This is a genomic window from Enterococcus sp. DIV0691 (assembly GCF_051711145.1).
GTDB lineage: Bacteria > Bacillota > Bacilli > Lactobacillales > Enterococcaceae > Enterococcus_B > Enterococcus_B hirae.
Genome location: NZ_JBIOLY010000001.1, coordinates 2053256 through 2110926 on the forward strand (window position 1 = coordinate 2053256; position 57671 = coordinate 2110926).

54 protein-coding genes and 2 tRNA genes (2 of these 56 running past the window's edge) are annotated in these 57671 nt (G+C 37.0%); 5 read left to right on the forward strand and 51 right to left on the reverse strand.

From position 1 onward, the window contains the following. Nucleotides 1-1236 carry the 5' portion of a 6-phospho-beta-glucosidase gene (locus IGJ11_RS09455; RefSeq protein WP_207431638.1) on the reverse strand. Its footprint begins 159 nt before the window's first position, so only the first 1236 of its 1395 coding nucleotides appear in the window; its start codon is at nucleotides 1234-1236; its stop codon lies off the left edge, out of view. A 220-nt stretch (nucleotides 1237-1456) separates the two neighbouring features. Here IGJ11_RS09455 and IGJ11_RS09460 point away from each other — a divergent pair, with 220 nt between their 5' ends. Further along, nucleotides 1457-2347, forward strand: a complete 891-nt coding sequence (locus IGJ11_RS09460) for a MurR/RpiR family transcriptional regulator (RefSeq protein WP_207431640.1) — start codon at nucleotides 1457-1459, stop codon at nucleotides 2345-2347. A 582-nt stretch (nucleotides 2348-2929) separates the two neighbouring features. Here IGJ11_RS09460 and IGJ11_RS09465 read toward each other — a convergent pair. From IGJ11_RS09465 to IGJ11_RS09475, 3 genes are all read right to left on the reverse strand, one after another. Next, complete coding sequence (locus IGJ11_RS09465; RefSeq protein WP_010718540.1) at nucleotides 2930-4708, reverse strand: ABC transporter ATP-binding protein; 1779 nt, start codon at nucleotides 4706-4708, stop codon at nucleotides 2930-2932. After that, nucleotides 4698-6458, reverse strand: coding sequence for an ABC transporter ATP-binding protein (locus IGJ11_RS09470; protein WP_207431644.1), 1761 nt, complete (start codon nucleotides 6456-6458; stop codon nucleotides 4698-4700). The genes IGJ11_RS09465 and IGJ11_RS09470 overlap by 11 nt, the downstream gene beginning before the upstream one ends. 174 nt (nucleotides 6459-6632) lie before the next feature. Continuing rightward, the gene (locus tag IGJ11_RS09475; RefSeq protein WP_063627389.1) at nucleotides 6633-6857 is read right to left on the reverse strand and encodes a YneF family protein; all 225 of its coding nucleotides are present in this window, start codon (nucleotides 6855-6857) and stop codon (nucleotides 6633-6635) included. Between the two features lie 238 nt (nucleotides 6858-7095). Here IGJ11_RS09475 and IGJ11_RS09480 point away from each other — a divergent pair, with 238 nt between their 5' ends. Beyond that, on the forward strand, nucleotides 7096-8673 hold the full coding sequence (locus tag IGJ11_RS09480; RefSeq protein WP_010718543.1) for an Nramp family divalent metal transporter: 1578 nt from the start codon (nucleotides 7096-7098) through the stop codon (nucleotides 8671-8673). A 256-nt stretch (nucleotides 8674-8929) separates the two neighbouring features. Here the strand turns inward: IGJ11_RS09480 and IGJ11_RS09485 are convergent, their stop codons facing one another. Beyond that, nucleotides 8930-9829, reverse strand: a complete 900-nt coding sequence (locus IGJ11_RS09485) for a deoxyribonuclease IV (RefSeq protein WP_207431646.1) — start codon at nucleotides 9827-9829, stop codon at nucleotides 8930-8932. A 291-nt stretch (nucleotides 9830-10120) separates the two neighbouring features. Between IGJ11_RS09485 and IGJ11_RS09490 the strand changes: the two genes are divergently transcribed. Beyond that, complete coding sequence (locus tag IGJ11_RS09490; protein ID WP_161651590.1) at nucleotides 10121-12466, forward strand: transglycosylase domain-containing protein; 2346 nt, start codon at nucleotides 10121-10123, stop codon at nucleotides 12464-12466. A gap of 89 nt (nucleotides 12467-12555) precedes the next feature. Here IGJ11_RS09490 and IGJ11_RS09495 read toward each other — a convergent pair whose 3' ends face one another. The 3 genes from IGJ11_RS09495 to ccpA all read right to left on the reverse strand — a co-directional run bounded on the left by IGJ11_RS09495 (nucleotide 12556) and on the right by ccpA (nucleotide 19139). After that, on the reverse strand, nucleotides 12556-14937 hold the full coding sequence (locus IGJ11_RS09495) for a hypothetical protein (RefSeq protein ID WP_438772535.1): 2382 nt from the start codon (nucleotides 14935-14937) through the stop codon (nucleotides 12556-12558). Between the two features lie 513 nt (nucleotides 14938-15450). After that, a complete protein-coding gene (locus IGJ11_RS09500) occupies nucleotides 15451-17913 on the reverse strand; it encodes a hypothetical protein (protein ID WP_207431656.1) in 2463 nt (820 codons plus the stop codon). A gap of 224 nt (nucleotides 17914-18137) precedes the next feature. Beyond that, a complete protein-coding gene (ccpA, locus tag IGJ11_RS09505; protein ID WP_010718548.1) occupies nucleotides 18138-19139 on the reverse strand; it encodes a catabolite control protein A in 1002 nt (333 codons plus the stop codon). 207 nt (nucleotides 19140-19346) lie between these two features. On the opposite strand from ccpA, the gene IGJ11_RS09510 reads away from it, so the two are divergent. Next, nucleotides 19347-20450 carry a M24 family metallopeptidase gene (locus tag IGJ11_RS09510; protein ID WP_010737965.1) on the forward strand — a complete coding sequence of 368 codons (1104 nt, stop codon included), beginning with the start codon at nucleotides 19347-19349 and terminating at the stop codon, nucleotides 20448-20450. Nucleotides 20451-20531: 81 nt separating this feature from the next. Here the strand turns inward: IGJ11_RS09510 and IGJ11_RS09515 are convergent, their stop codons facing one another. The 28 genes from IGJ11_RS09515 to IGJ11_RS09650 all read right to left on the reverse strand — a co-directional run bounded on the left by IGJ11_RS09515 (nucleotide 20532) and on the right by IGJ11_RS09650 (nucleotide 47514). After that, nucleotides 20532-20663, reverse strand: a complete 132-nt coding sequence (locus tag IGJ11_RS09515; protein ID WP_278250468.1) for a hypothetical protein — start codon at nucleotides 20661-20663, stop codon at nucleotides 20532-20534. A 267-nt stretch (nucleotides 20664-20930) separates the two neighbouring features. Further along, a complete protein-coding gene (locus IGJ11_RS09520; protein ID WP_034867377.1) occupies nucleotides 20931-21527 on the reverse strand; it encodes a YtxH domain-containing protein in 597 nt (198 codons plus the stop codon). A gap of 2 nt (nucleotides 21528-21529) precedes the next feature. Then, a complete protein-coding gene (locus IGJ11_RS09525; protein WP_010718552.1) occupies nucleotides 21530-21970 on the reverse strand; it encodes a DUF948 domain-containing protein in 441 nt (146 codons plus the stop codon). 129 nt (nucleotides 21971-22099) lie between these two features. After that, nucleotides 22100-23038, reverse strand: coding sequence for a UTP--glucose-1-phosphate uridylyltransferase GalU (gene galU / locus IGJ11_RS09530; protein ID WP_010718553.1), 939 nt, complete (start codon nucleotides 23036-23038; stop codon nucleotides 22100-22102). 14 nt (nucleotides 23039-23052) lie between these two features. Further along, nucleotides 23053-24078, reverse strand: a complete 1026-nt coding sequence (locus tag IGJ11_RS09535; protein WP_126343480.1) for an NAD(P)H-dependent glycerol-3-phosphate dehydrogenase — start codon at nucleotides 24076-24078, stop codon at nucleotides 23053-23055. A 43-nt stretch (nucleotides 24079-24121) separates the two neighbouring features. Then, complete coding sequence (gene lgt, locus IGJ11_RS09540; protein WP_010718555.1) at nucleotides 24122-24952, reverse strand: prolipoprotein diacylglyceryl transferase; 831 nt, start codon at nucleotides 24950-24952, stop codon at nucleotides 24122-24124. A gap of 14 nt (nucleotides 24953-24966) precedes the next feature. After that, nucleotides 24967-25905, reverse strand: coding sequence for an HPr(Ser) kinase/phosphatase (hprK, locus tag IGJ11_RS09545; RefSeq protein ID WP_010718556.1), 939 nt, complete (start codon nucleotides 25903-25905; stop codon nucleotides 24967-24969). A 191-nt stretch (nucleotides 25906-26096) separates the two neighbouring features. Continuing rightward, nucleotides 26097-26447, reverse strand: a complete 351-nt coding sequence (locus tag IGJ11_RS09550; RefSeq protein WP_010737969.1) for a phage holin family protein — start codon at nucleotides 26445-26447, stop codon at nucleotides 26097-26099. Further along, on the reverse strand, nucleotides 26447-26755 hold the full coding sequence (locus IGJ11_RS09555; protein WP_010718558.1) for a PspC domain-containing protein: 309 nt from the start codon (nucleotides 26753-26755) through the stop codon (nucleotides 26447-26449). The genes IGJ11_RS09550 and IGJ11_RS09555 overlap by 1 nt, the downstream gene beginning before the upstream one ends. A 216-nt stretch (nucleotides 26756-26971) precedes the next feature. Beyond that, nucleotides 26972-28543 (reverse strand): daptomycin-sensing surface protein LiaX, encoded by a 1572-nt coding sequence (liaX, locus tag IGJ11_RS09560; protein WP_010737970.1) that lies wholly within the window; start codon nucleotides 28541-28543, stop codon nucleotides 26972-26974. Nucleotides 28544-28784: 241 nt separating this feature from the next. Then, entirely contained in the window at nucleotides 28785-29429 is a 645-nt protein-coding gene (locus tag IGJ11_RS09565) for a hypothetical protein (RefSeq protein WP_034699165.1), read from the reverse strand. 256 nt (nucleotides 29430-29685) lie between these two features. Beyond that, a complete protein-coding gene (phoU, locus tag IGJ11_RS09570; RefSeq protein WP_010718561.1) occupies nucleotides 29686-30363 on the reverse strand; it encodes a phosphate signaling complex protein PhoU in 678 nt (225 codons plus the stop codon). Nucleotides 30364-30375: 12 nt separating this feature from the next. Next, entirely contained in the window at nucleotides 30376-31134 is a 759-nt protein-coding gene (gene pstB, locus IGJ11_RS09575; RefSeq protein ID WP_010718562.1) for a phosphate ABC transporter ATP-binding protein PstB, read from the reverse strand. Nucleotides 31135-31149: 15 nt separating this feature from the next. Next, nucleotides 31150-31956: a phosphate ABC transporter ATP-binding protein PstB gene (pstB, locus tag IGJ11_RS09580; protein ID WP_178305791.1), complete on the reverse strand. Its 807-nt coding sequence runs from the start codon at nucleotides 31954-31956 to the stop codon at nucleotides 31150-31152. Nucleotides 31957-31970: 14 nt separating this feature from the next. Beyond that, nucleotides 31971-32855, reverse strand: a complete 885-nt coding sequence (gene pstA, locus IGJ11_RS09585) for a phosphate ABC transporter permease PstA (protein ID WP_010718564.1) — start codon at nucleotides 32853-32855, stop codon at nucleotides 31971-31973. Further along, nucleotides 32855-33775: a phosphate ABC transporter permease subunit PstC gene (pstC, locus tag IGJ11_RS09590; RefSeq protein WP_010718565.1), complete on the reverse strand. Its 921-nt coding sequence runs from the start codon at nucleotides 33773-33775 to the stop codon at nucleotides 32855-32857. Before pstC ends, pstA begins: the two co-directional genes overlap by 1 nt. A gap of 117 nt (nucleotides 33776-33892) precedes the next feature. Continuing rightward, complete coding sequence (locus IGJ11_RS09595) at nucleotides 33893-34747, reverse strand: phosphate ABC transporter substrate-binding protein PstS (RefSeq protein ID WP_010718566.1); 855 nt, start codon at nucleotides 34745-34747, stop codon at nucleotides 33893-33895. A gap of 349 nt (nucleotides 34748-35096) precedes the next feature. Next, nucleotides 35097-36545 (reverse strand): cardiolipin synthase, encoded by a 1449-nt coding sequence (cls, locus tag IGJ11_RS09600; protein ID WP_207431658.1) that lies wholly within the window; start codon nucleotides 36543-36545, stop codon nucleotides 35097-35099. An 85-nt stretch (nucleotides 36546-36630) separates the two neighbouring features. Then, entirely contained in the window at nucleotides 36631-37476 is an 846-nt protein-coding gene (locus tag IGJ11_RS09605) for an acyltransferase domain-containing protein (protein ID WP_207431662.1), read from the reverse strand. Between the two features lie 746 nt (nucleotides 37477-38222). Beyond that, the gene (gene ftsX, locus IGJ11_RS09610) at nucleotides 38223-39107 is read right to left on the reverse strand and encodes a permease-like cell division protein FtsX (RefSeq protein WP_278250225.1); all 885 of its coding nucleotides are present in this window, start codon (nucleotides 39105-39107) and stop codon (nucleotides 38223-38225) included. After that, nucleotides 39100-39786, reverse strand: a complete 687-nt coding sequence (gene ftsE / locus IGJ11_RS09615) for a cell division ATP-binding protein FtsE (RefSeq protein WP_010718569.1) — start codon at nucleotides 39784-39786, stop codon at nucleotides 39100-39102. Before ftsE ends, ftsX begins: the two co-directional genes overlap by 8 nt. A gap of 104 nt (nucleotides 39787-39890) precedes the next feature. Next, a protein-coding gene (gene prfB, locus IGJ11_RS09620) for a peptide chain release factor 2 (RefSeq protein ID WP_178243920.1) occupies nucleotides 39891-40989 on the reverse strand; the annotation gives its coding sequence in 2 pieces (ribosomal slippage) (nucleotides 39891-40916 and nucleotides 40918-40989; 1098 coding nt in all). A gap of 145 nt (nucleotides 40990-41134) precedes the next feature. Then, the gene (gene secA / locus IGJ11_RS09625; RefSeq protein WP_034699158.1) at nucleotides 41135-43669 is read right to left on the reverse strand and encodes a preprotein translocase subunit SecA; all 2535 of its coding nucleotides are present in this window, start codon (nucleotides 43667-43669) and stop codon (nucleotides 41135-41137) included. Nucleotides 43670-43884: 215 nt separating this feature from the next. Further along, entirely contained in the window at nucleotides 43885-44445 is a 561-nt protein-coding gene (gene hpf / locus IGJ11_RS09630; protein WP_010718572.1) for a ribosome hibernation-promoting factor, HPF/YfiA family, read from the reverse strand. A 133-nt stretch (nucleotides 44446-44578) separates the two neighbouring features. Next, complete coding sequence (locus IGJ11_RS09635; protein WP_207431669.1) at nucleotides 44579-45268, reverse strand: ComF family protein; 690 nt, start codon at nucleotides 45266-45268, stop codon at nucleotides 44579-44581. Beyond that, entirely contained in the window at nucleotides 45255-46631 is a 1377-nt protein-coding gene (locus tag IGJ11_RS09640) for a DEAD/DEAH box helicase (RefSeq protein ID WP_207431670.1), read from the reverse strand. The genes IGJ11_RS09635 and IGJ11_RS09640 overlap by 14 nt, the downstream gene beginning before the upstream one ends. Before the next feature lie 175 nt (nucleotides 46632-46806). Beyond that, the gene (locus IGJ11_RS09645; RefSeq protein WP_207431671.1) at nucleotides 46807-47130 is read right to left on the reverse strand and encodes a PTS sugar transporter subunit IIB; all 324 of its coding nucleotides are present in this window, start codon (nucleotides 47128-47130) and stop codon (nucleotides 46807-46809) included. A gap of 96 nt (nucleotides 47131-47226) precedes the next feature. Beyond that, entirely contained in the window at nucleotides 47227-47514 is a 288-nt protein-coding gene (locus IGJ11_RS09650) for a DUF7662 domain-containing protein (protein WP_010718578.1), read from the reverse strand. A 128-nt stretch (nucleotides 47515-47642) separates the two neighbouring features. Between IGJ11_RS09650 and IGJ11_RS09655 the strand changes: the two genes are divergently transcribed. Further along, nucleotides 47643-48290 (forward strand): YigZ family protein, encoded by a 648-nt coding sequence (locus IGJ11_RS09655; protein WP_053765692.1) that lies wholly within the window; start codon nucleotides 47643-47645, stop codon nucleotides 48288-48290. Nucleotides 48291-48385: 95 nt separating this feature from the next. Here the strand turns inward: IGJ11_RS09655 and IGJ11_RS09660 are convergent, their stop codons facing one another. The 15 genes from IGJ11_RS09660 to atpD all read right to left on the reverse strand — a co-directional run. Further along, nucleotides 48386-49093: a GntR family transcriptional regulator gene (locus IGJ11_RS09660; protein WP_010718580.1), complete on the reverse strand. Its 708-nt coding sequence runs from the start codon at nucleotides 49091-49093 to the stop codon at nucleotides 48386-48388. 256 nt (nucleotides 49094-49349) lie between these two features. Next, complete coding sequence (locus tag IGJ11_RS09665) at nucleotides 49350-49520, reverse strand: hypothetical protein (protein ID WP_010718581.1); 171 nt, start codon at nucleotides 49518-49520, stop codon at nucleotides 49350-49352. Between the two features lie 120 nt (nucleotides 49521-49640). Next, nucleotides 49641-49712: transfer RNA gene (locus IGJ11_RS09670), tRNA-Gln, on the reverse strand. Between the two features lie 6 nt (nucleotides 49713-49718). Then, nucleotides 49719-49799 (reverse strand) — tRNA-Tyr (locus IGJ11_RS09675). Nucleotides 49800-49886: 87 nt separating this feature from the next. Next, complete coding sequence (locus IGJ11_RS09680) at nucleotides 49887-50120, reverse strand: DUF2969 domain-containing protein (RefSeq protein WP_010718582.1); 234 nt, start codon at nucleotides 50118-50120, stop codon at nucleotides 49887-49889. An 83-nt stretch (nucleotides 50121-50203) separates the two neighbouring features. Beyond that, nucleotides 50204-51091 (reverse strand): ROK family protein, encoded by an 888-nt coding sequence (locus tag IGJ11_RS09685; RefSeq protein ID WP_207431749.1) that lies wholly within the window; start codon nucleotides 51089-51091, stop codon nucleotides 50204-50206. An 80-nt stretch (nucleotides 51092-51171) separates the two neighbouring features. After that, complete coding sequence (locus tag IGJ11_RS09690; RefSeq protein ID WP_438772536.1) at nucleotides 51172-51669, reverse strand: GNAT family N-acetyltransferase; 498 nt, start codon at nucleotides 51667-51669, stop codon at nucleotides 51172-51174. Further along, on the reverse strand, nucleotides 51656-51925 hold the full coding sequence (yidD, locus tag IGJ11_RS09695; RefSeq protein WP_010718585.1) for a membrane protein insertion efficiency factor YidD: 270 nt from the start codon (nucleotides 51923-51925) through the stop codon (nucleotides 51656-51658). The genes IGJ11_RS09690 and yidD overlap by 14 nt, the downstream gene beginning before the upstream one ends. 180 nt (nucleotides 51926-52105) lie before the next feature. Beyond that, nucleotides 52106-52282, reverse strand: coding sequence for a DNA-directed RNA polymerase subunit beta (locus IGJ11_RS09700; protein ID WP_010718586.1), 177 nt, complete (start codon nucleotides 52280-52282; stop codon nucleotides 52106-52108). Nucleotides 52283-52294: 12 nt separating this feature from the next. Continuing rightward, nucleotides 52295-53596 carry a UDP-N-acetylglucosamine 1-carboxyvinyltransferase gene (gene murA, locus IGJ11_RS09705; protein WP_207431672.1) on the reverse strand — a complete coding sequence of 434 codons (1302 nt, stop codon included), beginning with the start codon at nucleotides 53594-53596 and terminating at the stop codon, nucleotides 52295-52297. Between the two features lie 104 nt (nucleotides 53597-53700). Continuing rightward, nucleotides 53701-53934, reverse strand: coding sequence for a DUF1146 family protein (locus tag IGJ11_RS09710; protein ID WP_010718588.1), 234 nt, complete (start codon nucleotides 53932-53934; stop codon nucleotides 53701-53703). A gap of 448 nt (nucleotides 53935-54382) precedes the next feature. Beyond that, nucleotides 54383-55234, reverse strand: a complete 852-nt coding sequence (locus IGJ11_RS09715) for a hypothetical protein (protein WP_242697129.1) — start codon at nucleotides 55232-55234, stop codon at nucleotides 54383-54385. Nucleotides 55235-55378: 144 nt separating this feature from the next. Continuing rightward, nucleotides 55379-56887 carry a hypothetical protein gene (locus IGJ11_RS09720; RefSeq protein ID WP_242697130.1) on the reverse strand — a complete coding sequence of 503 codons (1509 nt, stop codon included), beginning with the start codon at nucleotides 56885-56887 and terminating at the stop codon, nucleotides 55379-55381. Between the two features lie 206 nt (nucleotides 56888-57093). Beyond that, the gene (locus IGJ11_RS09725) at nucleotides 57094-57516 is read right to left on the reverse strand and encodes a F0F1 ATP synthase subunit epsilon (protein ID WP_010737985.1); all 423 of its coding nucleotides are present in this window, start codon (nucleotides 57514-57516) and stop codon (nucleotides 57094-57096) included. A gap of 13 nt (nucleotides 57517-57529) precedes the next feature. Beyond that, nucleotides 57530-57671, reverse strand: the 3' end of a protein-coding gene (gene atpD / locus IGJ11_RS09730) for a F0F1 ATP synthase subunit beta (RefSeq protein ID WP_010718594.1). The gene runs 1265 nt beyond the window's last position; only the last 142 of its 1407 coding nucleotides appear in the window; its start codon lies beyond the right edge, outside the window — the gene reads right to left on this strand; it ends in the stop codon at nucleotides 57530-57532.

The following is a 57671-nucleotide window of genomic DNA, read 5'->3' on the forward strand; positions in this document are numbered from 1 at the left end:
ACGTACTAAGGGATTGATCGTAAATGCTTGAAGCGCTGTGCCATAATCACCCGTCACTGCCGCTTCGATCGTCAATAATTCCATATTTTTCATGACTTGAAGCCAGCCACGTTCAGCTGGTGGCAAAGAACCGAAAGCAACGTTACGTGCCCCTTGTGCCCCGACATACGCTGTGACCTCCACGACACAATCAGCAGGCAGATCAGGAACAGCGCCGTCATTTTTTGTTGAAACAACGATTTGGGTTTCTTTATTGGCATAGATCGAAGCGATCGTTTCACAGGCAGCATCTGAATAATAAGCACCCCCACGTTGTTGTAACTGTTCTGGTTTATGGTCTAGTTCTGGGTCCTGATACAACTCAAATAATTCTGCTTCCGTTTTTTTAACTTGTTCTGCTCTTGTACCAATTGTTTGATATTCTTCTAAAGCATGGTTCAACATTTCTTCTTCACGATAATAATAGCGATGGTAGCCACAAGGAATCATTTGCATTTGTTGTAATTGTTCCTTGAAAAACGGCACATCGAATATATTTTTTGGTAAGCCATTATTTTCAGCATAAAGTCGGTCGATTAGCTCATTCGTTCGATCGTTCCCATGTGAATCTGCTACTTTATGCCAATGAAAGTGATTGAGTCCAGCAAATTTATAAATCAAGTTTTCTTTGGTTTCTCCCAGCATTTCTGGCTCTGTCATCATTGCCATAACTGGTACATTACAAAGCCCAATCACCTTTTCCCATTTTCCGTAGCGAACGACAGCTTCTGTAACCATTCCACTAGGATTGGCAAAATTGATCAGCCAAGCATCGGGACATAGTCTTTTCATATCTTCTACGATTGAAAGAATGACCGGAATGGTACGAAACGCTTTGAACATCCCGCCAGCTCCATTGGTTTCTTGTCCAAGCATGCCATAATATGCAGGGATTCGTTCATCTTTCACTCTGGCATCTAATTGACCTACCCGAAACTGAGTTGTTACAAAATCAGCATCTCGCAATGCTTCTTCTCGATCCAACGTCGCATAGATCTTAACATCATAAGGCGAAGCATCCCACATTCGTTGAGACATTTCACTGACGATTCTTAGTTTTTCTTGACCCTCTGCTACATCCACTAACCAGATTTCTTTAATCGGTAATTCTTCATATCGTTTAATAAACCCTTCCATCAATTCAGGGGTATAGCTACTTCCGCCACCAATTGTTGCAATCTTCACTTTTCGTTCCATGAGCTTCCTCCTTTTTTGTTTTTACAACTATATTATGTTTTTTGTAAACGAAAACAACAAGTTAACTTTATTCTTTTGCATTTCCATTTACAAAAATTCATTATATAGCCGATTATTTTGTGAAAATCTTGTATAAGAACAACAAACGATTGACGAATCAACAAATAGCGCTTACAATATTTTTACACAAAAAATTAAAAACATGTAAAAGAGGATCGTCATGCTATTAAAAGAAAAACTAAAAAAAATTGCTTTTTCTCCCGCAGAAACAGAAGTGATCCATTTTATTCAAAGCCATGAACATCAACTCAAAGAAGCAACAATTCAACAAATTGCGAAGGCATGTTATGTCCATCCTTCTACGTTGATTCGGATTGCCAAAAAGGCTGGGTTCAACGGTTGGGTCCATTTTAAGGAAGCTTTTTTGGCGGAAAACGAGTATTTGGAAGGAAATTTTCAAGAAGTTGATGCCAACCTCCCCTTTCTAGAAAACGATGGAATCATGTCTATTGCGAACAAAGTCGCTGCACTGGAACGAATGACGATTGAAGACACACTCTCATTGCTTCACCACGATGACTTACAACGAGCAAAACAGCTTTTATTGAAAGCAAAAAAAATCGTCCTTTTTTCTAGTAATTCGAATACTTTGATCTCGCAGGCTTTTATGTTGAAAATGAAGCGAATCAAACGAGACGTAACGATCGTGACGACTTCAGGCGAATCCTACTATGAAGCCTACAACTGTACGCCTGATACTTGCGCAATCTTAATTTCTTATACCGGCGAAAATAAAATGATGTTACGAACAGCCAAGATTTTGCAAGAAATCAATGTGCCGATTTTAACATTGACGAGTATTGGTGATTCCACTCTTTCTACTTTCAGCTCAGCTATCCTTCGTATCACTACCAGAGAACGATTGTATTCCAAAATCAGTAATTTTACGATCAATACTTCAATTTGTTACTTACTAGACGTACTATACAGCTGTATCTTTGCAGAGAAATATCAAAAAAACCTCAACCATTTAATCAAAATCGGACAAAAAGTAGACGATCGCCCAATCAGCTCCTCTATTATGGAAGAGCCTCCTGCAATTAAGGAATAAATTATCTCACACTTTTCAGATTCTTATGCATTTTCTCTTTTCACCATCTAGCTTGTTAAGTTAGTCGTGTCCAAAAAGAAAAACCTAAAAAATTTACCATGACAACATGGATATTTTTTAGGTTTTATTTGCTTAAATTTCATGTTTTTTTTCGTAGTTGTTAGCAGTTGGACTAGGCTCAGTAGCGCCTATTAGTCCACGTTCTCTTGCCTGACTAAAACTTGCTCCCCCCCCCTCACTCTCTTTGTTTCTTTGTTTTGATTCAATTGATGAGAGTTATTCCATTTTGGCAGCCACTACTTTTTTGAGCTCTTCTACGGTACTTTGGGATCATCAATCTTGTCGGCCATTAAGTCTACCAAAACTGCTTTTTGTTTTTCATTAAGTTCTGACAGACGATAAAATGTCTCCGCTAAGAAATGATCACTAAATAGTTATTTTATATCTGTTTTGTTTATTTCAAACGCTATTGTTCAAGGTACTCTACTTCTGATACTCAATAAAATTGTCTTTATTAAAAAAACAGAGAAAAAGAAGATGATTTCCTCTTTTTCTCTGTCTGATTACTTCTATTTGGAACAACTATTCACTTTGGAGTTTATACATATCAGCATACAGTCCTTCTTTTACTAGCAACTCCTGGTGGGTTCCTTGTTCAACGATTTTTCCTTTATCCAAGACAAGAATGAGTTCTGCATCTTTGATCGTTGATAAGCGGTGCGCAATCGCAATAGTGGTTCTTCCTTGACGCATCTTTGCTAATCCTTCTTGGATCAACCCTTCTGTCTCGGTATCAATATTGGCAGTTGCTTCATCTAAAACCAAGATTTTAGGGTCAGTAACAATGGTTCGTGCGAATGTGATCAATTGTCGTTGTCCACTAGAATAACTTGCGCCTCGCTCAATCACTTTTGAATGATACCCATTTGGTAATTCATTAATAAAGCGATCTGCTTGGACAAATTCTGCCGCTGCACGTATCTGTTCATCTGTGATCGCTGGATCCATCATACGTATATTTCCTGCAATATCCCCATAGAATAGAAAAGCATCTTGGAGAACTAACCCCATTTTTTTACGAAGTTCAGCAATCGGATATTCCCGAATATCACACCCGTCAATTAAAATCTGTCCTTCATAAAATTCATAAAAACGCATCAATACATTGATGATCGAACTTTTCCCACTGCCAGTATGACCGACTAATGCGACAGTTTCACCAGGATTGGCAACAAAAGAAATGTTGTTCAGCACTTTATTTTTTCCATCATAGGAAAAGCTGACATTACGAAATTCGATTTTCCCTTCAGTGATGGTTTTGTTTGCTCCTTCATGTTGCTGTGGTGCGTATTCTTCTGTGTCCATGATTTTTAAGATTCTGCTACCAGCGACGATTCCGTCAGTGAATATACTTAAGAAATCCATCATTTGGGACATCGGATTGAAGAACCCTTGGACATATGTGGTGAAAGCATAGATCAGTCCAACTTCCACTGGTGATTTTAAGGCATCTAAACCAAAAAGCGTCAGTGCCCAAGCAATGGCTAATGCATATAAAAAGCTGATAATCGGGCTCAATAACAGCGAATTGGTTTTGATCATAGCGTATCGTGTATTGAGATAATCCGTATTGACCGCTTCAAATTCGTTTGCTAACCGTTTTTCCTGCCGGAATTGCTGGATGATCCGCATCCCTGAAATGGATTCATTTAATTTAGTATTCAACTGACTTAACTTTTCTCGCATATTACGATAAATCCGAGAACTAAATTTTTGATAATACCAGATCACGACTCCTAGAACAGGTAAAAAAAGCAACAGCCATAAAGCAATGCGTCCGTTGATTTGAAACATTGCAATAAAGGAGGAAACTACTGCGAAAATGCCTGTCAATACCATCAGAAAAACATACCAAAATTCAAAAAGCGTTTCGGTGTCATTCGTGACTCTTGAGACAGTCGAGCCGGCTGGTGTCTGGTCAAAATATCTCATTCCCAATGTATGCAATTTTTCAAATAGTTTTATACGGATATATTGATAGGTTTTAAGCGAAGCATTGGAATACAAATACCATTGGAAAAACCAGATGATACTTTTGACGATGACCCCAAATAAATACAAACCTGCAAAAAATAGAATCACTTGTGTCGTAGCAGATTGTTTGGCTAAATATTCATCCATAAAGGTTTGAATGATTCGAGGTAATAGGACATTGATTACTGACAATCCCAAAGCAAACAGGATGGCAATGATGAAAGTCGCTTTAAAGGGTTTAGCAAAATGCAACAAGCGTTTAATGATTTGCTTTTGCTCTCGCAATGGAATGGATTTTGACCATTCGGATTGATAGTTATCTTCCATCATTTTCTCCCCTTTCAATTTTGGCTTCTAACTGTTGTTTTTCCCACATTTGTTTGTACCAACCACCTAAAGCCAATAGCTCGGCGTGACGGCCACGTTCAACGATCTGTCCTTTGTCAATGACGATGATTTCATCAGCATGCATCACACTGCTTAGTCGATGAGCGGCAATGATCGTGGTTTTACTTTGACGAATTTCTTTTAAATTTCGCAAAATTCTTTCTTCTGTTTTAGCATCCACTGCCGACAACGCATCGTCAAGGATCAATAACTCTGGATTTTGGATCAATGCTCTGGCAATCGAGATCCGCTGTTTTTGTCCACCAGATAAGGAAACACCCCGCTCACCAACTAATGTTTCATACCCCTTCGGTAATTCTTTGATCTCTTGGTTGATTGATGCTAACGAAGCAGCAGCTTCCACTTCTTCGTTAGATAACTTAGGATCAGAAAAACGGATATTCTCACGAATCGTCATTGAAAACAAAAAATGATCTTGTGGTACATAGCCAATAGAATGTAAAAGAGCATCTAAGGAATATTCTTTGATCGAACGACCACCAAATTTGATTTGTCCTTGATAGTCATCATATTCACGCATCAGCAACTTCATGATCGTGGTTTTTCCAGCACCAGTTTTACCAACAATTCCTAATGTATCCCCTTCTTTAATTGCAAACTTGATTTGTTCCAAGGCGGGTAATTCTTCTTTGGGATAATGGAATTGCGCGATCTCTACATTTAATTCTCCTTTTGCGGGTGTCTTCACTGCACCAATTTGTTCGACGATATGGGTCTTCTCATGTAAGAGTTCATTCACTCGGTCATAAGAAGCATTTCCTCTTTCCAGAACATTGAACAACCGACCAATAGCAAACATCGGCCAAACCAACATTCCAATGTAACTGATGAAGGAAACCATTTGTCCAATCGTGATCGTGCCATCTAGCACATATTTTCCACCCAAGATGATCGTTAAAACATAAGATAACCCAATGATCAGCGTGATAAACGGATCAAACAAAGCATCTAAAAAGTTGACACGTTTATTCTTGGTGATTGCCTGTTCGATTTTTTCTTGAAAATCTGCCAGATCTTCCTGCTCTTGCCCAAAGGTTTTGATTACTTTAATCCCAGTAATACTTTCTTGCGTTTTGTCGTTGATACTGGAAAAAGCTTCTTGTGATTCTCGAAAAGCATCATGTAGTTTTGACCCTAATATCCTTGAAGTAACAGCTAATAGCGGCAAAGGGATCAAAGCAAGTAAAGTCAAGCGCCAGTCAATGAAAAGGATCATGGCAATGATTGTGGTTCCCCCAGTAATGACCGAATCAGCAAATGTCAAGATGCCTGCTCCTGCCACATTTTGGATCGCATTTAAATCATTGGTCGCATGTGCCATTAAATCACCTGTACGATATTTTTGATAAAACATACTATCCATACGAGTGAAATGGATAAACAAACGCTGACGTAATTCCTTCTCTAACCTCGCTGCACTTCCCCAAATATTCACCCGCCAAATGAAACGAAAGAGATACTGTAAAATGGCAGATCCGATTAATACAGCGATCCAAAAGACGATAAATCGCATGGAGAGATTCTTATCTGCAATCTCATCGATGATGATCCCGATTACTTTAGGCGGAACTAACTGAACCAAGGCAACACATAATAAAGAAAAAACGCCGATCACATAGTGCTTCTTTTCTTGTTTAAAAAACCAACCCAACTTCCTAAAAATAGACATATTTTTCCTCCTTTTTAACTCCCATCAACCTCTTTTTCTCTTAAAAATTTAGTCAGTGTCACTCATTTTTCTCACTAACTACACAACCTTGTTTTTAATCGCTTCCATAAATCCATCTAACAAAAAAAGCGAGCTGAAATCAATCAGCCCGCTATGATTTGTCCAATGAAAAACCTATTTTTTCCCTTGGTTTTTCATTTGTTGCATCATCTGACGAATTTTCTTTTCAGATGGTTTTTGCCCCATTGACATCATCATTGATCGTAACATGTCCTCATTAACGGGAGGATTTTTTTCTAAATAATCTTTCATATATTTACGCGCAAAAAAGAATCCACCGATTGCGCCGATTAATAAAGCAATAACTGCGATAAGTACGACTATTCCTGTTGTTACCATATAAATCTCTCCTTTCTATTTCCGAATTGCTCTCAATGACTTATTTTACTAAAGTTTTCCCAAAAAAGAAAGGCGTTTTCTTTAGTTTTGGCTAAAAAGTTTATTTTACTGCTTTCCTATAACTTCGCCAAATAGAAGCTTAACCATATATTTTTTTTAGGCAAACCGAATAAATTGCTTTCAATTTTTTTGATGCAGGTGTAGAATGGTGTCGTGAAGAAAATGAGAGGTGATTTTTTTGAGTAATCAATTCCATAAACAAAAATTGATTGAACACACCAACGGCTTATCTTTAGCTGAAGTGAACGGAACAGTCAAAGTTCCTAAAGGGAAAAGTTTTTTTAAAACATTATTAGCTTATTCAGGTCCTGGCGCACTCGTTGCGGTAGGTTATATGGACCCAGGAAACTGGTCGACTTCTATTACAGGAGGTCAAAACTTTCAATATTTACTAATGTCAGTCATTCTTTTATCCAGCTTAGTCGCTATGCTCTTGCAATATATGGCAGCAAAACTAGGCATCGTTAGTCAAATGGATTTAGCCCAAGCCATCCGAGCCCGTACAAGTAAAACACTTGGTGTGATTTTGTGGGTGTTAACTGAATTGGCAATCATGGCAACCGATATTGCAGAAGTAATTGGGGCCGCCATTGCCCTTTATTTACTTTTTGATATTCCATTAGTAATTGCTGTATTTATTACTGTTTTTGATGTTTTTGTTTTATTGATGTTAACTAAGATTGGCTTTCGTAAAATTGAAGCGATCGTCGTTTGTTTGATCTTTGTCATTTTATTCGTTTTTGTCTACCAAGTGGCTTTGTCAAATCCCGACTGGAAACATTTATTTGCTGGCTTTGTTCCTAATAGCAAAACGTTTGCTGATTCACCGATGATCGGCGGCGAAACACCATTGACAGGTGCATTAGGAATCATTGGCGCAACTGTCATGCCTCATAATTTGTATCTCCATTCTGCAGTCTCACAAACGAGAGAAATCGATCGGAAAGACCCAACCGATATCGCTCGAGCTGTTCGTTTTACAACTTGGGATTCTAATATTCAATTAACTATGGCTTTTTTAGTCAATGCTTTACTTTTGATCATGGGCGTTGCAGTATTTAAAAATGGTTCTGTGCAAGACCCATCATTTTTTGGGCTTTACGAAGCATTGTCTAATCCTTCTGTTATGAGCAATGATGTATTGACCACTGTAGCAAAATCTGGCATTTTATCTACATTATTTGCTGTTGCCCTTTTAGCTTCTGGACAAAATTCTACGATTACTGGAACACTGACAGGACAAGTGATCATGGAAGGCTTTATCCACATGCGTATGCCGATTTGGTTACGTCGTTTGGTCACACGTCTCTTGTCTGTCATCCCTGTTTTACTCTGTGTCCTCTTTACCAGCACGAAAGGAACGATCGAAGAACATACTGCTTTGAATCATTTGATGAACGAATCTCAAGTATTCCTTGCATTTGCGCTTCCTTTTTCAATGATTCCATTATTGATGATGACAAATAGTGAAGTAGAGATGGGGAAACAATTTAAAAATAATCTATTCGTTAAATCTTTAGGCTGGATCTCCGTAATCAGTCTGACATTCTTGAATTTACGAGGATTACCCGGACAAATCGAAAGTTTCTTTGGTGATCAAGCAACTACCAATGAATTGATGTGGGCAGACAATGTGGCCTACTTGATTATCTTTGCTGTCTTAGCCTTATTGTGTTGGACGATCGTCGACTTGTATAAAGGGAACAAAAGATACGCAGAACGTTTGCAACAACTAACCGTTCAAGAAAATAACTAATAAAAAGTACCTGCTTCTATTGATATGACTAAAAAAGATGAGACAGATGTGTCTGATTTTAAAAAATAAGCCAAAGAATCCCGAAATAGTTACTCAGGGAAATTCTTCGGCTTATTTTAATTCGTATAACTACATTCAACAGCTTTAATGTTCATTTGTTGAAATGTCTTCGTGAAGAGATAAATCACGTTTTTTTCTACTAATATCAGTAGGTTTTGCACAAATCCTACAATCAAAACTTTAAGGTTTCATTTGTTTATTCATTCACTGCTGCTAATAATTCTGGGAAAGCTTCTGGATCAAAGTGTTTTTCTTTTAACATAGCAATTTCTTTTCCATATGGTGCATAGGCCGTTTTTTTCTCTTTCCCTACATAAGGGGTTTCTAAGATTTTGGCAATATCAGAAAACATCGGTTCATGTACGATTTCTTTCAGTGCATCAAAACCGATCGTACCGAAACCAATATTGGCATGACGATCCTTATGTGACCCTTGAGGATTCTTCGAGTCATTGATGTGTAACACTTTCAATCGATCCAAGCCGATTACTTTATCAAATTCTGTCATGACACCTGAAAAATCATGACACACGTCATAGCCTGCATCGTTCGTATGACAAGTATCAAATGTCACAGACAGTTTTTCATTCAAAGTCACGCCATCAATGATCTGCGCTAATTCTTCAAATGTCCGACCGACTTCCGTCCCTTTACCAGCCATTGTCTCTAAAGCAATTTGTGCAGTCTGTTCTTTCGTTAAAACTTCATTCAATCCTTCAATGATTTTGGCGATACCAACTGCGGCACCTGCACCGACATGGGCACCTGGATGCAAAGTGATCTGTGTTGCTCCTAAAGCCTCCGCTCGGACGATCTCTTCTCTTAAAAATTGAACCGCAAAAGGAAACATCTCCGGTTTAATCGTATTTCCCAAATTAATAATATAAGGTGCATGAACCACTATATCAGATAATCCATGTTCCTTCATATACGCTTTCCCCGCTTCGATATTCATGTCTTCAATTGCTTTACGTCTAGTATTTTGCGGTGCTCCAGTATAAATCATAAAGGTTGAAGCACCGTAACTTGCAGCTTCTTCTGCTGCCCCTAATAGCATTTTTTTCCCACTCATGCTTACGTGTGACCCTAATAACATAAAATTCTTCCTCTCCATGAAAAGTGAATCAATGATCGAAATCCTTATCAAGCCATATTCCATTCATTGATAATCACTCTAAATAAGCTAATCTTTTTCTATTTTAACTGAACATATAGGGAAAGAAAAGTTTACGACTCGAAAACGGTCTAATGCTTTAAGTTTCTCGTTCACTCTATCATTCATAAAAAGAAAGTTGAAATAATCCTTATAAAAATCACCATATCTGTTTTTTTGTTCCATTATTTGCTATAATTAGCGAAATAAAACTATTAGTTGAGGTGAACCCTTTTGCCACGTAAAGATACTCGGAAAAAGCAACATCGAAGGAAAAAGCAAAAATGGTTGGGATTAAACATCGCTTTTGGTGTCTTCCAATCATTGACTACTTTTATCGTCGTCCTTCTTCTGCTACTGGCAGCCCTTGGTGTTGGTATCGGAGCTGGTTATTTTGCCTATCTTGTTGAAGATACCGAAATACCATCCAAAGCAACCCTGCAATCAGAGCTTGGCAACATTACAGAAACATCTAAACTTGTTTATGCTGACAATTCTGAAATATCAAAGATCCAAACTGATTTAATGCGGACAGCCGTTCCTTCAGATCAAATTTCGCCTTTATTGAAAACTGCAATCATTAGTACTGAAGATGAGTATTTTGAGCGACATAACGGCTATGTACCAAAAGCTGTTTTGCGTGCTTTATTTTCTGAAGCAACTGGTATCGGTTCTTCCGGTGGTTCCACGTTGACTCAACAGTTAGTCAAACAACAAATCTTAACTGATGAAACAACATTCAAGCGAAAAGCAAATGAAATTTTATTAGCAGCACAAGTCGAGAAACACTTTTCCAAGAATGAAATTATTTCTATGTATCTAAATGTTTCTCCATTTGGTCGAAACAATAAAGGACAAAATATCGCTGGTGTACAAGAAGCAGCGAAAGGAATCTTTGGTGTTAATGCCAAAGATGTCAACTTACCACAAGCTGCCTTTATCGCAGGTTTGCCACAAAGTCCGATCACTTATAGTCCTTATACAAATACTGGGAGTTTAAAAGAAGACCTTTCAGCAGGATTGAATCGAAAAGATGTGGTTCTATTCAGCATGTATCGTGAAAATAAAATCACAAAACAACAATATGAAGAAGCGAAAGCTTATGATCTCACGAAAGATTTCTTACCACAACAGATTGCTGAACAAAGTGATCGTGAGTTTCTATATTATACCGTTATGGGTGAAGCCACAGAGATCATCACTAAACAATTAGCTGAAAAAGATGATGCAGATTTATCTGATAGTTCAGTCTATGATGCCTACTATCAAAAAGCACAACAAACGATCCAAAACAAAGGTTATACGATCCATTCAACGATCGATAAAAATGTTTATGCGGCAATGCAAGAAGCAGCAAAAAGTTATGGACATCTATTAGACGATGGCAAAGCCACACAAGTTGAGACAGGAAATGTCTTGATGGATAATAAAACTGGTCGTATCTATGGTTTTGTTGGTGGTAGAAATTATCTACAAAACCAAAATAATCATGCTTTTGACACCCAAAGACAAGCTGGGTCTTCGATTAAACCAGTACTCGTGTATGGTCCAGCCATCGATATGGGGCTTGTAGGATCAGAATCACGCGTTTCTGATTACGCAACTACCTGGCAAGAAGGAAGTAACGCAGGAGAAAAAATCGTCAATGCAACGAATGAAGGTTCTAATACCTTCCAAACGATTCGAGAGTCTTTGGAATGGTCTAACAATATCCCTGCCTATCATTTATATCAGGATGTTTTAGAAAATGGTGGTTCTAAACAATATGCTTATGAAAATTACTTGGCAAAAATGAATTATCCAACCAACGATAATTGGGGCGTTGAGTCTGCACCTTTGGGAACCGTTGATGTAACGACTTTGGAACAAACCAATGGCTTCCAAGCTTTAGCTAATGGCGGGGTCTATCAAGAAGGTTATTTGATTGATTCAATTACTGATAACTCAGGAAAAGTCATCTACAAACATGAGGAAAAACCTGTAAGAGTGTATTCTGAAGCTACAGCATCAATTATGAATGATATGATGCGTAGTGTAATCACTGCGAAAATCACGACACCTTTTAAAGATGATATTACTGCTTTAAATCATGAACTGGGACAAGCGGATTGGATCGGCAAAACAGGTTCAACAAATGACTACCGTGATTCTTGGCTGATTGTTTCAACGCCATCTATTACGATCAGTAGTTGGGCAGGTCACGATGACAACACTGGAATGGACTCAAGAGCCCGATTACGTTCTTCTAGCTATTTAGCCAATCTCATTAATCAAGTATACCAAGCAAATCCAGCGATGTTCGGGACAAAGGATAAATTTGAATTATCTTCTGATGTCTCCAAGAAAAAAGTAGCATCCTTTACAGGACAACTTCCTGGTAAAGTTACTGTTGATAAGAAAACCATCGAAACACCAAGTCAGACAGTTGAATCGCTTTGGGCAAAAAATGGTCCAAAAAAATCAACATTCAAGTTTGGTGTCGGTGGAACGGATGAAAACTATAAAAATTATTGGGGTACTGCTTCAGCCTTTGCTCGAGCGCATCCAGCAAAAAAAGAAAATGATAAAGAAAAAGAATAACTCAGATTTTGTCAAATAATATTGATGAAACGCACCAACATTATTTGACAAAGGACCTAAAAAACAGTCGCCAATTATGGCGACTGTTTTTATCTTGTTAATTTTTCAGTAGCGCCCATACGCTTTTTTTCTTGCTGTTTGACTAAGTTCATTGCTTTATTCCTTTTTTGATCCACTGTTTGCTGTTGATGAGTATTTTTATCTGTAGTCGGTGAATATTTAGACTGATTTAGATCATTGGTAGCAGATTTGCTTTTTTCTTTTTCATGTGTGACTGGTTCCCATACCCCAATTTCAAACCACAGCGGGTTCGTTTCACTTGATTTCTTTAGGTTATCTGACTGTCGGTCATTTCCATTGATATTCATCGAGGGCTCAGCTTTTTCTAAATATAGGCTGGTTCCTTCTTTGAATTTAGGAGCAGTCAAGCTTTTAAAGGTGCTAGGGTTAAAACTATTTAGATCATTGGTAGCAGGTTTGCTTTTTTCTTTTTCATGTATGACTGGTTCCCATACCCCAATTTCAAACCACAGCGGGTTCGTTTCACTTGATTTCTTTAGGTTATCTGACTGTCGGTCATTTCCATTGATATTCATCGAGGGCTCAGCTTTTTCTAAATATAGGCTGGTTCCTTCTTTGAATTTAGGAGCAGTCAAGCTTTTAAAGGTGCTAGGGTTAAAACTATTTAGATCATTGGTAGCAAGGTTGCTTTTTTCTTTTTCATGTGTGACTGGTTCCCATACCCCAATTTCAAACCACAGCGGGTTCGTTTCACTTGATTTCTTTAGGTTATCTGACTGTTGGTCATTTCCATTGATATTCAATGAGGGCTCAGCTTTTTCTAAAGGTAGGCTTGCATCATCTTTGTCTTTTCCTTTAAAGTCACCTGATTGCCGGTTATCCCCTTCTTTGACAGTCATCACTTGCTTACTTTCGATTTCCCTACAATAATCGCTATTGTTTTCTCTATTTGGCTCTTCAGGACTTTGCATTTTACTTTCATCTTTATTCCAATTGGTTCTTTCGCTACTGTTCGTTTGTACTTCTATCCATACTTGTGGGTCATGCTGTTTTTGTTTCTCTTCTTCCAAACGTATGCTGTCACCCCTTTTTTGATTACGTTCCTTTGAAGCTTCACGTCTTTTTCTCCATTTGTTGACAGGATCTAATAACTCAATAGATTGATTGTTTTGAAATTGGAAGACTGTATCATTTTCCATGCTTTTTTTCAAAATATCGTTAAAATTGTCTCTAAACCGTCCATATATTTGACTTACTTTCCTACTGATGCTAACTAAAATAGCATCGATTTTACTGTCAGACAATTCACTTTTTTTCAAAGTAGAAAGATATTCAAAAGAATAACTCTCCGTATGTAAACCTATATGTTTTGCTAAGATATAACCAATCGCTTCTGATTTAAAATATTCTAATTGGTCTGGATAATCGGTACTAGTCCCTCTTGTCTTATGTATGGCTGAACGCATAAAGTTACTCAATGTTTGTTTATCATTCATCCCTGACTTAATCTCGATTGGCATACTTGTAAATTGGTTAATACTTTGGAACAAAATTTGGTAGAGAGATGAATCAACTGTTTGATTCCCTACATAGTATGCTGGTCTGGGTATTTCTTGCTTTTCCGCTAATTCACTAACATCGAAAACCTGTACTAGAAAAGAAGCTGTTAGTTTACTTTTTGTTTCTTTGTCGAAACGTACTTCTGTATGGTCTCTATAAAGTGCCTCTGGACCCAGTTTTAATTTTTTTTCTAGTTTCTTCCATTCCTGAGCCTCGAGAGCCAATTGGACATCTGGTTTTTGGGCGATCAGGTTTTGGGTTATTTTTGAGTGTTGCCAAGGAAGATGCGCTGTAACAGATAAAAACTTAATAAAATTATCCTCTTCTAGAAAAGTTGAAAGTTGTTTTTTTCGATACGTTTCAATCCCTTCCCTATCCCCCCGTTTATTCAAGCTTTGTATACTTTTATCGTCTATTCCCTCATTAAACCTAAGATTTAGTATATATTCAACTCCTTCTGGAAATAAGTCAATTGAGTTAACCAACTTATTACCACGTTCATTAATATGATGTGCCATACTTACAAAATAATAAAATTTTTCTATGATCTTTTCTTTATTTTCTTCTATAAACGGACGATATAATTCCATTCCCGGATCCTTAGTTACTATTACCAGTGAAGAATCAAGATACAAGGAATGATTAAAAACAAAACCTGGAGTACAGCGACGATTGTTCTTGTACTTCTCTTCCATTACTGGCAATGGATATACAAACTCTGTAAAAATTTTCTCTGTAAAAGATTTAATAGGAATATACCAATTTCTCCTATTTCTTTCCAATGCAAGATATGTCCTATTTAAATTTTCTAATGTTATTTCTTTGTACTTTGAAGTTTTTAACTCATCGTAAACATCAGGAAGCAGTTTCACAAAATAAATATCTGACATTTATAACTTCTCCTTACAATTTAGATTTTCTCTTCTGATAGAGATTCCATTTCATTATACGGAATAAAAAGCTAAAATTTGTCCAAGTTTTTACAAAAAAAATAAATAGTTGTTCTTGTTAACTAGCTAAAAGCTTCAACGAATGTTTACTTATTTCAATCACTAAATCTTTTTTAGAAGTTAAAACGAGAGTGGGACAATAGTTCTTTCTCAATCGTTGGCGATTTGGAAATTATAACCTGGTTTGCGCTGTCCATTTCGCATATAACCGTCTTTCATCCACATAAAGGTGGTAACAGTTAATGTTCTACATTTCGTGGTAAAGTTGTTTGGCTGATGGTATAATTTTTAAACATAAAGCACACTCCTTTGATTTTTGTTTAAGCACTTTAATCATACAAGGTTGTGCTTTTTATGTACCTTAAAATCAAAAAAATGGGGAAATAATCAGATTTTTTTCTGACTATTGTCCCACTCTCGTTTTTATCTGGTTATGGTTTTAAAGAAGCTTTTTTATCTTGCCACTGTTCTACGCCCGGATACTCCATTTTTTTTCTGCCGATTGTTTTTATTTGCTTTTTCCTGAGCTATCCTTTGCCATTGCGGAATGAATTTATCTGTAGTCAATGAATTTAGACTGTTAGTATCTACTTTTTCTAAAGTGCTTTTGTTGCTTTTGCTGCTTTTGCTGCTTTTTTTACTTCCTTTTTTTGTAACTGTTTCCCAAGTCATTTCTTCCGGCTCATTTTGATCCGTTTGATGATCTGTCTGCTGATCTTTTCCATTAATAGTCGTCGAAAGTTTAGATTCAGTTCGGTTGGTATCCTCAGCTTTTTTCAAAGATAGGCTTTCACCTTCTTTGGCTTTCATGTCAAACAAGCTTGCAAAGGTTCTAGGGGTAGAAGATTCTTGATGCTCTGTCTGCGGGTTAATTCTATTAATAGTCGTCCAATGTTCAGCTTCATTTCGATTGGTATCCTCAGCTTTACTCAAAGGTAGACTTGCACCTTCTTTGGCTTTAAGGATAATCGATCCTTCAAAAGTTCTAAGTTTAGAACTCTTTAAATCATTGGTAACAACATTTTCTGAAGTACTTGTGTTACTTCCTTTACTTGTGTCTTTTTCCAAAGTTCCTTTCTCAAACCATTGTTGATTCGCTTCTCCGTATTTCTCTAGATTATCTAGCTGATTATTTCTTTCTGTGCTTGAGTTCTCTTTCCAAGATCTCTCTTTAACTTCTTGTTGCTTAGTACCATTTGATCCTTTAATATGAACTGTCTGTTGCTCATTTCCCTTAATATCCATCGAGAGTTCAGTTTTTTTTATGCTGGCACCCTCAGCTTTTTCCAAGGATATTTTGACTTCAGGTCTAATCAATCCTTTAGAGTCGCCTGATAGCTGGTGGTTCCCTTCTTTGACTTTCCTCACGTGTTTACTTTCGATTTCCCACCAATACTCGCTATTATTTTCGCTATTTTGCCCTTCAGAATTTTGTATTTTACTCTCATATATATTCGGATGGATTCTTTTACTCTTTTTAGTTTTAACTTCTGTCCAAGTTTGTGGATCACGCTGCTGTTTTTCTCCTACTTTCAAACGTTTGTCGCTAAACTTTTTTTTACTATTTTCAATCAAAGCTTCACGTCTTTTTTTCCCTTTATTGACGGGGTCTAATATCTCTATAGATTGATTGTTTTGAAGTTGGGTAACTTTATTCTTTTCGTTACTTTTATTCAAAATAATATTAAATTTTTCTCTAAAGTCATTATATGTTTTATTTACTTCTGAACTAATGCTCTCTAAAATATTATCTATTGTAGTTTCAGACAATTTATTCTGCCTCAAAGTAGAAAGATATTCAAAAGAATAACTCTCCGTAGATAATCCTAAATGTTTTGCTAAGGTATAACCGACCGCTTCTGATTTAAAATATTCTAAATGGTCTTGATCACCGATACTAGTCCATCTTCTCTTATGTATGGCTGAACGCAATAAGATACTCAATTTTTCTTTATCATTCATTCCCGATTGTATCTCGATTGACCTACTTGTAAGTCCTCTGATACTTTGGAATAAAATTTTATAGAGAAATGAATCAACTGTTTGATCTCCTACGTAGTAAGCAGGTCTAGGTATTTCTTGATTTTCCTTTAATTCACTAACATCAAAAACCTGTACTTGAAAATAATCTGTTGGTTTAGAGTTTGTTTTTTTTTTGAAAACTTCTCCTGTATATGCTCTAAGGAGGGATTCCGGACACAGATTTAGTTTTTTTTCAAGTTTCTTCCATTCCCAAGCCTGAAGAGCCAATTGGACGTCTGGTTTTTGGGCGATCAAGATTTGGATTATGCTTGAATCTTGCCAAGGAAGATGAGATTTAACAGATAAAAACTTAATAAAATAATCTTCTTCTAGAAAATTTGGAAGTTGTTTTTCTCGATATGCTTCAATCCCTTTTATATCACCTCGTTTGCTCAAATTTTGTATACTTTTATCACTTATTCCCTCATTAAACTTAAGATTGCATATTTCCTCTATTTCTTTTAGAAATAATTCAAGCGTTCCGGTCTTCTTATCGTATACACAATGATTATAATATCCTCTTAGATAATGATAAAAAGCGTCCTTAATTTTTTCCAAATTTTTTTCTATAAACGGTAGGTATAAATCAGCTATCTCTTCACTTTTTATCTTTACTTCTATTACATATGAAGAGGAAAGATTTAAGGACTGATAGAAAACTAATCCCGGAGAAACAAGATGAGGGTCCTCCTCCAATATTGGCAAAAAAAATACAGAATCTGGATGTTTTGTACTTGTATAAGCTTTAAAAGGAATATACCAATTTCTTTCATTTTGTTCGAACGCAAGATACATTCTTGTTTCTTTATTTAATATCCTATTTTTAGTTTCCTTTGAAGTTATTAAATCATTGTAAACTTCAGGGCGTAGTTTTACAAAATAAAAATCTGACATATACAGTAACTCCTGGCATTTTAGATTTTCTCTTCTGATAGAGATTCCATTTCATTATACGGAATAAAAAGCTAAAATTTGTCCAAATTTTTACAAAAAAATAAATAGTTGTTCTTGTTAACTAGCTAAAAGCTTCAACGAATGTTTACTTATTTCAATCACTGAATCTTTTTAGAGGTTAAAAACACTCCACTAGCATCATCTAGTGGAGTGTTAATCACTTATTATTTCGTCGATCCTTTTTCTTCAATTCCATAAGGTAAGATAATTGTTTTTTCTTCAACTTCTTCTTTATTCATCATTTTTGTTAATAGACGCATTGAAACGGCACCTAAATCATACAATGGTTGTGTGATACTTGTTAGGCGTGGACGTGCAACTTCTGTTAACAATGAGTTATTACTTGTAATGATCTCAAATTCTTCTGGTACTTTCACACCCTTATCTAAAAGACCATCTAAAATACCGATAGCTAATTCATCATCTGAAACATAAACAGCTGTTGCGCCACTGTTATGAATGCGATCAACTAGGGTTAATCCGTCTTTAAAGTTATACTCTGCTTCAAAGATCAAACCTTCGCTGTAAGGTAAATTATTTTCTTTAAGTGCTTCTTTATATCCTTTCAAGCGATTTTGACCATTGATTGGATCAATCAATGCCCCACTGACAAAGGCAATTTTTTTATTGCCATTCTTAGCTAATTTATTGACAGCATCCTTAGTTGCTGAAGTGTAATCGATATTCACACTTCCAACTTGTTCATCAGGGTCAATTGAGCCAGCCAATACTACAGGAGTCTTAGATCGAGAAAACTCACCACGGATTTCATCAGTGATATGATGTCCCATGAAGATCACGCCATCTACTTGTTTTGCTAACAAGTTATTTAATACATTCACTTCTTTTTGATCATTGCCGTCTGAATTTGCTAAAATGATGTTGTATTTGTACATTGTAGCAACATCATCGATCCCACGTGCTAAAGAAGCAAAAAACATATTGCTGACATCTGGAATGATTACCCCTACTGTCGTTGTCTTCTTACTTGCTAGCCCACGTGCAACAGCATTCGGACGATAGTCCAATCGATCAATGACTTCTAACACTTTTTTTCTAGTCGCAGGTTTGACATTCGGATTCCCGTTAACGACACGTGAAACAGTAGCCATCGAAACATTTGCCTCTCTCGCTACATCATAAATAGTAATTGTTTGCTTTTCCATTCTTGCTCTCCTGTTCATTTTTATATGTTTTCTGAAAATACGCTTTACATTTCTAAAACAGGATAACAAATAATACTCAAAATTGCAACCGTTTTACTACCGCTTTCATGAAAATAATTCATTTTTTCACTTTTATACGTTGGTCTTTGAAACATTAAGTGGTACAATTATCTAATAATTCAATAAATTAGAAAGAAGGATGCCAAAATGAATAACGTAAAAATCAACGAATTACGTAAATGGATGGCTCAAAATCAAGTGGATCTTGCCTATATTAGTGATCCAGGACACATCGCTTATTTTTCAGGATACGAAAGTGAACCCCATGAACGTGTCTTAGCACTATTTATCCCACTTGAACAGGATCCTTTTTTATTCACTCCGGCTTTAGAAGTTGAAGATGCACAAAACAGTGCATGGTCTTTTGATGTTCGTGGCTATTTAGACAGCGAAAATCCTTGGGAAATCATTGGGAAAGAAATTCGTCACCGTTATGGTCAGCCTGGAAATATCGGAATCGAAAAAAATGCGTTAACCGTTGATCGTTTCGATGCCATTTCAGATGTTCTAACTGGTTCTGACAACTTTACTGATTTAACAGCAATCATTCAACGTCTCCAATTAATCAAAACACTGGAAGAAAAAGACCAATTACTTGCTGCTGGTAAATGGGCAGATGTTGCCTTTGAAATCGGCTTTAAGGCAGTAAAAGAAGGTGTTACTGAGCAAGCAATCATTGCAGAAATCGAATACCAACTAAAAAAACAAGGTGTTTCGCAAATGTCGTTTGACACGCTTGTTTTAGCTGGTAAAAACGCAGCAAGCCCCCACGGTGCTCCAGGCAGCACAAAAATTTCGCCTAATGAACTTGTTTTGTTTGATTTAGGTGTTGTTTGGGATGGTTATTGCAGCGATGCTACTCGAACTGTAGCCTATAAAAAACCAACTGAATTTCAGGAAAAAATTTATCAAATCACACTTGAGGCACAATTAGCTGCCCAAGCAGCTGTACGTCCCGGCGTAACGGCTGCCGAACTAGATCAAATTGCAAGAAATGTAATCAATAGCTATGGCTATGGCGAATACTTCAATCATCGTCTAGGTCACGGAATCGGAACCACTGTCCATGAATTTCCTTCCCTTGTAGCAGGTAATGATTTAGTCATCGAAGAAGGCATGTGCTTCTCCCTTGAACCAGGAATCTATATCCCTGATCAAGTAGGTGTTCGAATCGAAGACTGTGTCTATGTGACAAAAGACGGCTGTATTCCATTTACAACTACGCCAAAAGAATTATTGGTTATTGAGTAAGATCGTGAAAGAAGCGGTTAACTCCGAACGAATAAGCGATGATTTTTTAAAATAGCTTCTCATATTTTAGAAAATTAACGTTTATTGTTGAGGAGTTGCTTCTTGAACGCCGTGGATCACTTCTACATCTATTAATGAGTCTAGGGCGACTGTTAGTCCTAGACTCATTTTTTTCTTATCTTCAACCTCACTAATCGTTGTTGACCCATTCATACCAAAGAGCTCTGGTTACCATTAGATTTTACGAATTTTTCTGATCATTCTGGTCCTTTTATAGTGTCTTCACTCTCATGGTAATAAGCATGCTATCAAGTGATTACGCAAATTAGCCCTTTACATTATGTATTATTCTAGTAATTATCAAACAAAAAAATATCAAAGCTAGGAAACTTTGCTAGCTTTGATATTCATCACTTGTTCCGTTCGATTAACTGAAATCGAAAAAGTATCTATTAATTACCTACTAAAAATAGAAATTGCCTATTTTCCATTGTCAGTAAATGTATCTTTTAAATCTTCTTTTTTAGCTTTTACGTCTTCTTTAGCCATATCTGCCATTGCTTGCGCATCTTTTACGACTGGTTTTGCTTCAGCAATGCCTTCTTTTACTGTTTGTCCAGCTTCACCTGCAGCATCTTTCGCATTGATCATCATATCTTCAGATGCATCTTTAACTGTTTCATTCATTTGTCCGACTGGCTTTTTAAGCTCATCTGCTGATTTCTTGAAGCGATGAGAAAGATCTTCTGATTGTTCTTTTAATGTTAATAAAATGTCTTCAGACTCATCTTCGACATCATTTGCAGAATGATTGACTTTATTTTTCACGCTACCAGCTAAGTCACCAGCTTGTTGGGATAGATCTTGCGCTTTTTCTTTTGCGATGTCTGTTAATGTCGCTGATTTTTCTTTTGCCATATCCGTGTAGTCTGAAGCCATATCAAGTAAATCATCTGCTTGTGCAGCAAGTTCATCGCGTAGTTCTTTTCCTGACTTTGGTGCTAATAATAATGCTGCGACTGCCGCTGCTGTCCCACCAATAACTGCTCCTAGTAAAAATCCACCTTTTTTTGCCATAATTAAATTCCTCCAGTCTTTTCTGTATGTTTTTTATTTTTGAAAAACTTTAAAGCTGTGCCACCAACTTTTCCAGCCACGGTAGCTTTAGCTGTTGTACGCCCAATCCCACCAACTTTGGTTACGATATTTTTACTTGATGTATTCAATTCTGACACGCTTTCACTTAAATCCGCGATAGCTGTAAATAATGGATCAATCGTTTCTACTTTCCCATTGATGTCTAAAAGCAATTCATTACTTTTGACTAGTAAACCTTCCACCTGCCTTGACAAAAGATCGACATCTTTGGTGACGACTTCAATCGTCGTATTTGCTTCTGCCACTGTTTGATCCACTTTTTCTAATGTTTTTGATAATTGTAACAATACTCTTATGATAAAAACAACGAGGACTGCAAATGCGATGGCCGCAATCAGCCCAGCAATTTCTCCGCCTGTCATACTCGAACTCCCTTCTGATACTCTTTCTATAAGCATAGCATTTTCGCATTTTTTAAACAAATAAAAAATAGCAAAGCTTCAACTACTTTTTTTGGATAAGAGCAGTTGAAGCTTTCATTGCTAAAAAATTTATTTTTTCAGCTCATCTTTTGATTCAATTTTTTTGTTGTCTTTTTTTGGTACCATCGTTTGATCAGCTTCTAATTGTTTCCCTAGCTCTTTGATATATTCTTTTAATGGTTCGCCGACTTCTGGATGAGTCAAGCCGTATTCGATACTGGTTTTCATGAAACCAAACTTGTCACCAACATCATAGCGTTTGCCTGTAAAGTTACGAGCAAATACTCGTTGTGTTTTATTCAATGTATCAATCGCATCTGTCAGTTGGATCTCATTCCCAGCACCTGGTTGTTGTTCTGCCAAAACATCAAAGATTTCAGGAGTTAATAAATAGCGTCCAATAATAGCTAAATTACTTGGTGCTTTACTTGGGTCTGGTTTTTCAACGAAGTTTTTAACATTGAACAATCCTTCTTCTAATTCTTCACCAGGATTAATAATTCCGTATTTAGACGTATCTTTTTGTGGCACTTCCATCACTGCGATTGTTGATGCATGTGTCCGCTCATAGTCATCAATCAATTGTTGTGTCAAAGGTACTTCATCTTCCATGATATCATCACCTAACATCACAACAAAAGGTTCATTACCGATAAAAGCACGGGCTTGTAATACAGCATGTCCTAACCCTTTTGGATGAGATTGACGAATGAAGTGTAGATTTACATCAGTTGTTTCTTCAACCAACTTCAATAATTCTGTTTTCCCTTTTTCACTCAAATTCGTTTCTAACTCGATATTTGAATCAAAATGGTCTTCGATTGGTCGTTTTGCTTTCCCAGTGACGATCAAAATGTCTTCGATCCCTGATTTAAGTGCTTCTTCTACGATAAATTGAATCGTTGGTTTGTCAACGATTGGAAGCATTTCTTTTGCCATCGCTTTTGTTGCAGGTAAAAATCTTGTTCCTAAACCTGCTGCTGGAATAACTGCCTTTTTTACTTTCATTTGTCATCTCTCCTCTAAAAAATTAATCGTGAATATTCATTTTCTTTTTTTCCATCTCGCAACATGATTTCTCTTGCCGCAATTTGTACATTTTTATTTTCATAAAGTACTTCATAAATTGTTTGAGTGATTGGCATGTCTACACCTACTTGCTGAGCAAGTTCTTTTGCGGCTTTTGTCGTATGGACACCTTCCACAACCATCCCCATATTTTCCAATACTTCTGACAGTTCATGCCCTTTACCTAACAAATTGCCCGCTCGCCAATTTCGCGAATGGATACTAGTACAAGTAACGATCAAATCGCCCACACCACTAAGACCAATAAAAGTCAATGGGTTGGCACCCATGGCAACACCTAAACGACTGATTTCAGCTAAACCTCTAGTCATAATAGCAGCTTTTGCATTATCCCCAAAACCTAATCCGTGGATTGCTCCTGCACCAAGAGCAATAATATTTTTCAATGCAGCCCCCATTTCAACCCCAATCACATCAGGATTGGTATAAATCCTAAAATAATGATTCATGAATAATTTTTGGACAAAGGAAGCTGTTTTTTGATCTGTGCTAGCAGCTGTGATCGTAGTAATGTCATGATTTGCTACTTCTTCTGCGTGACTCGGACCAGATAAAACAGCAATGGATTGACGTTTGTCACTCGGGATCTCTTCTAAAAGAATTTCTGAGATCCGTTTGTGTGTTTCCTGTTCTAGACCCTTGCTTGCATGAATGATTACAGGCTTGGTATTCAATTTAGTGACCACCTCTTGTGCTACAGAGCGAATGGCTCGTGTCGGAATCACGAATAACAAGGCATCAATATCTTGAACTGCCTGTTCCAACTCACTAAAACCACGGATTGACGTTGACAAATGATAGTCGGGTAAATATTTTTGATTGGTGTGTTGTTGGTTGATCTCGTCTATTTGCGATTGACGATGTCCCCATAGGCGAACATCATGTCCATTTTCAGCAAGAACTTGCGCAAGAGCTGTCCCCCATGAGCCAGCTCCTAAGACTGCCACCCTATATTTCATTTTACCACTCCTGCTATTTTTTTCATTTTTTTAGCTCTGTAAATTAGATAATCATTTGATTTTTACCAAAAGTGCGATCGTAATCTGGTAAATTTCCTTTTTTTCTACGCCAGATAAACAGAATAATTGTCCCAACGAATAAAAAGGCTGACAACAATTGGGAGATACGAATAACACCTAAGAAGTATAAACTATCTGTCCGTAATCCTTCGATAAAAAAGCGCCCGAAGCTGTACCACATCACATAAACAAGTAAAACTTCTCCTTTTTTCAGTAAATGCTTTTTGTTTCTTAAAAATAGGAGTAGGATAAAGCCAATCAAACTCCAAACGGATTCATATAAAAAGGTAGGTTGACGATAAAAACCTTCAATGTACATATTATCAATTATGAATCTTGGGATATGAAGATTTTCTAAAAAGATTCTCGTCGTGACAGGGCCATAAGCTTCATGATTCATAAAATTTCCCCAGCGCCCAATTGCTTGAGCGAGTAGGACACTTGGTGCTGCTATATCTAAAAATGTCCACATGGAAATAAAGTGGTATTTGGTAAAGAAGTATAAAGTAATGGCACCTGCGATTAATCCACCATAAATAGCTAACCCGCCAGAACGGATATTGAATATTTGAATAGGATCAGCTATATATTGTGGTAAATCAAATAAAATATAGTACAACCGTGCGCCAATAATTGAAAGTGGCAATCCCCACAACATAAAATCAGTGACATCCTCAGATTTTAAGCCAACTCGTACGGCTTCACGGCTACTTAGCCACATGGCAATAATTATTCCCGATACAATGATCAAAGCATACCAATAGATTGGTATTCCTAAAAGATTGAACGCTACCCGATCGATTTGCGCTATCATGTTTCCACTCCTTGCTATTGTGCCCCTGAATTTTCTTCGATCAGACGACTTAATCTTTCTTCAAACGTTTTTGTTGCATCAAATCCCATCGTTTTTGCTCGGAAATTCATTGCTGCGACTTCGATGATGATGGCCACGTTTCGTCCAGTTTTGACAGGTATTTTTATTTGTGGAATCCCCACTTCTGCAATTTCCACAGAAGTATCTTCAGAACCTAGTCGATCATATTTTTTGTCCTTCGCCCAGGCTTCTAAATAAACGGCTAACTGCACTTGCATTGAACCACGGACAGCACTTGCTCCAAACAAGTTCATGACATCAATGATTCCGATCCCTCTGATTTCTATCAAGTGTTCTAAGATTTTTGGTGGTTCACCAATGACTGTCAGTTCATCTTGTTGATAAACATCTACTCGGTCATCGGCAATCAGGCGATGACCACGTTTGATTAATTCTAATGCGGTTTCACTCTTACCAATTCCGCTATCCCCTTGAATGAGTACACCTAACCCATAAACATCGACTAGCACACCATGAACGCTCGTTCTAGGAGCTAAACGACCATCTAAATAACTAGATAATTCTCCAAGCAAACGGGATGTGGAGATTGGTGAACGTAAGACAGCCATACCGTATTCGTTGGCTGCTTGAATCATTTCTTCAGAAGCTGGAAGCCCCCGAGAAATAATGAATGCTGGCATATCCTCACTGCACAATCTTCTCATGATCATCAGTCTTTCTTCCGGCATCATCCGTTCAGCAAAGCTAATCTCTTTGCTCCCAAATAATTGTAAACGATCATGTGAATAATAATTAAAATAACCGGTCAATTCTAAACCAGGTCTTGAGATGTCACCAGTTACGATAACACGCTCCAAACTCTTTTCATCACCAGTCACTATTTCTAATGATAATTTTTCTACTAATTGGCTTACTTTTACAACTTCTGCCATTCGTGCTACCTCATTTCTATTAGAGTGTTCCTTCCCATTTTATCATTGTCTGACAAAAAGTACTACCAAATAAAAAAAACGTTTTTATTTTAAATTCACTTTTTTTATAAAACAAAGCAAAAAGGTACAACCAGGGAATTTAAGACATTTCCCATGGATGTACCCTTTTAGTCATTATCGATTGTTCACGTTTACCTTCTACTATTGTGTTCACTGACAATCATATTCACCACTGACATGATCACAGCAATCAAAAAAGCTGAACCAAAGGAAGCAAAATTAAAATTAGATGCTCCAACAAAAAAGGAAGTCATCTTCAAGATTGCCGCATTGATAACAAATGTGAACAAGCCCAGTGTCACTAAAGTGAATGGTAGTGATAAAATTGTTAGAATAGGTTTAATGAACATATTCAAGATGGACAATACGAAACTTGCTAAAATAGCTGTCCAAATACTATCTACATAAATCATCGTCGGAAAAATCACTGCCAGAGAGATGAACGTCAACGTATTCACGATGAGGCGCTGAAGATAAGACATTAGAAGTCACTCCATTCGTCATCATTGACCTTTTCCGCCTCTTTACGTTTTTTTGTTTGTTCATGATGATAATTATTATTTTGATAATATTGGTTTTCATGCCCATAACGAGTCTGTTTGTTTCGTCCAGAAGGGATGAGCAAAGCCAATAAAATATATAAGATAACTGGACTTCCAAATGCCACTAAGCTTAGGAATACATAGATCACACGAACTACCGTTGGATCAATTCCAAGATATTCTGCGATCCCAGCTAATGTACCAGTCAAAACAATATTTTTATTTGATTTTGTCAATTTTCTTTTCATTTTACTTTCACCTCTGTTCTATTCATTTTAATGGAAGAAAAAGAGTGTGACAATAGATAAACTGTTCATTATCACTACACTTTTTCTCCAAAGATTTTTGCTTTTCCTCGTTAAAGGAACGAATGACCAAGTATCATCGTTTAATAGTGAACGTACATCCCACTTATCAATCCTGCTTTCGATTGTTAGAATAAGCTAACTCACCGGTTGATTACTTTATTGATCCGTATCTTTTAAATAAATACTACCAGTCGTAGTCGATAATTGGATTCTAGCTACTTCATTTTCAGAGAGACGACGGAACTGTAGTAATTGATTGGTCCGTTCTTTTTTTTCACGGATTACTTCATAATCAGTCAGGCGGCTGTTGATGCTGCCTAAACTTGTTTTCGCATTACCTTCCATACCAATTCCTGTTGGTAAAGCTACTTTGACATTGCCATTGACTGAACTTGCTTCAATTTTTTTCAAATGTTCTTCTTTCATTGTCAACCGTACATCCCCATTAACTAGAGAAACGGAAAGATTTTCAGGGGTTGTTCCTACAGTGACCGTACCATTCACTGTTTCGATGATCGAATCTAAGATTGCACCTGATTGAACATCGATATTCCCATTAACGCCTTCAATTTCAAGCATGGTTGCTTGTAATTTTTGAATGACGATATTTCCATTTGTCGATTTGGTGTACACATCTTTACCTTCTAAGTCGTTAATCGTAATATTCCCATTTAACAATTTGATTGCTGTATGGTCATATACTCGTTTTGGTAAATAAAAGACTAGATCCGCACGTACACGTTTATTTGGAATTTGGAATGAGACATGCTCATCATTGACTTCAATTTGACTACGTTCTAAGAATGCCTCGAATGGTTCTGCATTCATTTTACCGTATAATTTGATTTTAGCTTCAACTTTCACATCTTCACTTTCCCAAGTTTTCAATGTGACATTTCCGTTTGCAGCTTTGATATCAAGAATACTTGCTGCAGGTGCTTCATAATAAAATTCGTGTTCAAATTTTGTCGTTGCGATACCTGGTACACGGAGATTGACATCTTTCCATTCCATGTTTTCATTGACTGTTTCCGATACCGTTTGGAATGTCTTCCGCAAAAACTTGCCTAGCTGAGAACCAGCTTCAGACATTTTTTCTCCGACTTGATTCAATGTATCGTTGGCTTGTTCTTTCCAGTCATCTGGTAACTCAAATTTATCAGCAATTGTTTCTTTCTTTTCTGTCCATTGGTTTTTGCGAATATCTTTTAATTCTGCTTCTAGTTTCAATTGTTCTTCTGTTAATTGTTCACTCGCAGCTTCTAATTCCTTGATCTCAGATTCAAGAGTCTTTCTTTGGAGAAGCTCATCTTCTGTTAGTTCATCCAATTCTTCTTTGGTATTCAGCTGCATCAATGTTTCCTGTTTGTCATTGCGTGCCGCTTTATTTTGTGCTAACTTTTCATTCACTTCGTCTAAATGAGCCGACGTTTGATTGGCTTGTGTTGCTAACTCATCTAAGATACGTTCCAAATTTTCTTGATCTTCTTTTTCGTTTTGTTTTGGATCGGCATTAAAATGGATTTCTTCTGATGTGCCATTTTCCAATTCATCGATCAATTGAGTTGCTTGATCTTTTTCTTTATGACTAGCAGTTACTTTATCTGCTTCTTTTGCGATTTGCTTTTCATCTTTCTCAGTTGCCATGCTTTCTAATAAATCTAAGCCCTCTTCAGTGGAAAGGATCCCTTTTTTAACTAAGTCTAAAATACGTTCTCTTTCTTTCATGGAAATTGCCTCCTTAAGCAAATATAGTTTGCAAGCTTTTCCTTACATTCATATTATGCACGGAATGGAAGAAAAAGTCATAGGACTTAAGTTGTAACTTTTTCTCCAACTTGAGTTACTGAACGATTTACTTCCCATTGAACCAGCCAATAATGCTTTAAAAACAATATTTCTTTCCCTTTTTATGGCAAGAAATATTGTTTTCTAATTTTTTATGAATTATGTATGAATATTATGGATATTAAAAAAGCAATTGGATAAATGACCATAAATAGCGTATAACACGAAATAGGATAACTAGTAAAAATATATTTCCGACAATAAAACGTCCCATATTACCAATGCTTTCTTTTAAATTACTAAATGTAAACCGACGCAAAAAACGTGGCATTGAATGATAGCCGTTTCGCTTCAAACGAAATTTTTCTTCATAGGTTAGTTCAAGCATATCATAATAAACAATTTGAAGTGGTTCACGCGGAAAAAAGGACTTGGAGAATCCAACCATCAATGTATATTGTTTATTCCTTGACGGCAAATTACGCATACCAGTTTTGTTAATCCTGACACTCTTGTCTTCAAGATCATTATAGCTATACTCTGCTTCTTGGATCTTAACGATTTTTGCTTCTGGTTGATTTATCTCTAGATATTTTTGATAGACCTCTGGAAATTTTTGTTTTTGCAGATAAAGATAAATACCTCCCCCAGCAATGATTATCATCAGTAAAACATTATAAAGCAAATGTTCCTGAAAGATGCCTGTATAAGCCAGAACAATCACGAGTACGAATGCTAAGATTAGAATACGCTTCCAATAATAACTTTGATACATTCTTTTGATTGTGCGCTCATAATAAGCAAAATCTTGCTCAACAAATTTCATCTTCTTTCACTCCTTTTCATCTCTATGCTCTTATTATAATTGAACGAGTTGAAAAAACAAAGACTAGTCGCTGAATTTCGATTATACAAATGACAATTAGTCTTGACCTTTTTCTCTCAGAGAAGTCAGCAATATTCACTCTAAGTCTTCAAGTTACAAAAAAACCGAAGAATTCCTAGGATATTTCCTATTTTGGAATTTTTCGGCTTATTTCTTATAACTCACACGTTGATCGTTACTTTCCAATCTTCAAGAGTTAGAAAATTTCGTTATGATTTGAGTTTAATTCGGTGATTTTTCCTGTAGCTAGATACACGATCCATTCACAAATATTCGTTACATAATCGCCAATCCGTTCTAAGTAGCTGGCAACATTTAGATAATCTGTCCCACTGATGACTGTTTCTGGATCAGACTGCATATTTTTGATCGTTGCATTGTAGATGCGATTGAAATAATCATTGACCCGTTGATCCATATTTGCGATCGTTCGAGCATCTTTTTCATCTGTTTTGACGTAAGCAACCAACACATTGTCCACCATTTTTTTGACATAATCAGACATATCAGAGATTTCTTTTTCGATCTCTGGGATTCTGGTTTGACCTTTCACACGGATCGTTGATTTGGCAACTGAAACCGCATGATCTGCCATTCGTTCCAAATCAGAACTAGCTTTCATCACGGTAATAATCATCCGTAAGTCTGTAGTCACTGGTTGTTGCAAAGCAATCATTTCAAAACTTTTTTTCTCTAAACGTGTTTCCATGTCGTTGATTTTAATATCATTTTCGATCACTTCTTGTGCAAGTGCTTTATCATGTTTGATATAAGAACGAACTGATTTATGCACTGCACTACTTACCATCATCCCCATCTCATAAAATTGATTATGAAGGTTAAGTAGTTCTTCTTCAAACTGTGTACGTAACATTTCGTTTCCTCCTTATCCAAATCGCCCTGAGATATAGTCTTCCGTTTCTTGTTTTTCTGGAGTCATAAAGATTTTTTTCGTATCATTGAACTCAATTAAATTCCCATCTAAGAAAAAGGCTGTTTTATCAGAAATCCGTGAAGCTTGTGACATATTATGCGTAACTATAATCATAGTATATCTTTCCTTTAATTCCAAGAGCATGCTTTCAATTTTCCCAGTAGAAACAGGATCAAGCGCACTAGTTGGCTCATCTAACAAAATAATTTCTGGATTGACGGCTAACACTCTTGCAATGCATACCCGTTGTTGTTGACCACCTGATAAGGATAAGGCACTTTTATGCAGTTTGTCTTTGACATCATCCCACACAGATGCAGCCTTTAAACTTTCTTCGACTACTTGATCAAGGACTTTTTTATCTTTTTCGCCTTTTAGTTTTAACCCATAGATCACATTTTCGTAAATCGAAAAGGGAAAAGGATTTGGTTGTTGGAAGACCATTCCGATTTCTTTACGCAATTCAACAATGTCCGTTTTAGGGCCATAGATATCTTTTCCTTTATATAGGACACTTCCAGTGATCGTCACACTCGGTATCAAATCATTCATTCGATTCAATGAGCGTAGATAAGTTGATTTACCACAGCCAGAAGGACCAATCATCGCTGTGATTTCGCCTTGATTGAAGCTTAGATCGATTCCTTTTAACGCTTCTTTTTTTCCATAATATAAGTGAAGATCTTTTGATGAGATAATTTCTTTTGTCATAACGAATCCTCCGTCTTACCCAAAATGACCCGATACATAATCTTCGGTCGCTTTAATTTTTGGTCTAGTAAATATCTTATTCGTTTTATCGTATTCGATCGCTTTTCCTAAGTAGAAAAAGGCAGTATAGTCACTGATACGAGCTGCTTGTTGCATGTTATGGGTCACAATGATGATCGTGTAATCATCTTTTAGATTCACTAATGTTTCTTCCACTGTCCCAGTAGAAATCGGATCAAGTGCGCTGGCTGGTTCATCTAATAACAAGATATCCGGTTTCATCGCAATCGCACGTGCAATACATAAACGTTGTTGTTGACCACCTGACAAGGCTAAAGCACTTTTATCCAGGCTATCTTTTACTTGATCCCATAATGCTGCTTGTTTCAAGCTGGTCTCAACGATCTCATCTAATTTCTTCTTGTTCTTTTCGCCATGTTGCTTCAATGCAAACGTGATATTTTCATAGATTGATTTACTAAATGGATTTGGTCGTTGGAAAACCATTCCGATTCGCTTACGCATCTCATAGACATCAATTTGTGGCGCATTGATATCGACATCTTTGTACATGATTTTACCAGTTACCTTAGTATTTGCGATCCCATCATTCATCCGATTCAACGAACGTAAATAAGTAGACTTACCACAGCCAGAAGGACCGATTAAAGCTGTGATCTTATTCTTTTCAAATTCCAGATCAACACCTTTGATCGCTTCGTTGTCACCGTACCAAACATGAAGATCATCTGTATAAAGGGCAATTTCTTTTTTTTGACCCATTGTGATGATATTTCTTTCATTCCAATTATATTCTTTCATCTTACTTCTTCTCCTTAAGCTGAAGTCATTTTCCGGTATAAACGTTTACCAATCGCACGAGCACCAAAATTGAATAGTAATACTGCGATAATTAAGACCGCTGATGCTCCAGCAGATACTGATACGCCATCTGGCATCGTTCCTTCCGTATTGATTTTCCAAATATGAACAGCTAGTGTTTCAGCTTGACGGAAAATACTGATTGGACTAGAGACACTCAATGGATTCCAGTTTGAGAAATCAAGTGCAGGCGCGCTTTGCCCAGCTGTATAGATCAAAGCTGCTGCTTCCCCAAAAATTCTCCCTGAGCTTAAAATGACTCCTGTTAAAATCCCTGGAGTTGCCTCAGGTACAACTACACGAATCACTGTTTCCCAACGTGACAAACCTAATGCAAGCCCTGCCTCACGCTGTGTGTAATGCACCGCTTGTAAAGATTCTTCAACCGTTCTCGTCAATAGAGGTAAGTTAAAAACTGTTAAAGCTAGTGCCCCAGAGATAATGGAGAAGCCATACTGGAATTGGATAACAAAAACTAAAAAGCCAAACAAACCAACAACTACAGATGGTAATGAGCTTAATATTTCAATTGAAGTACGGATAACATCAGTCAACCAGTTTTTACCAGCATATTCAGAAAGGTAAATACCGGCTCCTAAAGAAAGCGGAAAACTGATGATCATCGTGATCAATAATAAATAAATCGAGTTAAATAATTGGATACCGATTCCGCCGCCTACTTGATAGGCTTTTGATGGTTCAGTTAAAAATGACCAAGAGATATGAGGAATTCCTCGAACTAAAATATATAAAAGTAACGCAGCTAAGATCAATACAATAATTCCCGATATTGCATAAAGGACTCCCGTTGCGATTTTATCAGAGCGTTTTGCGTTCATTATTTCAATGCCCCTTTCTTACCAATCATTCGGATCACGATATTAAAGATTAATGACATCAATAGCAAGATCAAAGCTAATGACCATAACACGTTGTTTTCAATTGTTCCCATGATCGTATTTCCGATCCCCATTGTTAAAATCGATGTCAATGTTGAAGCAGGAGTTGTTAATCCTGTTGGCATCAAGGCAGCATTCCCGATGACCATTTGGATCGCTAATGCTTCACCAAATGCACGTGCCATACCAAATACAACGGCTGTCAAGATTCCCGGTACAGCAGCTCGTAAAACGACTTTATAGATCGTTTGCCAACGTGTAGCTCCTAAAGCTAATGATGCTTCACGATAATGACGTGGCACAGCTTTTAAGGCATCGACTGTCATAGTCGTCACAGTTGGTAAGATCATGACAAACAAAACAAATGTCCCAGCTAAAATACCAAAACCAGTTCCGCCAAAAATGTTTCGGATAAATGGTACGATGACTGATAATCCAATAAAACCATAAACAACAGATGGAATACCAACTAATAGTTCAATGACTGGTTGTAAGATTTTTGTGCCATTTTTTGGAGATATCTCTGTCATGAAGACCGCTGCACCGATGGCAAAAGGTGTCGCGATGATCGCAGATAAAAAAGTAACGATAAACGAACCAGCGATCATTGGTAATGCCCCGACCATCGGTTTACCATCTGCACCAATTTGTCCAGGATTCCAATTCGTTCCAAACAAGAAATCAAATACGTTGATCTTATCAACGAAAAAGGTCGCTAATCCTTTACTTGCAACAAAATAAAAAATGGCTACTACTACTAGAACGATCAAGGCGATACATAAGAAGCTGATGAATTTACCACGCTGCTCCATTTTTGAACGTTTTGATTTTGTTAATAATACTTTTTTCACATCTTCCACAGATGATTCCCCCCCAGTAAGGTTTAACATACTTATACAGTGTACAAAGCGAACATCAATTTGAGTTTAATAACATGTAAAATTTATGCGAAGTTTGTAAAGATTGTGTAAAGATGATTATTTTACAATATTTCCTTCCCAATCACGTTCTACTTGCATACGTGAAACCGGAATATAACCTAATTCACCTACGATATTATTTTGAACTTCTTCTGATAGCATGTAGTTTAAAAACTCTTTCGTTAACTGTTTTGGTTGATTTTTTGTATACATATGTTCATAAGCCCAAATGATCCATTTATTGGTCGTAACGTTGTCATCGGTTGGCTCTACACCATCAATACTCAAAGTAGCCACATCGTTGGTTACATATGAGAAAGCGACATAACTAATTGCTCCTGGAGTATCTGCAACGATTTGTCGCACCATTCCGCTTGAATCTTGTTCTTGCGCACGAATCGCCGTTTCTCCATCAAGGACCCATTTTTCAAAAGTACTACGTGTCCCACTTCCTGATGCACGATTTAAAATAACCACTGGTTGGTCTTTCCCACCAAGTTCTTTCCAGTTGGTAATTTCACCCGTAAATAACTTCCGTAAGTTTTCCATTGAGATGTCTTTAACGCCCACTTCCTTGTTAACGATCGGTGTGATCCCAACTACAGCCACCCGATGATCAACTAAAGCAGATGCATCGATTCCAGATTTTTCCTCCGCAAATAAATCAGAATTCCCGATATCTACTGCTCCAGATTGGACTTGAGATAATCCAGTTCCACTTCCCCCTCCTTGAACATTGATGAATTTCCCAGGGTTTGCAGCCTGAAAAGATTCAGCGACTGTTTCAACTAATGGTTGCAATGCGGAAGACCCGACAGCTGTAATGGATTCTCCTCGATCGATCCATTTTGAACAACCTGATAAAAGAATAGTTAATCCTATTATTGGTAAAAGTAATTTTAATTTTTTCATTTAGAAATCTCCTTCAGTCCTAAAGTAAGTTCATTTTAACATTTAACAAAATACTTGAAAACGAATTAAAATTATAAAATAACAAAAATAATGATTATTAATAAAAAAACACTATCTCATTAGGTTATTCTATGCTATACTGGCTTTGAAATGTGTCTCTTTATCAAACATTATCTAACTTATTTCTTGCTTTCCCCAAAAACAAGAAGTACCCCAAAGTTAGTTTTGTTCCTGTGAGACGCTTTCTCCATTTCTGACAGTTTACAGAAATGGCCCCGACAGAAAAAGGACATGAGCTGACGTCTTAGACGCCTCCCTCATGTCCTTTTTGATTAAATGGAAGTAGCAATTATAATAATGGCGAGATCAATCGTGCCAAACCTTCTTTTAATTTGATGATAAATCCTCGATTTTCATAGCGTTCTTTGGTTAACAGTTGTGACTTTCTTGAATCAGCAAAGAAAGCTTTTCTTACGTGAGTCGCCATTCCTTCATCATAAATCAACGCATTCACTTCAAAGTCTAATTTGAATGAACGGACATCAATATTTGCTGAACCAATTGAAACTATTCCACTGTCAATGATCATGGTCTTAGCATGGATAAACCCATTTTCATAGGTTTCGATCACTGCACCATATTCGATTAGTTCTGCTGCAAAAGAATAAGTTGCCCAATAGACTAACGGATGATCAGGTTTATTGGGAATCTGAATCTGAACTTTGACACCAGAAAGCAAGGCTAATTTCAATGCTTCATGAATGGATTCATCTGGGATATAGTAAGGCGTTTGAATCAATATTTCTTTTTTTGCTAATGAAATCATTTTTAAATAAGTCAATTTGATTTGTTCATGCTCAGAATCTGGGCCACTTGTGACGATTTGAAGTGCTAAAGTGCCTACAGAATCAATTTTTGGGAAAAATTTTGGTGCATAGCTGACTTCTTTCACGTGCTGCGAGTTCCAATCCATCAAGAAACGATTTTGTAGCGCATAAACTGCTTCCCCATAGATTCGCAAATGATTGTCTCGCCAATAACCAAACTTTGAAACTTCTCCTAAATATTCGTTTCCTACATTAAATCCACCAGTATAACCAATTTTCCCATCAATGACAACGATTTTCCGATGGTTTCGATAATTGATTCGTGGATTGATATAAGGGACAAATAGTGGAAAGAAAAAAGCGACTTCACCACCAGCTACCTGTAATTCGTGGAAAAATTTTGCATTTACTTGGGTAGATCCCCAAGCATCTAATAATACACGGACTTTGACCCCTCTTTGAGCTGCTTCAGTCAGCGCGTCACGCACTTCCTTACCCAGAGCATCGCCCCGATAAATATAATATTGTAGATGGATATGATCTTTTGCCTGCTTAATGTCTTCAATCAATGCATCAAATTTTTCTCGTCCATCCGTAAATAAAGTCACTTCATTTCCAGTTGTGTACAATGTACTTTCAAACACTGTCAGCATATAGATTAGTTGCTTGACATCAACTTGTCCTGTTGGTGGATGCGGATAAAGTCCTCGCATCAAGGCTTGTTTGTCTTCTTCAATTTCCAAGTTCTTCCCGATTTTCCCTTGGATCTTCAAATCAAAGATCTTGTCTTGTGAAATACCTCTGCCAAAAAAAATATATAAAAGAAAACCGACAATCGGAATAAACATTAATACTAACAACCATGCCCATGTCTGAGCGGTTTCTTTTCGTTCACGAAAAACAATGACAATTGATAATAAGATATTCGCAATTAAGATGATCGTAAAAAAATTATCAACAACTACTCTCATGGCTCACCTCTTCACTTTTACACCTACTTAAGAATAGCCGAGATGTTTTTTAAAGTAAAGTGAAAGTATCAGACAGATACTGATCTCAATGAATTAAAATACCTACTGCTGAACCGATATGACCTCCTTGTAACATTTCTTTTTTTGCTGCTCTTTGAAGGGAAGTCTTCTCCGGATAACTCGTAACATCGGAAGAAATCGTATTGAAAATCCAAAATACACCTTCGTTTTTATTTGGTTCTGACAATAAAATTTGGTAATCGTTCGCAAATAAATTTAGATTTGCATCTGACTTTAACCAATCTTTCAATTTAGGAGACAACAACCACGTATCTGTAATAAAAGACGCTGAGCGATAGTCTGGAAAATACTTCGTAATAAATTTTTTTGCTTCTGCATAATTTTTAGCAATGATGGAATAAGTCATATCAGCATCCGATGGAATATGAATGGAGATGTAGCCTTTCTCTGCTAATTCAGGGACTTTATTTTTATGAGGAGGTGTCACCATCTCAAATTCTAATTGGTTGATTCTAAATTCCAACCCACAAACAAAGCGCCATGTCCAAAAACCTCGATCAAATTGATAGAAATGATTGATTCTCTTAGATTCTTCTAAAAAACGTGTGAACGCATGCATAGTCTCTTGATATATCTCAAAAGGGATTTGACGTGGCAAATAAACACGTTCCCAACTCATACTTGCTGCATAAAGATGAAAAGCTAGTTCTTTGATGGTCTCTCCTTGATACACTTCGGACAATCGTTTGGCTTCATCCTCTGCCTTGGTTACTTCCAATAACCGTTTTCCACTAGTAATTAATTCATTTTCTTCTAATTGTGAAATGACTTGTGTTAGCTCATGTTGCACTTCCTTTGGTAACTCGATTATTTCCATAAGTTTCTCTACTGTTATTATTGATGGTAACATCGTTCCTCCTATTGATCATTTACTTGATATTATTTTTTTATTTTATATTATGAGACAAAAAAATGATAGCGTTTTACAAAAAGGTTGAGACAAAAGTGTTTAGCCTCAAGAAATAAGAAGGAATTTCCGAAAATTGACAAGAAACACAAAAACTAGTTTTTGATGTTGATTGTTACCTACTTGATGCTTCTCAAATTTTTGGTAAATTTCGGCAAATTTTCCGAAGATGCTGCTTTTGTCTCACCGTGAACAAGAGGCTGTGAAAGAAGCGTTTAGCTCCGAGCGAATAAGAGAGGATTTTTTAAAATAGCTCCTCATATTTTAGAAAATCATCGCTTATTGTTCAGGAGTTGCTTCTTGAACGCCGTGAATCAGAGGTCGTGAAAACATCGGGTAGCTCTGATGACAATAAGAAAGAATTTTTTGAAACAGCTCCTCATGTTTTGAAAAATTCAGGCTTATTTCAAGGAGCTGATGTTTGAACACCGTTTAGCAAGAGGCTGTGAAAGAAGCGTTTAGCTCCTCGCTTATTGTTGAGGAGTTGCTTCTTGAACGCCGTTTATTCGTTTTCAGAGATACTAGAAGATACTGAGACGAGTTTTGTCCCAATCTCAACTAAAAAAGCAGACAGAAAAATGAATTTCTGTCTGCTGATTCATTGAATCATCCATTTAAACTTTAAAGTTGTTGGATCTTCTTGAAACAACTCGTTCCATCCTTTCATATGGTGAAACGATGGAAATGAATTAAAACTTCAAGAATCTTCTCATCGAAATAATTGATCCTAATGAACCGATAATGATTCCGATCCCAGCCATCAAAGCGTTGATTTTCCACACGATATCCTGTGGTTGGATCAAGGAATAGTGGGAGCGCAATAATGAAGGGTTAAGCATTCGGAATACTTCTTGGTACCCAAATGTAATCAGCAATACCGGAATAATTGCACCGATCAAACCAATCCAGCCACCTTCTAAAAAGAATGGCCAACGAATGTAGCCGTTTTTGGCACCAACTAATCGCATGATTTGAATTTCTTTTTGGCGAGATAAGATCGTGATTCTGATTGTATTTGAAATCAAAAACATTGCAATAAACAATAATAATGCTGCTGCAGCTAAGCCCCATGTTCGAACAGTTCCTGCAAGCTTAAGAATTTTATCTGAAGACGTTCCACCGTAATCCGCGCGAGAAACATTCGCTAATTTTCCGGCTTCTTGAGATACTTGTTTCGTATAAGAAGGTTCTGACGTTTGAACGACATAAACATCATATAACGGGTTGTTATCTCCTTCAAATAAACTCCATGAATTCCCCATAGCATCCTGGATCTTTTTCAACTCTTGGTCTTTACTTGAGAATTTGACACTTTTGACGTGATCAATCTCTTTTAATTGTTTTTCAAGAGTCTTCATATCTTTTTCATTCGTGCCAATATCAACGAAAACAGAAACATCTACGTTGCCTTCGATATCTTCGGCTAGTTTCGTTGCATTCATGATCACAGCCATGAACACCCCAACTAATGTTAATGTGATCGTCACGGCACTCACTGAAGCGACAGTCATCCAGCCGTTACGCTTTAAACTCTTGATACTCTCTAATAAATGTCGGAAAAAGGTTCTAATCATCGTATCCATATTCCCCTTCCGCTTGGTCACGTATGATTCGTCCATTTTCGATGGCGATCACTCGATGACGAATTGTATTCACGATCGTACTGTTATGGGTTGCCATAACGACCGTTGTCCCTTGAGCATTGATTCGGTCCAATAACTTCATGATCTCCCAAGAATTCTCCGGATCTAGATTTCCTGTAGGTTCGTCAGCAATCAATACTTTCGGCGTATTTACGATTGCACGGGCAATCGATACCCGTTGCTGTTCCCCACCAGATAGCTCACTTGGAAAAACACGCACTTTATGTTTCAATCCAACAAGATCTAACACTTCCATCACACGTTTTTTGATATCTCGTGGTTTTCTACCGATTACTTGCATCGCATAAGCGACATTTTCGTAAACTGTTTTTCTCGGCAACAGTTTGTAGTCTTGGAAAACTACCCCGATTTCTCTGCGTAAGTAAGGAACATCTTTGTTTTTGATTGCCATTAAATCATGACCAGCAACATTTAAGGTTCCTTTTGACGCTTTTTCTTCTCGATACATCAATTTGATGAATGTAGATTTCCCAGCCCCTGATGGACCAACTACATAAACGAACTCTCCTTGATCGATAACAACCGATAAATTTCGGATTGCAGTCGTACCATTTGAGTACTTTTTCATGACATCCTTCATTTCAATCATGGCGTTCTCTCCATATCTTTTCTCAGTCTCTCACCATTATAGCATGGTAATGTTTCATCTTGCTTTCAAAATCTTACAATTTTATTTCAATTAAAGTCAACTATTTAGAGGTGCATTTTTAAATATCCGTCAATAAATAAGTCTAAATCGCCATCCATTACAGCTTGAACATTACCAGTTTCTACGTTTGTCCGGTGATCTTTTACCATTGAATATGGATGGAAGACATAGGAACGAATTTGTGAACCCCAACCAATTTCTTTTTGCTCCCCACGCAATGCTGCAGCTTCTTGTTCTTTCTTTTCAACCTCAAGTTGATACAATTTCGCTTTCAACATGCTCATTGCTTGTTCTCGGTTTTTTAATTGTGAACGCTGCGCTTGACTAGCTACGACCGTTCCTGTTGGAAGATGAGTGATCCGAACGGCAGACTCTGTTTTATTGATATGTTGTCCTCCAGCACCGCTTGCTCGATACGTATCGATCTTCAAGTCATCTGGGTTGATCGCAACATCAATCGTTTCATCTAGTTCTGGCATCACATCGACCGAACAAAACGAAGTGTGGCGCCGTTTGGCTGAATCAAATGGGGAGATCCGAACAAGACGGTGGACACCTTTTTCCGATTTTAAATAGCCATATGCATTATGCCCTTTGATCAGTAAAGTCACACTTTTTATTCCTGCTTCATCCCCTGCTTGGTAATCCAATGTTTCCACTTGGTAGCCATGTTGTTCTGCCCAACGTGTATACATGCGTAACAACATACTTCCCCAGTCTTGGGATTCTGTACCCCCTGCTCCAGGGTGAAGTTCGACTATTGCATGGTTGCGATCATATGGACCATCTAAAAGCATGGCTAATTCATAAGTCTTCATTTTTTCGTCTAATAGTTGGATTCTATCTTCTGCTTCTTGTTGCATTTGTGCATCTGGTTCTTCTTGCAACATTTCTACCATTAGGGCTAACTCTTCTAATTCTTCAGCTAACGCATTGAATTGATCATACGTTTCTTTATTTGTGTTGTTTTCATTGATCACTTTTTGTGCTGCTTCGCTATCATCCCAAAAACCAGGCTCTGCCATTTTGGCTTCAGCTTCAGCGATGTCTTCTTCCAACCGATCTAAGTCAAAGAGACCTCCTGAAACTTGTGACCTTTTCTTCCATCTCAGCTAATAAGTTACGGATTTCTGAAATCTCCATAAACTTCCCTCTTTCTATCTACATTATTTTATGTTTTATTCAACCACTTTAGTTTAACAGAAACGCTTCATAACAGAAAGAAGGTGAGTCGATTCTTAATCAAAAAGAACCGATCTCACCAATCTTATCTGCTAGCTGTCAAAAATTAGTTCTCATCTTTTCCATGACAGTTTTTATATTTTTTCCCGCTACCACATGGACAAGGATCATTTCTGCCTACTTTGTTCACGTGAACCGGTTGTTTTTTGGCACTTGTGTTGCTATTTTCTTTTGCATCACCGGTAGTTGGTTGAACTGCTTCGCCGGTTGACACTTGCTCCCGTTGAACATTTTGACGAATCTCAGCTTTCATAAAGAGACGAGTCACTTCATATTCGATCGCTCCAACCATCTCTTCAAACATCTTGTATCCTTCTGTTTGATACTCAACCAATGGATTGTTTTGTCCATATGCTCTAAGACCGATTGATTGGCGTAATTGATCCATAGCATCGATATGATCGGTCCATTTCGAATCCACTACTCGTAGAATGACTACTTTTTCAAATTCTAGTAATTGTTCAGGTCCGTTGAGCTGGTTAGCTTTCGTATTAAATACTTCTTGTGCTAACTCATTTAAATATTCTTTGATCTGTTGCGGTTCTTTCCCTTTAAGATCATCGATCGAGATACTGTCTTCATGGACTAATGTACTACCCGCAAAATCAACGATTCCTTCAAGGTTCCAGTTGTCTTTTTCTAGTTGTGTGTGTGCATCTACTACCCGACTGATCGTACGTTTGATCATATTCATCATTGGTTTAGACAAACTTGTTTCTTCCATGATGACTTCTTGACGTTGTTTGTAGATAACTTCGCGTTGTTCTCGCATTACATCATCGTATTGTAAGACATTTTTACGAGTATCGTAGTTATTTCCTTCGACACGTTTTTGTGCTGATTCCACTTGTTTTGTCAGCATCTTACTTTGGATCACTGCATCCTCTTCACCGATTTTCATGCGATCTAAGAATGCTTTGATCCGTTCAGAACCAAATCGTTTCATTAGATCATCTTCCAATGAAAGATAGAATTGAGACATCCCTGGGTCTCCTTGACGTCCAGCCCTACCACGTAATTGGTTATCGATACGACGTGATTCATGACGTTCTGTCCCGATAACAGCTAGTCCGCCTAGTTCTCTGACACCAAGTCCCAACTTGATATCTGTACCACGTCCGGCCATATTCGTTGCAATCGTCACCGCACCTTTTTGACCAGCATTCATGATGATCTCCGCTTCTTTGAAGTGGTTTTTCGCATTCAATACTTCATGTGGGATACGTTCACGATTCAACATATCAGACAATAATTCTGAAGTTTCCACTGCTACCGTTCCGACAAGAACAGGTTGTCCTTTGCGGTAACGTTCTTTGATGTCTTGCACCACCGCTTGGAACTTGCTAGTCAATGTTGGATATAACAAATCAGGTCGGTCGTCACGAATGACTGGACGATTTGTTGGGATTTGACAAACTTGAATATTATAGATTTCCCGAAACTCTTCTTCTTCTGTTTTTGCTGTACCAGTCATACCTGACAGTTTCTTATACATTCGGAAATAGTTCTGGAACGTGATTGTCGCCATCGTTTTCGTTTCGTCTTCGATCTCTACGCCTTCTTTTGCTTCAATCGCCTGATGTAATCCATCAGAATAGCGGCGTCCATCCATGATACGACCAGTAAATTGGTCAACGATCAAGACTTTTCCATCTTGGACCACATAATCAATATCCAAGATCATGATATAGTTGGCACGCAATGCTTGATCCAGATGGTGGGTTAAGGCAGTATTTTCAATATCATATAGATTTTCTAAGCCAAATGTTTCTTCGGCTTTCTCGATCCCCGCTTCAGTCAAGCTGATTGTTTTCGATTGCACATCGATTTTATAATCTTCTTCTTCTTTCAAACGTTTCACAAAATTATCTGTTCTTGTATATAAAGCTGTTGATTTTTCAGCTTGACCTGAAATAATCAACGGTGTTCTTGCTTCATCGATCAAGATCGAATCGACTTCATCGACAATCGCATAATTCAATGGTCTTTGAACCATTTGATGACGATAAACGACCATGTTGTCTCTTAGATAGTCGAAACCTAATTCATTATTGGTACTATAGGTAATATCACAATTGTAAGCATCTCGTTTTTCGTCCGCTGATTTTGAATTGATATTCAAGCCAACTGTTAAACCTAAAAAGTTATATAATTCGCCCATTTCAGAGGAGTCACGAGTAGCCAGGTATTCATTGACAGTAACGACGTGAACGCCTTCTCCCGTCAATGCATTCAAATAAACCGGCATTGTCGCTGTTAAAGTTTTCCCTTCACCAGTACGCATCTCTGGGATATTTCCATCGTGAAGAACGATCCCCCCCATCAATTGTACATGGTAAGGATAAAGTCCCAACACTCGTTTGGCAGCTTCACGAACTACCGCAAAGGCTTCCGGTAATAATTGATCTAAAGTTTCCCCATTTTGATAGCGAGCTTTAAACTCAGCTGTTTTTGCTTGTAATTGTTCATCTGTTAATGCTGCCATTTCGTCAGCATGATCTTCTACTTTTTTAGCAATACGATCTAAACGTTTTAGTTCTTTTTTATCATTTTCGATAATCGAACGAATAAAATTGGCCATGCGTTGTATAATCTCCTTTTTACATATATTATCCAGATTATGTAGATTCTAGTTTCTATTTTATCATTAGTTCTAGATAATTGAAATATCTTAACACAATTAATGTAATATATTCACAATTAATTCACAATTTCTGACGTAGACAAAAAAGAAGCTGTGGCAAACCGTGAAGGGTTTGCCACAAGCTTTTTACTGCTTTTTCTAATTGTTATTTATCAGTCGGTTTCAATCAAACCGTATTTGCCATCTTTACGACGGTAAACGATACTTGTACCATTGGTTTCTGCATCTTCAAAAATAAAGAAATTATGACCAAGCATGTTCATTTGTAGAACAGCCTCTTCACTGTCCATTGGTTTCAGTGATAAACGTTTCGTGCGGACAATGTCTAATTCAGAATCATTTTCATGATCGGCATCGTCAGCTTCGTTATTGAATAATACCGCTGCATCGGCTGTGTTCATACCGGTTTCGCGAGATTTACGGTTAATTTTTGTTTTGAATTTGCGGATTTGTCGTTCCAATTTGTCAACTACCAAATCAATACTTGCATAAAGATCAGGTGATGTTTCTTCGGCACGCAATACAAGATAAGGTAATGGAATAGTTACTTCCACTTTCGCTGTTTTTTCAGTATAAACTTTTAAATTTACATGTGCTGTAGCATCGGGTGCATCACTGAAATAGCGTTCAAGTTTTCCTACTTTTTTCTCAACGTAGTCACGAATCGCTTCAGTTACTTCGATATTTTCACCGCGTACATTGTATCTAAACATAAAAATTACCCCTTTCGTCTACCACAATCAAGAAGGAGAAGGACCACTCTTTCCCTCTTCTTACTACCATTATATCGAACTCTAATCCATTTGCAAACTAAATCGCTATCAAGGACATTCGTTTTTCATTTATTTATCGAGCTAGCGAAAAGGTGCGGATTTTTTCAGGAGCATGTGGCAATAAACAAGAAGCAGCATGGAAAAGGGTTTGCCCCGTCGTATAGACATCGTCTACCAACAATACTTTTTTCCCTTTGATGATCGTTGGAACAACAGCTAATTTGAAAGGTTGGGTAGTTTTTAAACGTTCCTGACGTGTTTTTTGGGATTGTGGAAGTGAATGATCAGAGCGAGTCAGCAGTTGACGATAAGGTATTTTAGCTACTCTCAACATTTCAATGACCTGATTAAACCCACGTTCTTTTAAACGTGCAGTGGCTAGTGGGATTGGACAGATTTGATAATCGCTAAATTCTTGTTGGATTATTTGCAACTGTTTAGCAAATGTACCTGCCAGTCGGACATCTCCCATAAATTTATAGCGCTTTAACCATTCTTTGAAGGCTGAATCATAGTAAAAACAAGCATGATGACTGAAATCATAATTGGGATAGGCGTTTTTCCAGGCAATACAATCTTCACAATACGTAATATCACCAGGCAGTTCTTTCTGGCAAGTTCGACAGCTTTGCTGTTTATTTATCGGACGAAACAAATTTGAACAGTCCTCACAAATTTGAGGAAGAATCTTTCCCAATCCAAGAATCTCGCTGATCTTCAAATTTCGGATGACTTGTTTTTGACAATAACTACAACGATTCATGTGTTTTTTCTCCTCTAGGCTCACTATTTTTCATAGCAAGCTGCTTTTTTCCCTGACGATTCATTTCTTTGATCTCACGACAGGCTAATTTGATAGCTTTTGTCAGTTCTTCATAGAAAAAATAGACTTGGCTATTGGTAAAATCTCCCTTTCGATCGGCTCGACCAGCGATTTGTACAAGGGAAGATTTAGTAAAAACACGGTGATCAGCGCCTAAGACGATCACTGACACATTTGCAAATGTTACCCCACGTTCCAAAATCATTGTAGTAAGTAACACATCATATTGTTGCTTTCTCATTTGCTGAACTTTTTCTGAACGGTTTGGATCTTTTGCGGATGCATCGGTAATACGGTACATGGGTAAACAACGCTTTAACAGTGAGGCTAATCGATTCATCAAGTCAATCGACGGACAAAATAATAAGACATGATTTTGTTGGAGCAGCATGTTTAGACACTTCAAAAGTGGTCGAAGTTTTTTTTCTTTCAAACATTTATTCGGCCAGTCATTCCAAAAAAACAAATGTGGTTCAGGCAATAACCGTTGATGGAAGCGAAGTGGCAATTGATGGATCAAAAAGGTTGAACGGATTTTTTTCAGTAGCTGCTCATTAGGTGTCGCACTTAAATAGATAAATGTTCCTTTTGGTTTAATTGCAGTTTCAACAGCATAAGCTAACCCAGGATCTCCTGCAAAAGGGAACGCATCCACCTCATCGACGACTAACAGATCAAACGCCTGATAAAAACGATACAGCTGATGCGTAGTCGCAATCACGAATGGACTAAAGCGATAGGCTTCTTTCTTTTTTCCATGAAGCAGGACAATGTCTTCTTCTGGAAAAACGCCACAAAAACGCAGGTAAAGTTCGTTACACACATCAACCCTAGGTGAAACTAATGCGACTCGTCCACCTTTTTCTAACGTTTTTATGACCTTTTCATAAAGCATCTCAGTCTTTCCCGCTCCTGTCACAGCCCAAATCATGTGCTGTTTTCCCGAGACATCAGTGACCAAGTTCGTAGAAATCGCTTGTTGAGTTGGCGTTAACTTTCCTGTCCAAGTAAAACAGACATTTCTTTTCGGCAACTCAGGTTGTTCAAATAAAAATAATTCTTGTGTGTTGTCACAACGACCTAAAAAAAGACAAACAGGACAAAAGAAGATCGGTTGATTTTTCTCTATTTTACCTATTTTTGTTCGCTTGTTGCACCGATTACATTTTAGCCAATTCCCTTGTAAATGAATGGCGGCTAGTTTCTGATAGCGAATCTGTTCAAAACGATCATCGAACCATTCTAACAAGTCTCTCGTAAGTAATCGTCTACCATATAAACTGCATAAACTACTTTTTTTCATCTAATCCCCTAAAAGAAGATACGCTACATCAGTCCATTCTTCAAAAAATTTGAGAAGAAATGGTTATTTGAAACGGTTGGTATAAAAAATAAGCCGAAAAATCCTTGAATAGGCGCCCTATTCGTTGGATTTTTCGGCTTATTTCCGATATGAACATCGTAGTATGCTCTGTCCTTTATTTGTTTTCAATTAAATGGATGGCTTGTTGTAATACTTTTTCGCCATTCATCAACCCATAATCTGCCATATTGATAATATCTAATGGGATTCCTTTTGGCTCTAGACGTTTTTCAAAATCAGCTTTCATGAAGCGGACTTGTGGACCCAACAGCAAAACATCAACTTCTTTAGAAGCTAGCTGGTTATCGGCATCAGAAGCTGATACGGCAAAAATATCCGTATCAATTCCTTGTTCTTCAGCAACTTTTTGCATTTTTGTTACAAGTAAACTGGTACTCATCCCAGCAGAACATACGAGCATGATTGTTTTTTTAGTCATTTTACTCTCTCCATTCTTTTAACTTTTGCAAACGATTTCTTTTTTTGCTTGTGTGATTATTATACAAAAAAGCAAGATAATGTCAACGTTTTCTTATCAGTCGAATAGCCAACTCGATTTAACTAATTGATTGAACACAACATATTCTTTTTTTAAATTGATCACCACAACCTCGTAGCCAGCATTGATCCAGCCATATGCTCCTTTTTCTGGGTGCTTATAATCATTTGCCCACCAATCAGTGCTTTGTCTAGCTGATTTAGGGAGCCCATAACTTGGAAAAAGAAGTTCGTCGATCTGTGTAAATGTTAAAGTAACCTGTGATCCCCCGTTATTTTTTAAATATTGGGTGATGGCGTCATATTTTTTTATGCGTTCTTTCATCCCCATCTCACCTTTCTTTCTTCTATTATCCCATAGACTCTCTTCATTACTCAAGTATTATAAGTGTTGAAACTAAAGGAATAATTCATTATACTTTGACTATTATCAACTACTTGTAAGGAGGAAGCATCACGCTGAATAGTTATAGAACCATCCAAGCAGACGGTCAAGCAGAAATCGAAGTCAAAAAATCTCGTTTTATTTGCTCTATGAAACGAATTGAAACGGAAGCAGAAGCTAAAGCGTTTATTCAGGCAATGAAAAAAGAGCATTGGAAAGCAAACCATAACTGTAGTGCTTTCGTTCTCGGTGAAAAAAATGAAATTCAACGCAGTAGTGATGACGGTGAGCCTAGTGGTACGGCAGGTGTCCCAATGCTGGAAGTACTAAAAAAAAATGAATTGATCAATGTGGTCGCTGTCGTCACACGCTATTTTGGTGGGACAAAATTGGGTACCGGTGGTTTGATTCGTGCCTATACACAGGCTGTTTCTCACGCACTAATTGAAATCGGGATCGTTGAAGGAACACAACAGCAAGAAATAGCTGTCCATATCACCTATCCGCAATTAGGTAAATTAGAAAATATGCTTGAGTTGAAACATATTCCTATAAAAGAAACGATCTACACAGACAAAGTCACGGTTCACTGTTTGATTGTAGAAAAAGAAGTTACTGCATTTAAAACAGCAGTCGTTGAATTATTGAATGGACAGGTGGAATTTACAGATGGTCCAATTTCCTATCATGAACAACTGGTAGAAGCTGACCAGTAATCACTCTATCCGCTGATCTCGAAATCAAAAAAGAAGAGCCTAGGACAAAACTTGTCTCAGGCTCTTCTTTATTTGGACTGTTTCGTGTCCCTCTTTTATTTCTCTAAATAAAATTCAAAACGATTCCCTACATATTGCGTACGAACATATTCAAATGGGGTACCGTCATCAAAATAAGAAGTTTGGCGTAAACGTAACACAGCATCTCCTTTTTTTACTTCTAAATATTCTGCAATTTTTTCTGAAGCAAGAATGGCTGTGATTGTTTGATTAGCTGCCCCGATCTTATGCCCACTTTTCTCTTCGAGTACCCGATAAAGAGAATTGGTAATTTCAGATTTACTATAGTCTGCAATAATCTTTTGCGGGATACTGGCTACTTCAAAACAGATTGGTATATCATCAGCATAACGAATTCGTTCCATACGAAGAATCGTTTCGTCTTTTTCCAGTTGCAGCTTCTCCATTTCACTAGAACTTGGGGAAGTTAAAAAATAAGAGATTGTCCGACTAGAGGGTACTCGATTCTGTGATTCCATAATTTCAGTAAAACTGGTCGCACCAGACATCTTTTCTTGGACTTTTTCTCTTGCTACATATGTACCTGAGCCAATTTTTCTTTCCAAAATCCCTTCATCAGCCAGGTTTTGAATGGCTTGACGCAAAGTCATTCGACTAACATTGAATTTCACTGCCAATTCTCTTTCAGAAGGAAGGCGATCACCGATTTTCCAAATACCTTGTTCGATTTCACTTTTGATCTGATCATGGATTTGTATATAGACTGGTAGTTGATTCGACATAACGTATATCCGCCCTTTCATTTCCTTTATTATAACTGGTATATACCTGGTTCACAACTGAAAAGGAAAAAGTTTCTTTTGCTCGACTAATTGTCGATCAATCATTTGCCAACCCGATTATTTTATCCAAAAGTTTATGTAAGTAAATGTGTGTCCTTCCTCTTTAATCCAAGTGGAAGGATTGAAAATCATTTTGTAAAATAACAAAATCTCCAAAAGACAGCAAAATCACTGTTTTTTAGAGATTGTGTTATTCTTAACGGTTTTTTGAAAGCCATTTTTTTGTGTGATTGGTTGGACGCTTTGATTTCACTTGTATCGCTTTTTCTGATTTTTTCGGTAACCGGACTTCTACCTGATACTTTTCCGACTTAATCAAATCATAGATTTTCTCTGCAGTCTCATCTACTTTTTCTTTCCACTTCATTTTACTGCCCCCTTTTTTTGATCTATCTACTATTCACTCTAGCCTATTTCTTGATAATCTTCAAGAAACAAGCTGTTTTCACACAAAAAAAGAGTGATCTTAATAGATCACTCCGTACTACTGGGGTAGCTGGATTCGAACCAACGCATGAGGGAGTCAAAGTCCCTTGCCTTACCGCTTGGCTATACCCCAATGAAATGGAGGAGAGTGGATTCGAACCACTGAACCCTAAGGAACGGATTTACAGTCCGTCGCGTTTAGCCACTTCGCTACTCCTCCGAAAGGTTTGTATCAACCTGACTTAGTTATAATACCTAATTTTCCAGATTTTTGCAACCCCTTATTGAAAATTTTTTTGATATTTTTTTATTCGTGTAGATTCCAGTGACGAATAACTGTTTCTATCGCGTTTTCAAGACTCTTTTCTTTCCCAAAATCTTCTTCACCAAAAAAAATTTCAAATTCTTTTGGTCCATAAGCCAAAATTTCCCCAATCATTTTTTTACCAATAAATAACTGAGTCACATCATAAGTTGTTCCTTTGATTTGTTTTTTGACTTCTTCGATACGTACTTCAATATCTTTATTTTTTTTTGACATCTTTTTCCACCTCCATGATAGTTTATCATATTCAATCATGGAATGCCTACCATATGTCTAAAAGTTTTGTTCAACGCTATGCATCATTGAACTAAACCTTCACGTTGAGCGGTGAAATTGGCAGCTGCTCCAATCAAGTTTGCATCATTTCGATAATCACATAATAAAATTTTAGGATCAAAGTCATTTAGTTCTAAATCAGTAGTTAATTGTTTCATTCGTTGATTGATTTCTGTTAATAACCCTGCTTTTGCAGAGATCCCCCCACCAATCACGATGACTTCAGGATCAATCGAAAATTGGATACTAAACAAACCTTTTGTTAAATAATCATAAAAATTATCTACCTCTTCTTTTGCTAGTTCATCCCCTTGTTCTGCTCGTTCAAAGACTTCTTTTCCGCTATAAGTCGTACGTGAAACTCCCAAACGGTCACAGTAACGCCAAGCCATTTGAACTGCTGTACCAAGCTTACTAAATGTTTGATTGCCTTCTAAGAACATCAAGCCAAATTCTCCCCCGTACAAATGAGCGCCTTTATTTAGTTGTCCTTGGGTAAAGATTGCCCCACCTACTCCAGTCCCAAGTACAACAAATGCTACATGTTGATATTCTTTCGCTGCGCCTTCATAATACTCAGCCATTCCAGCACAATTAGCATCATTTTCGATCGTCACTGGTAAATGGAAGAGTTCTTCCAGTTCATGAAAAATATTGAATCCGTGGATATAAGGAATGGCACTAATCCCTTCAATCAGCTGTTTCTCCTGATTCACTACTCCAGGTGCGCTGATTGCTACGCCTTCAATCGCCTTCTGTTTTACAAACGTTTGGAATACCTGTTTTAAATGCGCTTTCATTTCTTCCCATGTCTTAGGAGTCGGAAATTGGCTGGTGTCTTCAAGCGCTTGTCCATTCCAATAGCCATATTTTACTGCGGAACCACCAAAATCAAAAACTAAAATACCCATCATTTATTTGTCTCCTTTTCTCATACTGTTTTTATTTTAAGTCAAGCCACAGTATTTTGAAAGCCTTTTTATGGATGAGTTCAAATTTTCTTTGCTAGAGTTACTTGATCTCGTAAACGTTGGCCATTTTCATAGATTGGCTGTTTATAATTTTTGTCAAAATAATCTTTTTCTCTAGAGATTTCCAGGAAGCCGATTTTTTTATACAGTTGTAAAGCTGCTGATGACGTACTCCCCGTCCGAATAATGACTTGTTGTTGAGTGTTTTTTAACTTTTTCATTTCTTTTAGTGTATGGGTAAGCAACGCGTAGCCGATTCCTTGACCTTGAACTTTTGGAGCTACAGCTAAATTCATTATTTCAAACACTAATTTATTTGTGAGAAAAACGATCACTCCCTGAATGTCGTTTTCTGCTTTCCATATAAAACCAGACCCTTGATCAATGTATCGTTGGACGTTTTCCTCTTCAGGATCTGCATCCAACAATAATGACCAAGGTAAAGTTGATTGATCTAATGCGACGATACTTTTTTCTCCAGAATGCTCGGTCTTACCTGACTGTTTATTTTTCATCATAATTAGGCATCTCTTTATCTTTCTTATTACGTGTCAATTGACAATTTAAAGGTACGTAATCGATTCCGCCCTTTACGAATGGATGGCAACGCAAAATGCGTGCTGTCCCCATCAGCGTTCCTTTAAATGCACCGTGTACTTGAATCGCACGTATCATATAGTTTGAACAAGTAGGATAGTACCGACAGCTAGGTGGGAAAGCAGGAGAAATAAACCGTTGATAAAAACGGACAATAGCCACTAAGATTTTTTTCATCTCATCACCTCATTATTAAAGCTTTGCTCCTCATTCTCCTATTCATGACAAACGACTGTTCAAAGGAGCAATAATCTGCCAAACAGTGGAATGACTCACAATAAAAAAGGACTTCTCAAAAGCGAAAATTCGTTTTAAGAAATCCTTTGTTTGCTTACACTATCATTTTCACACAACTCTTTATCTGAAAAAATCTTGGATGTGCAGCCACAAACTTGGTTGAAAAACCTTAAACGGATTTCCACCACCGATAACCCCGTATCCAATCATTGTTCCAGCTATAAATAAAAGAATCAGTAATAGTATGACAACTAAAATCTTCACCAATGTGATTAAAATATACCGTTGGCTACTCATTTTATCACGTCCTTAAACAGTGACTTGAGCTGTTTTATCAGCGGGCGTTTGATCGATTGCCACACGTTCCACATCTGCACCTAAGTTTTGCAATTTAATATGGAATTGATAATAACCACGATCTAAGTATTTAAGATTGCGAACGCGTGTTATGCCATTTGCTTTTAAACCAGCAAGTACTAATGCTGCAGCAGCTCGTAAATCTGTTGCATAAACTTCAGCACCTTGTAATTCATGATTCCCGTCCATAATCGCTACGTTTCCATCAATCTTCACATGGGCGTTCATACGGCGCATTTCTTCCAAATGTTGGAAACGATTCTCAAAAACTGTTTCAGTCACCATGCTCGTTCCCTCAGCGACTAACTGAATAGCAGTCATTTGGGCTTGCATGTCTGTCGGAAAACCAGGATGAGGCATTGTTTTGACGTCAGTTGGTAAAATATGTTTTGGACCAACAACTCGAATGCCGCCTTCTTCTTCAGTGATCGTTGCACCCATTTCAATTAATTTAGAAATCAACGGACGATTATGTTCTGAGATTGCATCTGCGATCAAGACATTTCCTTCAGTCATCGCTGCTGCTACCATAAAGGTACCTGCTTCGATCCGGTCTTGAACAATTGCGTGTTTCACTGCATGCAGATGATCGACTCCTTCGATACGCATCGTTTCCGTACCAGCACCATAGATATTTGCGCCCATTTTATTTAAAATATTTGCAAGATCTACAATTTCAGGTTCTCGAGCGACGTTTTCGATGATCGTTGTTCCTTTAGCTTTTACTGCTGCCATCATGATATTTTGAGTGGCTCCAACACTTGGAAAATCTAAATAGACCGTGTTACCGATCAATTCATCCGCAATAGCTTCGATGTAGCCATTTTTTTGAATGATTTTCGCACCCAATGCTTGGAATCCTTTAAGATGTAAATCAATTGGACGTTTCCCAATCGCACATCCCCCTGGCATGGCAACTTTTGCATGACCATTTCTAGCAAGTAATGGTCCCATTACAACGATAGAAGCACGCATTTGACTCACATATTCATATGGCGCTTCGATTTCTAATTGTCTTGACGCATCAAGCGTTACTTGATTATTGTCTTCATCAAACACTACATCTACGTTTAAATGACGAATCACTTGATTCATAGTGAAGACGTCAGAAAGAATTGGAACGTTGTCTAAAACGGTTGTTCCTTCTTCAGCCAACAAACTAGCAGCTAAAATAGGTAGAACAGCATTTTTAGCTCCTTCGATTTTTACTGTTCCATTCAATTGTTTGCCACCTTTGACGATGATCTCTTCCATGTTGTTCCCCCCAAAAAATTCCAATGAGCTATAAAGACTCAAAATCTTTTCTATTATATCATTTCTTTTATTAAAATAGTACCTTTTTTTATAGTACCTTTTTTTTACTGCAGGCTAACGAAAAGATTTCGACACAATGCAATAATTTCTAAGAAGAAATTACTGGCAGTATATCCTAAAAAAATAGAGAAGAATACAATCGCCATTCGAATTTGCGTATCATGCATTTTTTTAAAAAACATCTCAATTCGCAGTGACCGCAACGACCAGAAAGCCAGATAAATAAAAGCTAAATGACTCACGATTCGAATAATTGCATCAATTCCGTATACTTGCATAGTGACGTCCCTTCAAAATTATACTTTTTTTAATAACTAACAAAATGATGATACCATAAATTGGAAAAATAGAGAAATTATTGGTTGTAAAAAGATGGAATTTGTTGGCTAAACGAGACGAGAATTTTCAAGAACTTTACATTCAAATGATGACTCTGTTTCAATACCTTATTTTTATAAACTATTTTAACTACTATTTCACATGCTTTTTTGATGAAAGTTGTTCCTTATTTGCTTATGTACTCATATCATTATAATAGAATTTACCATTGATAATTAAACGATTATTTAATATAAATATATGCCCTCTCTTATAGTGTAGGAACAAAAAATCCTTTGTTTAATTTCTTGATGATCGTACAATCAAGTCTATTTCTTTTTTTGCCATCTTCTTTGCTTGTACTTTAAGGTCAGCTAAGTTATTTGTTATTGTTTCATTTAAATTCTTTTATCTACATATTCGTTGGTTGATTGTTTCTGGCTTCACTTGATTTTCTTTAAAGGATGGTTGTTCTGCTACTTTTAGCTCAAATAATTTATTTTTTATTTCATTTAGATACTTTTGTCTACATATTCGTTGGTTGATTGTTTCTGGTTTCACTTGATTCTTTTGAAAGGGTGGTTGTTCATTCAACGTTTGCCAACTTTTTGGTTTATAACTTTCCCATTCATTTGGAGATGTTTTCCAAGGTGCAGGCACTTCATATCCATCTTCAAAAAAATGTACCTTTCCTTCAAAATCTTTCCAATTGCGAAAGAGATAGCGAATTTCTTTAGGAGTGAAAGCCTTTTTATCTTTTTTTTCTATAATACGTTTCATATCTAAACCATCAATACAATAATAAATGGTTACATTTTCATTATCTCTTGCACTGTCTAATCCAATTTTACAACCTCTAACAATCAGCTGTCCTGTATATTTGCAATTTTTCTTACATAGATGTTCTATATTTTTTTCCGTAGCTTCATGTAGCCCAGGATTAAAATTGATTACTTTATTTTTTTCAGTATCTTGTGTGCGTTGAAAATAGTAAGACCATAAAGGCCACCAATCTTTAAATGGTGAAATATATTTTTTCCAATTTATTGAAAAATCTTTTAAGTATTCAAGATTCATCGGATTTTTTGGGTGATCATATGTAATCGATGAAAAATGATTATTGTACTCTCTGATATCACAGGGACCTTGTCCTTCAGTATCACTTGAATAGAATCCTTTTTTTCTAATTTTTTCAATCTGTTTCTGTAAGTTTTCCGCTTTTAGTGATAAGCCATAAAATAGAATTATTTCCTGTTTCATCGTTCATTTTCCTTCCCATAAGTTTATTTATTTTTAGTTTTCAAGGTAAATAATAGCAGCAATAATCGTCCTCCTTTGAACTTTTTTCTTTTGTCCTAGTCCGATTTAACAAAAAAAATAGTCATACTACGAAAATTAAAACACTCAACGTTCTTCCATAGCGGGAGATTGATTGTTTCTAATCGGTTGGTTTTTTAACTGAGTTCTCTGATCCATAATTGTCTTGTTTTTTTGTTCTGCTGTTTCAAACTCAGCTTTTCTAGCGAGATTTAATTTTATTCGTTCCTTCAAATAAGCAATGTTTTGATCAGTACTAGGATTAAAAAATTGATTTGTTTGATCAGTAGGAATCGATTTATCTTGTATTATTGCATCATAAAATGGCTTTTGGATTTTCTCATTTGGCTGCGGGTGAAACTTATAAATTGGTGGGAGATATTGCTGATAATTTAACTGCCATGTTCGCTTGATGACATCAATTTGGCTACATGGTATTTTCTTTGATATTTCATTTATGTTTATTACGCCGTATTTATCTATCTGTTCTTTTAATTCAGCATCCAGCCTTGACAATTTATATTGCATTGGCATAGTCCATTCAGAATATGTCAAAAGAATCCTATCTATTGAAGTTTCCTTCTGAGAACCATTCAGATGAGATGCGTGTGCTTGTTTTAGGAGAACTTTTAAGTGATTCTTAGCTAAAATTGTAATATCATTGTTGTTCAATCGTACCATTTGTCTAATATTTTCAAATGATAAATTTTTCCTTCCGTGAAATACTTCCGTTAATAATTGCCGTGCTTTTTCTTCAGACTCTACTTTTATTTTATTATTCTCAGCAGTTACATCTATATTATTCTCAATTAAAATGTTTTTTACAGTTTGACAACTCATCTCATGTTTTTTAGCTAATTGCAAAAAAAATAGTTTATGTCTTTGCTCCAACAAACACTTCACTGATTCAATAAGCGCTTGTTCCTTCTTACTTTGAGTGCTTGTCTGCCCATTCTCCAATGGTTGTTGTGTTGAACAGCTGAACTCGCTATTACTTTCTATTGGCACGTTTGTATCTTGTACAAATTCCTTAGTTTCATATAAAGACTCTTGGACTTTGGTAGACAGCGTTGTTGATTGGGAAGTGTTTCTGATCCCCAACATTTCTTCTATTTCTAGTAACCGTTCGACATCTAATGAGTACTCCAAATGATTTTCCAGTTCGTTCTCTGGAGCAACTTTTTGTTTCTTATATGGGGGAACTTGTACTTTGTTATTCTGTTCTAACACTGCATGACTATCTTGGTTTTGAATCATTTTCAGTTCATTTTCGTTAATAATGTTTTGCAACGTTCTCTTTCTTTGAATTGTTTCCGATCGCGAGTGTTGTTGCTCAGCAAGATTACCTGTATTATTTTCCGATAGAGGTGGACCAAAATGATGTCTGTTAGATGGAAACTCCTCTTTTTCTTGTTTTTCTGATTCAAGGCTCTTCTTTAAAAGATAGTCCCTAAATTCTTGTAATTGTTTATGTAACGAAACTGTTTGATCATCCGCAAGATTGCCTACTATTTCTGAGTAAGATAGTGATTTTTGTTGCGTATGTGTTTCTTCTTTTGTGTCTACTGAGGAAAAACGTTGAATTTTTTTTGGCATTATGATACCTCCTTTTTTACTGCAATTAGTTTACCATAGTATCATAATGATGAAAGTTCCATATTTTTATGTAACAAAGAAGTAATTGTTCTTTACTTTTTATGTTTAGAATATAACTACCAATAAAAAAATCCAAAATTCTAAGGAATCTCCTTAAGAATCTTGGATTTTTTAAGGCCTACTTGTTAGGTCCTCATTCGTTGCTTTTAAGAATGTTTTGAAACCTTGATTCGGTTGATCGCACGATGCAAAGCAACTGTCGCACGTTTCAATTCATTCGTATCTTCTTTTTCTTTTGCTTCTGCGATTTGTCGCTCAGCACGTTGTTTGGCTCTTTCTGCCCGAGAAACGTCAATATCTCTTTCACGTTCTGCACTATCGGCAACGATTGAAACAACATTGTCACGAACTTCCATGATTCCGCCATTGACAGCAATCCAATCGACGTGGGTATCAGAGTCTGTTCTCTTCACACGGACTTCATCAATTGTTAATGGAACGATGATCGGCGCATGTTTAGGTAAAATACCAATTTCCCCCGCTGTAGTACGTGCTACTACGATCGCTGCATGGTGATCATAGACCAAACCGTCAGGAGTCACCACATTCACAGTTAAATATTGATCCATGGGGCACCCCTTTCTAGTAGCCTAGCTTTTTCGCTTTTTCTACGACGTCTTCTATTCTACCAACACTTCGGAATGCTTCTTCAGGAAGATCATCGTATTTACCTTCTAAGATTTCACGGAAACCTTTGACTGTTTCTTCAACTGGTACATAAGAA

Coding starts and splice junctions, on each gene's coding strand:
- IGJ11_RS09635 (WP_207431669.1), bottom strand. CDS start 45,268: ATGAATCGTTGTAGTTATTGTCAAAAACAAGTCATCCGAAATTTGAAG.
- hprK (WP_010718556.1), bottom strand. CDS start 25,905: ATGGCAGAAGTTGTAAAAGTAAGCCAATTAGTAGAAAAATTATCATTA.
- IGJ11_RS09665 (WP_010718581.1), bottom strand. CDS start 49,520: ATGAAGTGGAAAGAAAAAGTAGATGAGACTGCAGAGAAAATCTATGAT.
- IGJ11_RS09510 (WP_010737965.1), top strand. CDS start 19,347: ATGAATAACGTAAAAATCAACGAATTACGTAAATGGATGGCTCAAAAT.
- pstB (WP_178305791.1), bottom strand. CDS start 31,956: ATGAAAGAATATAATTGGAATGAAAGAAATATCATCACAATGGGTCAA.
- IGJ11_RS09660 (WP_010718580.1), bottom strand. CDS start 49,093: ATGTCGAATCAACTACCAGTCTATATACAAATCCATGATCAGATCAAA.
- IGJ11_RS09520 (WP_034867377.1), bottom strand. CDS start 21,527: ATGGCAAAAAAAGGTGGATTTTTACTAGGAGCAGTTATTGGTGGGACA.
- IGJ11_RS09710 (WP_010718588.1), bottom strand. CDS start 53,934: ATGCAAGTATACGGAATTGATGCAATTATTCGAATCGTGAGTCATTTA.
- IGJ11_RS09650 (WP_010718578.1), bottom strand. CDS start 47,514: ATGAAAGAACGCATAAAAAAATATGACGCCATCACCCAATATTTAAAA.
- IGJ11_RS09485 (WP_207431646.1), bottom strand. CDS start 9,829: ATGTTATTAGGGTCACACGTAAGCATGAGTGGGAAAAAAATGCTATTA.
- IGJ11_RS09640 (WP_207431670.1), bottom strand. CDS start 46,631: ATGAAAAAAAGTAGTTTATGCAGTTTATATGGTAGACGATTACTTACG.
- IGJ11_RS09715 (WP_242697129.1), bottom strand. CDS start 55,234: ATGAAACAGGAAATAATTCTATTTTATGGCTTATCACTAAAAGCGGAA.
- phoU (WP_010718561.1), bottom strand. CDS start 30,363: ATGTTACGTACACAGTTTGAAGAAGAACTACTTAACCTTCATAATCAA.
- pstA (WP_010718564.1), bottom strand. CDS start 32,855: ATGAACGCAAAACGCTCTGATAAAATCGCAACGGGAGTCCTTTATGCA.
- ftsX (WP_278250225.1), bottom strand. CDS start 39,107: ATGATTAGAACCTTTTTCCGACATTTATTAGAGAGTATCAAGAGTTTA.
- yidD (WP_010718585.1), bottom strand. CDS start 51,925: ATGAAAAAAATCTTAGTGGCTATTGTCCGTTTTTATCAACGGTTTATT.
- IGJ11_RS09720 (WP_242697130.1), bottom strand. CDS start 56,887: ATGCCAAAAAAAATTCAACGTTTTTCCTCAGTAGACACAAAAGAAGAA.
- lgt (WP_010718555.1), bottom strand. CDS start 24,952: ATGATAGCGCAAATCGATCGGGTAGCGTTCAATCTTTTAGGAATACCA.
- IGJ11_RS09700 (WP_010718586.1), bottom strand. CDS start 52,282: ATGAGTAGCCAACGGTATATTTTAATCACATTGGTGAAGATTTTAGTT.
- IGJ11_RS09685 (WP_207431749.1), bottom strand. CDS start 51,091: ATGGGTATTTTAGTTTTTGATTTTGGTGGTTCCGCAGTAAAATATGGC.
- IGJ11_RS09465 (WP_010718540.1), bottom strand. CDS start 4,708: ATGGAAGATAACTATCAATCCGAATGGTCAAAATCCATTCCATTGCGA.
- IGJ11_RS09690 (WP_438772536.1), bottom strand. CDS start 51,669: ATGATGAAAAATAAACAGTCAGGTAAGACCGAGCATTCTGGAGAAAAA.
- IGJ11_RS09470 (WP_207431644.1), bottom strand. CDS start 6,458: ATGTCTATTTTTAGGAAGTTGGGTTGGTTTTTTAAACAAGAAAAGAAG.
- secA (WP_034699158.1), bottom strand. CDS start 43,669: ATGGCCAATTTTATTCGTTCGATTATCGAAAATGATAAAAAAGAACTA.
- galU (WP_010718553.1), bottom strand. CDS start 23,038: ATGAAAGTAAAAAAGGCAGTTATTCCAGCAGCAGGTTTAGGAACAAGA.
- IGJ11_RS09460 (WP_207431640.1), top strand. CDS start 1,457: ATGCTATTAAAAGAAAAACTAAAAAAAATTGCTTTTTCTCCCGCAGAA.
- IGJ11_RS09595 (WP_010718566.1), bottom strand. CDS start 34,747: ATGAAAAAATTAAAATTACTTTTACCAATAATAGGATTAACTATTCTT.
- pstB (WP_010718562.1), bottom strand. CDS start 31,134: ATGACAAAAGAAATTATCTCATCAAAAGATCTTCACTTATATTATGGA.
- ccpA (WP_010718548.1), bottom strand. CDS start 19,139: ATGGAAAAGCAAACAATTACTATTTATGATGTAGCGAGAGAGGCAAAT.
- ftsE (WP_010718569.1), bottom strand. CDS start 39,786: ATGATTGAAATGAAGGATGTCATGAAAAAGTACTCAAATGGTACGACT.
- IGJ11_RS09725 (WP_010737985.1), bottom strand. CDS start 57,516: ATGGATCAATATTTAACTGTGAATGTGGTGACTCCTGACGGTTTGGTC.
- murA (WP_207431672.1), bottom strand. CDS start 53,596: ATGGAAGAGATCATCGTCAAAGGTGGCAAACAATTGAATGGAACAGTA.
- IGJ11_RS09525 (WP_010718552.1), bottom strand. CDS start 21,970: ATGACAGGCGGAGAAATTGCTGGGCTGATTGCGGCCATCGCATTTGCA.
- IGJ11_RS09500 (WP_207431656.1), bottom strand. CDS start 17,913: ATGTCAGATTTTTATTTTGTAAAACTACGCCCTGAAGTTTACAATGAT.
- IGJ11_RS09495 (WP_438772535.1), bottom strand. CDS start 14,937: ATGTCAGATATTTATTTTGTGAAACTGCTTCCTGATGTTTACGATGAG.
- IGJ11_RS09645 (WP_207431671.1), bottom strand. CDS start 47,130: ATGACTAAAAAAACAATCATGCTCGTATGTTCTGCTGGGATGAGTACC.
- IGJ11_RS09550 (WP_010737969.1), bottom strand. CDS start 26,447: ATGTCTTATCTTCAGCGCCTCATCGTGAATACGTTGACGTTCATCTCT.
- IGJ11_RS09555 (WP_010718558.1), bottom strand. CDS start 26,755: ATGAAAAGAAAATTGACAAAATCAAATAAAAATATTGTTTTGACTGGT.
- hpf (WP_010718572.1), bottom strand. CDS start 44,445: ATGTTTAGATACAATGTACGCGGTGAAAATATCGAAGTAACTGAAGCG.
- liaX (WP_010737970.1), bottom strand. CDS start 28,543: ATGAAAGAAAGAGAACGTATTTTAGACTTAGTTAAAAAAGGGATCCTT.
- cls (WP_207431658.1), bottom strand. CDS start 36,545: ATGAGAGTAGTTGTTGATAATTTTTTTACGATCATCTTAATTGCGAAT.
- IGJ11_RS09605 (WP_207431662.1), bottom strand. CDS start 37,476: ATGTTACCATCAATAATAACAGTAGAGAAACTTATGGAAATAATCGAG.
- IGJ11_RS09475 (WP_063627389.1), bottom strand. CDS start 6,857: ATGGTAACAACAGGAATAGTCGTACTTATCGCAGTTATTGCTTTATTA.
- IGJ11_RS09680 (WP_010718582.1), bottom strand. CDS start 50,120: ATGTCAAAAAAAAATAAAGATATTGAAGTACGTATCGAAGAAGTCAAA.
- IGJ11_RS09515 (WP_278250468.1), bottom strand. CDS start 20,663: ATGAATGGGTCAACAACGATTAGTGAGGTTGAAGATAAGAAAAAAATG.
- IGJ11_RS09565 (WP_034699165.1), bottom strand. CDS start 29,429: ATGAAATTTGTTGAGCAAGATTTTGCTTATTATGAGCGCACAATCAAA.
- IGJ11_RS09535 (WP_126343480.1), bottom strand. CDS start 24,078: ATGAAATATAGGGTGGCAGTCTTAGGAGCTGGCTCATGGGGGACAGCT.